Origin of the sequence: Lentibacillus halodurans, assembly GCF_900112045.1 — a bacterium.
GTDB classification, from domain to species: domain Bacteria; phylum Bacillota; class Bacilli; order Bacillales; family Amphibacillaceae; genus Lentibacillus; species Lentibacillus halodurans.
On the sequence record NZ_FOJW01000004.1, the window covers coordinates 1 to 57,671 of the forward strand.

The 57,671-nt window shown below is 38.4% G+C and carries 52 protein-coding genes (1 of these 52 running past the window's edge); 37 read left to right on the plus strand and 15 right to left on the minus strand.

The features are described from left to right. The 5 genes from BM195_RS05730 to BM195_RS05745 form a co-directional block, all read right to left on the minus strand. The coding region (locus BM195_RS05730; protein ID WP_139223976.1) for a transposase at positions 1–262 on the minus strand (262 nt) is incomplete at its 3' end. A gap of 32 nt (positions 263–294) precedes the next feature. Beyond that, positions 295–654, minus strand: coding sequence for a recombinase family protein (locus tag BM195_RS19075; RefSeq protein WP_090235009.1), 360 nt, complete (start codon positions 652–654; stop codon positions 295–297). Between the two features lie 88 nt (positions 655–742). Beyond that, the gene (locus tag BM195_RS05740; protein WP_090235012.1) at positions 743–1,246 is read right to left on the minus strand and encodes a recombinase family protein; all 504 of its coding nucleotides are present in this window, start codon (positions 1,244–1,246) and stop codon (positions 743–745) included. A 20-nt stretch (positions 1,247–1,266) separates the two neighbouring features. Further along, on the minus strand, positions 1,267–1,443 hold the full coding sequence (locus BM195_RS18250) for a hypothetical protein (RefSeq protein WP_170848163.1): 177 nt from the start codon (positions 1,441–1,443) through the stop codon (positions 1,267–1,269). Continuing rightward, positions 1,443–2,153 carry a helix-turn-helix domain-containing protein gene (locus BM195_RS05745; RefSeq protein ID WP_090235014.1) on the minus strand — a complete coding sequence of 237 codons (711 nt, stop codon included), beginning with the start codon at positions 2,151–2,153 and terminating at the stop codon, positions 1,443–1,445. Before BM195_RS05745 ends, BM195_RS18250 begins: the two co-directional genes overlap by 1 nt. Positions 2,154–2,246: 93 nt before the next feature. Between BM195_RS05745 and BM195_RS05750 the strand changes: the two genes are divergently transcribed. After that, positions 2,247–3,062 (plus strand): hypothetical protein, encoded by an 816-nt coding sequence (locus BM195_RS05750; protein WP_090235017.1) that lies wholly within the window; start codon positions 2,247–2,249, stop codon positions 3,060–3,062. Beyond that, positions 3,059–3,835, plus strand: coding sequence for a RusA family crossover junction endodeoxyribonuclease (locus tag BM195_RS05755; RefSeq protein ID WP_090235020.1), 777 nt, complete (start codon positions 3,059–3,061; stop codon positions 3,833–3,835). Before BM195_RS05750 ends, BM195_RS05755 begins: the two co-directional genes overlap by 4 nt. 388 nt (positions 3,836–4,223) lie before the next feature. Here BM195_RS05755 and radC read toward each other — a convergent pair whose 3' ends face one another. The 4 genes from radC to BM195_RS05775 form a co-directional block, all read right to left on the minus strand. Continuing rightward, a complete protein-coding gene (gene radC / locus BM195_RS05760; RefSeq protein WP_244535675.1) occupies positions 4,224–4,832 on the minus strand; it encodes a RadC family protein in 609 nt (202 codons plus the stop codon). Positions 4,833–5,067: 235 nt separating this feature from the next. Next, entirely contained in the window at positions 5,068–5,808 is a 741-nt protein-coding gene (locus tag BM195_RS05765; protein ID WP_090235024.1) for a hypothetical protein, read from the minus strand. Positions 5,809–5,838: 30 nt separating this feature from the next. Further along, positions 5,839–6,342 carry a hypothetical protein gene (locus BM195_RS05770; RefSeq protein WP_090235027.1) on the minus strand — a complete coding sequence of 168 codons (504 nt, stop codon included), beginning with the start codon at positions 6,340–6,342 and terminating at the stop codon, positions 5,839–5,841. A 49-nt stretch (positions 6,343–6,391) separates the two neighbouring features. Beyond that, on the minus strand, positions 6,392–6,592 hold the full coding sequence (locus BM195_RS05775) for a hypothetical protein (RefSeq protein WP_090235028.1): 201 nt from the start codon (positions 6,590–6,592) through the stop codon (positions 6,392–6,394). Positions 6,593–6,857: 265 nt separating this feature from the next. On the opposite strand from BM195_RS05775, the gene BM195_RS05780 reads away from it, so the two are divergent. The 12 genes from BM195_RS05780 (at position 6,858) to BM195_RS05830 (ending at position 24,164) form a co-directional block, all read left to right on the plus strand. After that, positions 6,858–7,103 carry a TIGR04540 family protein gene (locus BM195_RS05780; RefSeq protein WP_090235030.1) on the plus strand — a complete coding sequence of 82 codons (246 nt, stop codon included), beginning with the start codon at positions 6,858–6,860 and terminating at the stop codon, positions 7,101–7,103. 93 nt (positions 7,104–7,196) lie between these two features. Then, positions 7,197–10,061 carry an ATP-dependent helicase gene (locus BM195_RS05785; protein ID WP_090235032.1) on the plus strand — a complete coding sequence of 955 codons (2,865 nt, stop codon included), beginning with the start codon at positions 7,197–7,199 and terminating at the stop codon, positions 10,059–10,061. A gap of 14 nt (positions 10,062–10,075) precedes the next feature. Then, positions 10,076–11,887 (plus strand): site-specific DNA-methyltransferase, encoded by a 1,812-nt coding sequence (locus BM195_RS05790; protein WP_090235034.1) that lies wholly within the window; start codon positions 10,076–10,078, stop codon positions 11,885–11,887. Between the two features lie 16 nt (positions 11,888–11,903). Next, complete coding sequence (locus BM195_RS05795; protein WP_090235036.1) at positions 11,904–13,643, plus strand: site-specific DNA-methyltransferase; 1,740 nt, start codon at positions 11,904–11,906, stop codon at positions 13,641–13,643. After that, positions 13,636–16,257 carry a TnsA endonuclease N-terminal domain-containing protein gene (locus BM195_RS05800; RefSeq protein ID WP_090235041.1) on the plus strand — a complete coding sequence of 874 codons (2,622 nt, stop codon included), beginning with the start codon at positions 13,636–13,638 and terminating at the stop codon, positions 16,255–16,257. The genes BM195_RS05795 and BM195_RS05800 overlap by 8 nt, the downstream gene beginning before the upstream one ends. Before the next feature lie 291 nt (positions 16,258–16,548). Further along, complete coding sequence (locus BM195_RS05805; RefSeq protein WP_244535676.1) at positions 16,549–17,358, plus strand: DNA adenine methylase; 810 nt, start codon at positions 16,549–16,551, stop codon at positions 17,356–17,358. Positions 17,359–17,372: 14 nt separating this feature from the next. Beyond that, positions 17,373–19,352, plus strand: a complete 1,980-nt coding sequence (locus tag BM195_RS05810) for an ATP-binding protein (protein WP_090235050.1) — start codon at positions 17,373–17,375, stop codon at positions 19,350–19,352. After that, positions 19,352–20,689, plus strand: coding sequence for a hypothetical protein (locus BM195_RS05815; protein WP_090235054.1), 1,338 nt, complete (start codon positions 19,352–19,354; stop codon positions 20,687–20,689). The genes BM195_RS05810 and BM195_RS05815 overlap by 1 nt, the downstream gene beginning before the upstream one ends. Positions 20,690–20,974: 285 nt before the next feature. After that, positions 20,975–21,169 (plus strand): hypothetical protein, encoded by a 195-nt coding sequence (locus BM195_RS19080; protein ID WP_425283891.1) that lies wholly within the window; start codon positions 20,975–20,977, stop codon positions 21,167–21,169. Between the two features lie 208 nt (positions 21,170–21,377). Beyond that, a complete protein-coding gene (locus BM195_RS19085; protein ID WP_425283892.1) occupies positions 21,378–21,689 on the plus strand; it encodes a restriction endonuclease in 312 nt (103 codons plus the stop codon). 139 nt (positions 21,690–21,828) lie between these two features. Continuing rightward, the gene (locus tag BM195_RS05825; protein WP_090235057.1) at positions 21,829–22,677 is read left to right on the plus strand and encodes a hypothetical protein; all 849 of its coding nucleotides are present in this window, start codon (positions 21,829–21,831) and stop codon (positions 22,675–22,677) included. 2 nt (positions 22,678–22,679) lie between these two features. Continuing rightward, on the plus strand, positions 22,680–24,164 hold the full coding sequence (locus BM195_RS05830) for a hypothetical protein (RefSeq protein ID WP_090235059.1): 1,485 nt from the start codon (positions 22,680–22,682) through the stop codon (positions 24,162–24,164). Between the two features lie 652 nt (positions 24,165–24,816). Here the strand turns inward: BM195_RS05830 and BM195_RS05840 are convergent. After that, complete coding sequence (locus tag BM195_RS05840) at positions 24,817–25,152, minus strand: MarR family transcriptional regulator (RefSeq protein ID WP_244535677.1); 336 nt, start codon at positions 25,150–25,152, stop codon at positions 24,817–24,819. Positions 25,153–25,435: 283 nt separating this feature from the next. Here BM195_RS05840 and BM195_RS05845 point away from each other — a divergent pair, with 283 nt between their 5' ends. From BM195_RS05845 to BM195_RS05885, 10 genes are all read left to right on the plus strand, one after another. Further along, the gene (locus tag BM195_RS05845) at positions 25,436–26,980 is read left to right on the plus strand and encodes a malate:quinone oxidoreductase (protein WP_090235711.1); all 1,545 of its coding nucleotides are present in this window, start codon (positions 25,436–25,438) and stop codon (positions 26,978–26,980) included. Between the two features lie 295 nt (positions 26,981–27,275). Continuing rightward, positions 27,276–28,298, plus strand: coding sequence for an NADP-dependent oxidoreductase (locus BM195_RS05850; protein WP_090235066.1), 1,023 nt, complete (start codon positions 27,276–27,278; stop codon positions 28,296–28,298). A 276-nt stretch (positions 28,299–28,574) separates the two neighbouring features. Continuing rightward, positions 28,575–28,709, plus strand: coding sequence for a hypothetical protein (locus tag BM195_RS18800; RefSeq protein ID WP_280141241.1), 135 nt, complete (start codon positions 28,575–28,577; stop codon positions 28,707–28,709). Positions 28,710–29,339: 630 nt separating this feature from the next. Further along, complete coding sequence (locus BM195_RS05855; RefSeq protein ID WP_090235068.1) at positions 29,340–29,669, plus strand: hypothetical protein; 330 nt, start codon at positions 29,340–29,342, stop codon at positions 29,667–29,669. Between the two features lie 450 nt (positions 29,670–30,119). Then, a complete protein-coding gene (locus BM195_RS05860) occupies positions 30,120–30,860 on the plus strand; it encodes a GntR family transcriptional regulator (RefSeq protein WP_139223977.1) in 741 nt (246 codons plus the stop codon). 14 nt (positions 30,861–30,874) lie between these two features. Beyond that, the gene (locus tag BM195_RS05865) at positions 30,875–31,384 is read left to right on the plus strand and encodes a TRAP transporter small permease (protein WP_170848164.1); all 510 of its coding nucleotides are present in this window, start codon (positions 30,875–30,877) and stop codon (positions 31,382–31,384) included. After that, positions 31,381–32,655: a TRAP transporter large permease gene (locus BM195_RS05870; protein WP_090235076.1), complete on the plus strand. Its 1,275-nt coding sequence runs from the start codon at positions 31,381–31,383 to the stop codon at positions 32,653–32,655. The genes BM195_RS05865 and BM195_RS05870 overlap by 4 nt, the downstream gene beginning before the upstream one ends. Before the next feature lie 19 nt (positions 32,656–32,674). Then, positions 32,675–33,481 carry a creatininase family protein gene (locus BM195_RS05875; protein WP_090235079.1) on the plus strand — a complete coding sequence of 269 codons (807 nt, stop codon included), beginning with the start codon at positions 32,675–32,677 and terminating at the stop codon, positions 33,479–33,481. Between the two features lie 29 nt (positions 33,482–33,510). Further along, positions 33,511–34,515, plus strand: a complete 1,005-nt coding sequence (locus tag BM195_RS05880; protein ID WP_090235082.1) for a TRAP transporter substrate-binding protein — start codon at positions 33,511–33,513, stop codon at positions 34,513–34,515. Between the two features lie 92 nt (positions 34,516–34,607). After that, positions 34,608–35,768: a M20 metallopeptidase family protein gene (locus BM195_RS05885; RefSeq protein WP_244535679.1), complete on the plus strand. Its 1,161-nt coding sequence runs from the start codon at positions 34,608–34,610 to the stop codon at positions 35,766–35,768. A gap of 263 nt (positions 35,769–36,031) precedes the next feature. Here the strand turns inward: BM195_RS05885 and BM195_RS05890 are convergent, their stop codons facing one another. Both BM195_RS05890 and BM195_RS05895 read right to left on the minus strand, forming a co-directional pair. Further along, positions 36,032–37,489 (minus strand): aldehyde dehydrogenase family protein, encoded by a 1,458-nt coding sequence (locus BM195_RS05890; RefSeq protein WP_090235086.1) that lies wholly within the window; start codon positions 37,487–37,489, stop codon positions 36,032–36,034. A gap of 405 nt (positions 37,490–37,894) precedes the next feature. Continuing rightward, positions 37,895–38,446 (minus strand): TetR/AcrR family transcriptional regulator, encoded by a 552-nt coding sequence (locus BM195_RS05895; RefSeq protein WP_090235089.1) that lies wholly within the window; start codon positions 38,444–38,446, stop codon positions 37,895–37,897. A gap of 162 nt (positions 38,447–38,608) precedes the next feature. On the opposite strand from BM195_RS05895, the gene BM195_RS05900 reads away from it, so the two are divergent. From BM195_RS05900 to BM195_RS05910, 3 genes are all read left to right on the plus strand, one after another. Continuing rightward, positions 38,609–40,657, plus strand: coding sequence for an efflux RND transporter permease subunit (locus tag BM195_RS05900; protein WP_090235091.1), 2,049 nt, complete (start codon positions 38,609–38,611; stop codon positions 40,655–40,657). Between the two features lie 4 nt (positions 40,658–40,661). Next, positions 40,662–42,479, plus strand: a complete 1,818-nt coding sequence (locus tag BM195_RS05905; protein WP_090235094.1) for a methyl-accepting chemotaxis protein — start codon at positions 40,662–40,664, stop codon at positions 42,477–42,479. Between the two features lie 700 nt (positions 42,480–43,179). Continuing rightward, a complete protein-coding gene (locus BM195_RS05910) occupies positions 43,180–44,211 on the plus strand; it encodes a S66 family peptidase (protein ID WP_090235097.1) in 1,032 nt (343 codons plus the stop codon). A 254-nt stretch (positions 44,212–44,465) separates the two neighbouring features. On the opposite strand, the gene BM195_RS05915 is transcribed toward BM195_RS05910, so the two are convergent. Continuing rightward, positions 44,466–45,293 (minus strand): HAD family hydrolase, encoded by an 828-nt coding sequence (locus BM195_RS05915; RefSeq protein WP_090235100.1) that lies wholly within the window; start codon positions 45,291–45,293, stop codon positions 44,466–44,468. Positions 45,294–45,615: 322 nt separating this feature from the next. Here BM195_RS05915 and BM195_RS05920 point away from each other — a divergent pair, with 322 nt between their 5' ends. From BM195_RS05920 to phnE (BM195_RS05935), 4 genes are all read left to right on the plus strand, one after another. Beyond that, the gene (locus BM195_RS05920) at positions 45,616–46,554 is read left to right on the plus strand and encodes a phosphate/phosphite/phosphonate ABC transporter substrate-binding protein (RefSeq protein WP_090235102.1); all 939 of its coding nucleotides are present in this window, start codon (positions 45,616–45,618) and stop codon (positions 46,552–46,554) included. Between the two features lie 87 nt (positions 46,555–46,641). Beyond that, complete coding sequence (gene phnC, locus BM195_RS05925) at positions 46,642–47,412, plus strand: phosphonate ABC transporter ATP-binding protein (RefSeq protein ID WP_090235105.1); 771 nt, start codon at positions 46,642–46,644, stop codon at positions 47,410–47,412. Next, positions 47,409–48,209: a phosphonate ABC transporter, permease protein PhnE gene (gene phnE / locus BM195_RS05930; RefSeq protein WP_090235107.1), complete on the plus strand. Its 801-nt coding sequence runs from the start codon at positions 47,409–47,411 to the stop codon at positions 48,207–48,209. The genes phnC and phnE (BM195_RS05930) overlap by 4 nt, the downstream gene beginning before the upstream one ends. Next, positions 48,206–48,994: a phosphonate ABC transporter, permease protein PhnE gene (gene phnE / locus BM195_RS05935; RefSeq protein ID WP_090235112.1), complete on the plus strand. Its 789-nt coding sequence runs from the start codon at positions 48,206–48,208 to the stop codon at positions 48,992–48,994. Before phnE (BM195_RS05930) ends, phnE (BM195_RS05935) begins: the two co-directional genes overlap by 4 nt. Before the next feature lie 880 nt (positions 48,995–49,874). Here phnE (BM195_RS05935) and BM195_RS05940 read toward each other — a convergent pair. Next, positions 49,875–50,717, minus strand: a complete 843-nt coding sequence (locus BM195_RS05940) for an aldo/keto reductase (protein ID WP_090235114.1) — start codon at positions 50,715–50,717, stop codon at positions 49,875–49,877. Between the two features lie 280 nt (positions 50,718–50,997). On the opposite strand from BM195_RS05940, the gene BM195_RS05945 reads away from it, so the two are divergent. The 6 genes from BM195_RS05945 to BM195_RS05970 all read left to right on the plus strand — a co-directional run bounded on the left by BM195_RS05945 (position 50,998) and on the right by BM195_RS05970 (position 56,314). Next, entirely contained in the window at positions 50,998–51,612 is a 615-nt protein-coding gene (locus tag BM195_RS05945; protein ID WP_090235117.1) for an NUDIX hydrolase, read from the plus strand. 245 nt (positions 51,613–51,857) lie between these two features. Continuing rightward, a complete protein-coding gene (locus BM195_RS05950) occupies positions 51,858–52,763 on the plus strand; it encodes a hydroxymethylglutaryl-CoA lyase (RefSeq protein ID WP_090235119.1) in 906 nt (301 codons plus the stop codon). 77 nt (positions 52,764–52,840) lie between these two features. Next, positions 52,841–53,545, plus strand: coding sequence for a helix-turn-helix domain-containing protein (locus BM195_RS05955; protein WP_244535680.1), 705 nt, complete (start codon positions 52,841–52,843; stop codon positions 53,543–53,545). A 412-nt stretch (positions 53,546–53,957) separates the two neighbouring features. Continuing rightward, positions 53,958–54,638, plus strand: coding sequence for a zinc metallopeptidase (locus BM195_RS05960; protein ID WP_090235122.1), 681 nt, complete (start codon positions 53,958–53,960; stop codon positions 54,636–54,638). A gap of 220 nt (positions 54,639–54,858) precedes the next feature. Beyond that, a complete protein-coding gene (locus BM195_RS05965) occupies positions 54,859–55,668 on the plus strand; it encodes a glycosyltransferase family 8 protein (RefSeq protein ID WP_090235124.1) in 810 nt (269 codons plus the stop codon). A 40-nt stretch (positions 55,669–55,708) separates the two neighbouring features. Further along, positions 55,709–56,314, plus strand: coding sequence for a TetR/AcrR family transcriptional regulator (locus BM195_RS05970; protein ID WP_090235126.1), 606 nt, complete (start codon positions 55,709–55,711; stop codon positions 56,312–56,314). A gap of 322 nt (positions 56,315–56,636) precedes the next feature. Here the strand turns inward: BM195_RS05970 and BM195_RS05975 are convergent, their stop codons facing one another. Continuing rightward, positions 56,637–57,671, minus strand: partial view of a dicarboxylate/amino acid:cation symporter gene (locus BM195_RS05975; RefSeq protein ID WP_090235130.1) — the 3' portion only. The gene runs 204 nt beyond the window's last position; only the last 1,035 of its 1,239 coding nucleotides appear in the window; the start codon falls outside the window, past its right edge; the stop codon is at positions 56,637–56,639.

Consider the following 57,671-nt stretch of genomic DNA (forward strand, 5'->3'; position numbering starts at 1 on the left):
CAGCTTGCTTTAAAATATCATTCTCCATGGCCAGCTTTTGATTTTCTTTTCTAAGCTTGATCAACTCTTCCTGTTCTGGTGTACGATTGTCTTTTTCTTGAAAGGAGCCGCTGGATTGATGTTGACGAACCCACTTGTCAAAGGCTGAAGGGGTAAGATCATATTCTTTAATGATTTCACTTCTTGGTTTCCCGGCATCATGTAGCTGAATGATTTGTTCCTTAAAAGCTTGTGAGAATGTTCTTCTTTTTCGCTTGGTCATTTTGATTCTCCTCAGATTTATTTGAATCAAGCTTATATGACCTTAACGAATCTGTCTAACTTAGTGTAACCTATCCAAGTCATTCCATATCCACATTCGGGACATCGGAGCAAGCGACCTAAGAAATATGGCTTTGTAGATTGAGCTGGACGAAATGAACGAGTTTGTAGTTTCTGTTGTACTTGATTCCACAATTCTATCTCAATTATTGGAGTATGAATACCATCTTTAATTAAAGGGGTCTTGTTTTTACCTTTCCTTCGTTTTTCTGACCAGTTCTCGTGTTGATTAAATCGAATTTTCCCTATGTATACTGGGTTTTCTAGAATACCTTTAACGGTTGCGATTGAGAAATCCTTATTCTTTTTTGTTTTATAATTACGCTTGTTCATTTCATAGGCGCAATCTTCTTATACCCATGTCCTTTACTGGCCAAAAGAAATATTTCCTTTACGATTACAGCTTCATCTTCATTCACAACTAGTTCCTTGTTAATGACATCATAACCTGCACCATTCCACCGTTCCATTTTCCCTCCATGGCCCTTTGATTCATGCCCATCTTAACTCTTTCAACAATTTGACCCCTTTCCATTTCAGCAAATGAACTGAATAACGTGTACATCATTTTTCCCTGTAATGTTGTTGTATCAAAATTTTCGGAGTAAATCATCAACTGCACATTGTGATCTTCAAGTGTTTCAATAATCTCTAGTGAATCCCTTGTTTTACGCGCAAGACGATCTAGTTTATAAGTAATCACGACATCAAACCTGTTATTTCTAGCATTTTTTAATAGACGCTGCATTTCAGGTCTACCATCAATACTCTTTCCACTTCGTCCTTCATCGATATATTCGTCGATTATTTGAATATTACGTTGTTTGGCATAATCATAAAGCAGTTTTTTCTGTGCCTCAATACTGTATCCTTCTGATGCTTGTTCCTCTGTACTTACACGTGCATAGATGACTCCTGTTAGCATATGAACTTCCCCCTTATTATTTAGTAATCTTTGGCCTCACCTGATTTTGCTTCAAGTTTAGACAAGGTATTTTCAATAACAGAAACCATTTGATCTAGGAATGCTTCCCTCTTTTGCTCCTCGGCTTGAAGAATATCTATTATTCCAGTAGGTCTTTTTATGTTTTCATTGTTGTATTGATCGAGGTTAATACTCATTAGATTTCTCCCCTTCCTTTATTATTTTTATCCTCAATTGTAAATTGAACAGTGGGTAGTCTCTTAATTGGCTCTGAGATTATTTTATGCGCTTCAGCAAGTGGAGATCTTTTTATAGCTTCATTCCACTCACTTGACGATAATTCTTGTGGAGACAACTCAATCAAATGAATAAGTTGACTGATAGCATTTGTCATCTCCATTTCTTTCATATGCTTTGAATGTTTATAGAGAAGCTTTTTACCTTCATCAACTGTTGTTTCATAGACGATGAAAGAGATATTTCGACGATGCTGCCAAAGCCTTTCTTCATTGTCAAAATCTGATGTAAAGTACTCTTTATCTCCAATAATGAGACTGTCATAATCATCTAGATTTAAGTCGGTAATATCGATCGGTTCTTCAGGTTTTCCAACTGAAAATAATTTCTCACTAATTTCGTAATACTCATCTGTAAAAACCTCTATTGGAACATAAAAGTCCTTTGCTAATGAGTGAATAACCGAAAATGACGGTTTCTTAGATTCTCCTCTTTCAATTGATGTAATTGTTTGAGCAGCAATACCAGTTCTTTTAGAAATTGCATTTGCTGTATAAAATGCCTCATCAACATCATTCATTAGTTTATTTCGTAACAGTCTAACCCTTTCTCCTATAGGGCTATTTTTCAATAAATCAAATTCTAAGCTTGTAATCATTACTGGTTTCATAGAGTCTCACTCCTCCAAATAATATCCTCTTTACACTATTATATCGGTTTGTTAGTATTTAAACAATAATAATTGTCAAAGGGAGAGAACAATATGGCTATTCATTTGTCTAAAAATACATTTATGGTTGAACGAACAGTCTTTTGTAATACATTTCCAGAGTTGAAGGGTGAGCATTTAAGGGTTTATCTATTGATGTGTAGGGTTGTAGGTGTTAATTCTAATGGAACCTTTTTCATGAGCTTGGACACTACTGCGAGGGAGTTGAACATATCCATTCATAAAATTAGGGATTCTATTGATTGGCTTTGTAAAAATTACTTCATCAAGAAAGTTGGACGCAGATCACAGGTTAATGTTTATAAAGTTTTGGTTACCCCTGATTATCATAGGTCTACAAAAACGTATTATTCCAATGAACATATACATAGGGATCGTGTAACTATGAAACAAACTCAAAATGGATATTGCGAAATACCAATAGAGATGATGGAAGGTTCCGTTTTACGGGATAAAACTAAATGGACAGATCGGAAAATTAAGGTTTTAGGACAACTTTACCTATATCATTGGATTGATGAATACGGTGGTGTAGATCCAAATGCAGCTCATTTCATAAACAACACAATAAATGTAAGTGACCTAATCACCTATAATTTGGGTTGTCACGTAAATGATATTAAAAAAGTAGTGAGGTGGCTTCATCGGGAAGGGTATATAATGAAAGTGAAAGCAGTGTACAGGATTAATCAAAACTCATGCTATAAAGAATTGCAGTTTATAGGTGACGCTATAAAAACAAAACAGCAACCTGGCGATGTAATCATTGATGTTATTAGACTAACTTGTATTCCTGACCTGAAACTTAAGAATGCTTTAAAAAGGACAGGGGGGAATATTGCAGTATGAATCAGGTTAACGTATCATACCAACCGGAGATGAAGATAAAAAATACAAAAGAAAGCATGATGATTCAATTAAACGATGAACCAAAAGCACAGCATAGACCTAATACTAAAGAAGAGTTGATTCAAGACCATTCAATGATGCACTTCCAACAACTTGTTATGAAAGAAGCACAAGCTGCATTAAGAGCAAACTCGATTGCAGTGTTTAAAAATGATATTGCCATTGAAACAGAGATCGTTTCTGTTCAGTCACCACAATCTGTAAGGCTTGAGATGGTATTGAAGGCGATATTTGATTCTTTAAACAAAAGTGTAGTTGATGATGATCACTTAATCACACATGCTCAGGTCTGGCTATATAAAGGTCAGAAGCGTTATCCTAAGACTAAGATTCATGTGCGTATAGAAGATTTAGTGACGAGAAACCATATTCATTTCACTTGTGAATTACCTTTAGTCGAAAAGAAACCTGCGGTTGTTTATAACATTGCATCAACCATGCAGTATGACTTTCAAAATGCGGCCGATGCAAAGATCATAGAACATGCCTTACTTTCACAAAAATTCACTACTCCAAAACAATATGAAATTTGTCATATGTTATTTCATACGAGCGATAAAAGTAAGGACGTGGATAATATGCTTCTAATGTATATTGATGTACTACGAAGACAAGGTTTATTGAATCTATCGGATACTGTTGGAATTGGCATATACAAAAAACATGTAGATAAAAGTGATGAGAAGGTAGATATTAGCCTCGTATCCAAGTGAAATGCGCAGTACATGAGATCAAGAGCATCAAAGGTTTATACGTGTTTGTGTACAACAATATTCACAAGGAATGATAGAGTGTAGTCTATTCGTTGAACCATATGTTTGTTTGAAGAACTAATCTATAGTTTGGAAATTGAAAATAAATTTATCTTATTCCAATGTTACAATTTCGGCTTGTGACTGATTAATACAAAGTGAACTATTTTTTTATATTGATTCATAACAAACGATAAATGATTCAATATCATTAAAAACACTGTTATAACAACATTCTAACTATTTTCGGTGTAGGTATTGAGCAAAAGATTTACAATAAACTCAAAAGTTAGCCCATTAAGTCATTTGAAAAAGAGAGTCAGCGAAATCACTGACTCTCATATTGGTTTTATAGATATCCTTTTTCCTTTAAGCTCACATATTTTTCATGACCAATAACTAAGTGATCTAAAATCTCAATCCCCATCATTTTCCCAGCTTCACCTAAACGCTTTGTAACGTTAATATCCTCCATGCTTGGTGAAACGTCTCCACTAGGATGATTATGTGCGACGATAGCACTTGCACAACTACGACGAACTAAGTGCTTAAAGCATTCCCGGGGATGGACAACGCTAGCATTTAATGATCCAACAAATACTGTTTCGCGAAAGATTATTTGGTTTTTAGTATTCAAACCAAGCACGACAAAATGCTCTTGATTTAAGTATTGCATATCCTTCAAGTAATCATATGCATCTTCTGGTGAGCGAATGGTAAATCGCTCTTCAACAGGACATGGATTCATGCGAGCGAGCTGTAGTGCAGCAATGATTTGTTTAGCTTTTACATTCCCGATACCTTTGACTTGCAATAATTCTTCTTCCGTTACATCCAACAACTCTTGGATAGAAGGGTAGCGGCTGAATAGCTCATTCACTACATAACTATCTTCCTTTTCACGAGTTGTTGTTGCCAATAGATTTTTAAAAGTGATTTTATCGATTGAATTGTTCATTATAAATTCCTCCATTATTGTTTGATTGAATTAAAAAAGGAGAGACGGTATACGTCCCTCCCAATTGAGTGAATAGCTGTTATGAGATATAATGTAATTAAGTGATTACACTTGCGTCTCATAAGAGATGAGTTCATGTGCTGATGAGCTCATCTTTTTTGTGCAATAAAGAAAGCCATCGACTACATCTGCAACCCATGAGCTTTCCATTGAAGATTATTTTCTTGTAACCTCATTATTCTCTCACCTCCTCATATGCCTCTTTTAAATGCAGCAAGTCTTGAATGAAATCGGATGCCTGTTTCTTTGTGAGTTGAGTACTACGCTCAACGCCAAAAGTCATCTTCATCATCTCTTTTGCAACATCTGTCCGCATATCAATTTCGTTGACAATACTGAATATCGTCTGCAACTGAACCTTTGTTGCGAGATCATCACCTCCTTTAATGTTCGATTGTTCAGGAAAATCCTCGATGTCCTGCGTAAACAACCCACTTGAACGTGTTGCAGATAATACTGCATCAATCAATGCACGTTTCTTCGCCATCTTCAAAATGGTGTTAACGATTGTATAAGGATCTTGTTGTTGGAAGGATAATTCCTTACTGTTGCAAGACCCTAAACCTTCTGCCTCGACAACACCATTATCTTTGCGTATGAGTGTCGTCTTCACCTCGTATGCGAATATTCCTGATTCCCATTGCTCGATACGGTTAACGACTTCTGCTGTTTTCGAGAAGCCGAATACATCACATAGCTTTTCTGCACCGGGCTTAAGTAAAGTAGGTTTTGAAAAGCCGTGAACTAAACCATAATCAATTCCTTTAACCATCACTTCCTGAACAAACTTTTGCAGTTCTTCAATCCGTTGTTTGGATGCTTCTGATGATAAGACGATATTTGGTAGTGATGATTGATTTAACTCAGCGTTACTTGAAAATGGTACGATGTTGTTTGCATGTTTATCTGTACTCATTGGTATTCACCTCCTTTCAATGGATAAAGATTATTGCTTATTGAATACATCTGCGAGTTTTGATAAACCTTTTGATGTCTTATCTACAAGAAACTTACCTACCCTATGATTAAGCTGATTTCCCTTACTTATTGTCTTAGTTGAGAGATCCAGTGTTTTCGATGTAATGCTATGTGTTGAATGGTTTACTTTCTCTAAGCTGTCGGTAATTTTTATCAAAGCATCTTCACCTTTTGATTCAGTCATTTCTGCGCTTGTCTTTAATACACTTGCAATTCGTCCTTTAACTGATCGCTGTGTAATTAGCTCATCCTCATGCAGGGTTTTAATATCATCTAATGCTGTTTGTAACTTCTTTCGTCTAGCAAGTAAATGAGAGAGTCTGACATAATCATTACGTTCAACTGAATCTACTATTTCGACCGATAAACCTTCATATTGCTCAAACAGTGATTGATAGATTGATTGAACCTCTGTAATTGAAATGCTTCTTCCGTTTAACAGTTCATTTGTGCCTTCAAAATTGTTTCTCATAAATGATTCCTCCTCTAATTGATAATGTAGTTGCTAAACATTGGGACGACTAACTAAAGTAGTGATAACCTTTTAGTGTCAACTTCAACAAGAGTCCATTTGTCTTACTTCGATTAACCAGTAGTAAACCTTGATCTTCTAAATCTAAAAGATCCACATTACGTATGTCATATTTGATCAAGTAATCTACTGGAACCCACTTGTCCATCTCTTTAGCACTAACAAGGATACGTGCTAATGAATCATTCATCTTAATGCCTCCTTTCACGAATGAGCTCCTCTCACCACGCGTGTCGTCTCTGTAAATAAAAAGAAAGCCGTCATCTATCCGAATGGATAAATAACGGCTTATAAAAAGGGGTGGGGCATGAAACGGTGGTATACCCCTTTAGTTCATAATGAATGGTGGTACAGAGAAAATATGTTGATATTTTTCATAACCTATTGTGTTACTAATGGACTAGATATAAAATAAAGATTAAGTATAAAAAAAGTAAGAGTAGGTGACTTTCAAAGTGGAAGTTAAACTGTTTCAAAAAACACAACGCGATTTAGCGGCATCTATTAATTTAGTGATTGATGAGTACTGGGATGATTCTATTAGCGAAAAAGAAATGATTGATATGATTCAAAAACTCTACATTAATAATGAAGACAAATTCAAACGGAACGGAAAATATACAACTGTACTTCGTCAACAGTGTGGTAAAAGAAGATTGAATGTAGTGAGCAAAGTGCTAGATACAAATGACGATATATAGGTGTGTATTTTAGGTTTAGGGATATGTGAGAAATGCAAAAAGTACTAGATAATAAAAGCATGGTTCTATTAACCTGTAATCGGAGGGAACGAAATGCCAAAGTTAAATAAAAATCAGTTAAAAGCTGTCCAAACTACCGAAGGGCCCGTTTTGATTATTGCGGGGCCAGGGTCAGGGAAAACATATACTCTTGTTGAGAGAATTTTTTATTTAATTACGGAAAAAAAGGTTGAAGCAGAAAATATATTAGTTGCTACTTTTACTGAAAAAGCAGCAAATGAGCTGATGACTCGTGTTTCTAATCGCCTCCATGAAGCAAACATATCTTTTAATCTAAATGAAATGTACCTAGGAACAATACACTCAATTTGTTTACGCATTTTAGAAGAAAATAGAGAACACACCAGACTTAAGAAAAATTTTATGTTAATGGATCAATTTGACCAGCAGTATTTTCTGTACCAAAAGTTAAACGATTATTTACAAATTCCAAATGTTGAAATATTAGTGGGAGAGAGAACTTCTAGATGGATAAAGGCTGAGAATTTACTAAAGTGGATTAATAAAGTAAGTGAGGAAATGTTAGATGTTGAACAATTAAAAAAATCAACAGAAATTCAAGTACAAGCATTAGGTTATTGCTATGAACGATATCAGCAACAATTAAAAGAGGAAAATGCCCTTGACTTTTCCACTATACAATTAGAGGCCTATAAATTATTAAAAGAACATCCTCAAATCACAACTGAACTAAGTGAAGACTTACATTATTTGATGATTGATGAATACCAAGATACCAATACTATTCAGGAAGAAATTATTTTTCTATTAGCAGGGAGAAAGCAAAATATTTGTGTAGTTGGTGATGATGACCAAGGTCTTTATCGTTTTAGAGGTGCTACAATTAGAAATATCTTAGAGTTTCCTAATAAGTTTCCAAAGGGGGTATGTACACAGCTTGAATTATCTATTAACTACCGTTCCCATCCAAATATTATTCAGTTTTATAATCAATGGATGGAACAACAAAATTGGAACTATAAAGGTAAGAGCTTTAGATATGAAAAGGAAATAGTACCGAATGAGGGTAAATATCCTAAAAGTAGTACCGTATTGAAAGTGTCTGGTACCGAAGTTTTAGACAGTTGGTATGAAGAAGTATATCAATTTTTAAAATCATTAAAAGAAAAAGGCAAGCTCACAGATTGGAACCAAGTAGCTTTTCTATTCAAGTCTGTAAAAAATTCAAAGGTTACAGGATTGGCTAACTATTTAGAGGAAAAAAATATTCCAGTCTATTCGCCGAGGTCAAATATGTATTTCGATAGAGAAGAAGTACGGTTACTAATAGGTGCAATCATTTTCTTATTCCCGCAATTTCCCGAGGCAAGAAAATGGAATAAAAATGCACATTTAGACGAATGGGAAATGTATGATCAGTGCTTTTCAGAATTTACAAGTGAACTTAGGAAGCCAGAAAATGAAAGGTTATTAAAGTGGGCGAGGAAAAAGGCAAAACAACATTACAATTTAAGTGAAAATACTGATTACGCATTCGCTGGTTTGTTTTATCAGTTACTACAATTTGATATATTTAACCGATATTTGGAACAAGGAACTGCTGGAGTTAGAGACAGTCGGCAAGCAAGAAACCTCTCATTATTTTCCCAGTTGTTAACTAAGTTTGAATATTTGCATCGTGTTTCAGTATTTACGCCTGGGAAAGTAGATAAAATATTAAGGACATTTTTTAATCAATATCTTCGCTTTTTAATCAATGGAGGTATTAATGAATATGAAGATGATTCAGAGTATGCACCAAGTGGTTGTATTTCGTTTTTAACAATTCATCAGTCAAAGGGATTAGAATTTCCTATTGTAATGGTTGGGTCACTTGAATCATCACCTAGAAAACAATATTCAAATCTTGATGAAGAATTGCAAGAGAACTTTTATCGAAAAGAACCATTTGAACCCTTGAGTAGGACAAAATATTATGATTTTTGGAGATTGTACTATACTGCCTTTTCTCGGGCGCAGAATTTATTAGTGTTGAGTTGTCTAGAAAGTAAGGCGAGTGGCCAAGGTACTAGAAATATTCCATCGAAAAGTTTTATTGAATCCTATAGGCCACTAAAAAGTTGGAGAGACGTTGCTGGCATCTATGATTTAGAATTTGAGGATGTTAAAGAAGTCAATCTAAAAAAGGAATATTCATTCACATCACATATTAATATTTTTGAGACATGTGCCATTCAATACAAATTTTATAAAGACCTAGAATTTGCTCCAGTAAGACAGGGGGCAACATTATTTGGAACTCTTGTACACCAAACTATTGAGGATATTCATAAGGCAGCTTTGAAAGGCGAGGAGGAAAAAATCACAAGTGATAATGTTGAGAACTGGTTTGAATCCAACTACAAAAATTTAATAAGAAAAGAAAGAGTTTATCTTGCTCCACAAACACAAATTGCTGCCTTAAAACAAGTAAATAAGTATGTAGATAGACAAAATAATAATTGGTCTCACATAAAGGATGCGGAAGTCGATGTATCATTGGTGAAAGAGGATTATGTGTTAAAAGGTACTATTGATTTAGTTAAAGGTGAAGATGGATCAGTAGATATAATTGACTTTAAATCGGAAAAAAAACCTGATTTAGTGAAGGAACAAGAAAGAATTTATCATTATAAACGGCAACTTGAAGTTTATGCTCATTTAGTGGAAGAGCGAACAGGACAAAAAGTGAATAATATGCATTTATACTATACAGGAGAAGAGAATAGTAGCCCTTATGTAACATTTAATAAAGATACAAAGTCAATAGATAAAACAATTAATAAGTTTGACAAAATTGTAGAGCGTATTGAAGAGAAAGATTATAGGATAGAAGAACGTCCCATAAAGCACTGTCGTAACTGTGATATGCGGTTTTATTGTGATCAAAAGTATTAAGGAGAGAGGTAAACATGAGTAGTAATTATTCAAATCAAGATGAGTTAAATGTAGAAAAGTATGAATTTGATCCGATTAAGGGGTATCCAATGTTAAATTGGAAAGGAAAACGCCCCTTCCGTTCAACACAATATTTCCCTGCTCAATTAAAAGAAACATATGGTGAACCATCAGATGGTTGGTTTAATAAAATTTTTTGGGGGGACAACCTTCAAGTAATGAGCCATTTGTTAAAAGAATATAGAGGTAAAATAAAATTAATATATATTGATCCCCCTTTTGATTCTAAGGCTGACTACAAAAAAATGATAAACATTCAAGGTTCTAACTTAAGTAATGATTACAATTCATTTGAAGAAAAACAGTATACAGATATGTGGAATAATGATGAGTTCCTACAATTTATTTATGAAAGATTAATTTTAATGAGAGAATTGTTGTCTGATGATGGGGCAATCTATTTACATTGTGATTATAGAAAAGCCCATCAAATAAGAAGTATAATGGATGAAGTATTTGGATCAAATAATTTTATGAACTCGCTAGTTTGGATGTTCTCAACAAGGAGCTCAATTAAGTCTGGGTGGAAAAGAAGTCATCATGATGTTTTATTTTATAAAAAGGATAAATCCCCTGTTTTTAATTGGGATAATGAAATGGTAATTGAGCCGTTATCTGAAAGTACAATTAAAAAATATAGGTTAGAAGATGAAAATGGAAGATATAGATTAAATGGTCGTTTTATAAAAGGGAGTCCCATAAAAGGAGCAAAGGATGTAGATCCAAAGTGGGAAAAGACAAATCCTGAACTTGTGGTTAGGGACTATTTAAGAAAAGGAAAAGTACCTAACGACTACTTTTTTATTGATATCGAAAATCAAACATCAAATAACAGAACAGATTATCCTACCCAGAAACCAGAAGAACTACTTTATAAGTTAATTTCAGCTTCTTCAAAACCAGGAGATATTATATTTGATTGTTTTATGGGATCTGGAACTACACAGGCGGTAGCTATGAAACTTGGAAGAAGGTTTATTGGCGCTGATATAAATATAGGTTCAATACAAACCTCTACAAAAAGGTTGTTAAAAATACAGGATGAATTGAAAAAGGATGCTATGGATGATGTATATAATGGTTTCGAAGTATATAACGTTAATAATTATGAAATTTTTAGGAATCCATTAGAAGCCAACGAAATTCTAATAGAGGCTTTGGAAATACAGCCATTTGCGCAAAACAATCTGTATGATGGTGAAAAGGATGGCAGAATGGTAAAAATAATGCCAGTAAACAGAATTGCCACTAAGTTGGATTTAAATGAATTAATAACAAACTTTGACTATAAGTTATTTGAAAAAAGAGAACTTGAAAATCCAACACATCCAGTAGAGAAAATATTACTTGTGTGTATGGGACATGAACCAGATTTAGCAGCCACTCTTGAACAAGAAGTAGGTTATAAATTAGACGTTGAAGTAGTTGATATATTAAGAGATAGGTCACATCTAGAGTTTAAACGTGATTCTGAGGCTGATATTTCTATAAATGAAGGTCAACTAATAATTAATAACTTCTACCCAATGAACCTTTTACAAAAACTTAGCATTATGAAAGAAAATGTAGAAAATTGGAAGGGATTAGTTGAGTCAATAATGATTGATTGGAATTATGATGGTGCTGTGTTAGAACCGAGTGTAGTTGATATCCCTGAAAAGAAGGAGACTGTGAAAGGTATTTATGACGTTCCTCAAGATGCTGGTACTATAAGAGTTAAAATTACAGACTTGCTCTCAGAAACACTTGAATTAACTGTTAATTAAGAAAGGAGTTTATAGTATGACTGAAAAAGAAGGTAAGGAACAAGATGAAACTCAACTGGATAAATATGAGTTTGAACCTATTAAAGGTTATCCAATGCTACATTGGCAAGGTAAACGTCCTTTTCAATCAACTCGATACTACCCTGCTCAGTTAAAAGAAACGCATGGAGAATCAATTGACGGTTGGCTTAATAAGATATTTTGGGGAGATAACTTACAAGTAATGAGTCATCTGTTAAAAGAGTTCAGGGGAAAGGTTGATTTGATATACATAGACCCTCCATATGATTCTAAAGCTGATTACAAAAAATTAATAAAGCTCAAAGGTAAAAGGGTTAATACAAGTCTCTCTGCTTTTGAAGAAAAACAGTATACAGATATATGGACAAATGACGAATATTTACAATTTATATATGAACGTTTATTAATAATGAGAGAGTTGTTATCCGATAAAGGTACTATATATGTTCATTGTGACTGGCATAAGAGTTCATATATAAGATGTATAATGGATGAAATTTTTGGATTAGGTGCCTTTAAGAACGAGATAATTTGGCATTATTATAATAAAATGCAAGGAAATATTAATAGGTTTGCTTCTAATCATGACGTGATACTAATGTACACAAAATCAGATAAGTTTACATTTAATAAAGTGCAAGAATTAAGAGATAAACCGGTACGGCAAATTAAAAGAGTGTGGGATAAAAATTCACAATCATTGGTAAACGCAAAAGATGATGATGGTAATATTATTTATATTGAAGCTACACACAAAACAGTTGATGATGTGTGGCGGCTTCCTATGTTACAACCTGCTGACCAAAATGAACCTACAGGATATCCTACACAAAAGCCCGAGAAATTATTAGAGAGAATTATTCAAGCTTCTAGTAATCCAGGAGATTTAGTTTTCGACTGTTTTATGGGATCTGGTACTACACAAGCAGTTGCATTAAAAAATGGAAGAAGGTTTATAGGTACAGATATAAACTTAACTGCTATACATACAACAACAAAGAGATTAATAAATGCATATAAGGAGGCAGATAACAAATTACCAGGGTTTGAGGTGTTAAATGTAAATAACTATGAAATATTCCGTAATCCTATACAGGCTAAAGAATTATTAAGAGAGGCGTTAGAGATACAACCACTTGTTAATAATTCATTGTATGATGGAGAAAAAGAAGGACGAATGGTAAAAATAATGTCCGTGAACAGAATTGCTACAAAAGCTGATCTAAATGATTTAATATCAAATTTTGATTATAAATTATTTGAAAAACGCCAGTTAGAACATCCAAATCAACCTGTTGAAAAGCTGTTACTTGTTTGCATGGGACATGAACCCGACCTTGCAGCTACTCTTGAACAAGAAGTAAATTATAAACTAGACATAGATGTAGTCGATATTCTAAGGGATCAGTCACACTTAGAATTTAGACGTGACTCTGAGACAGATATTTCTATAAATGAAGGCCATTTAGTAATAAATAATTTCTACCCAATGAATCTTTTGCAAAAACTCAGCATTATGAAGGAGAATGTAGAAGATTGGAAGGAATTAGTTGAATCAGTTATGATTGATTGGAATTACGATGGTGCTGTGTTAGAACCTGGTATTGTGGATATTCCTGAAAAGAATGAGAAAGTAAAAGGGGAATATAAAGTTCCAGAGGATGCAGGAACGATTAGAGTTAAGATTACTGATTTATTATCGGAATCATTGGAGGTGAATATTAATAATGGCTAAGAAAAATGAGTTTGCATTAGATTTCGCTTTTTTTAACTATTTACGGCAATTTTATGAACAAAATAAAGGTACTATACGTAGGAACTATAGAAGTTTATCAAGGAAGTTCCTAGATTTTAATGATTCAAGTAATCCCGATTCATTCTTAAGAGTACCTCAATTTGAAGCATTAGAGATGTATATTTTTTTAAAGGAGTATTTGGATAACAGGAAGGTATATCAAATATTTGACGATTGGTACCATAAACAAAATGGATTTAAAAAAAGAGATGATTTTGGATTAGGAAAAGGCGAGCAGATGGTTCTATTTGGTATTGATCATAAGCAATATAAACAGGTTTTTGCCAGAATGAAAAAATATGCAGAAGAGTTTGCTCAAGAATACCCAAATTATATCTTTTCTTTAACTATGGGTACAGGCAAAACAATTTTAATGGCTACATGTATCTTTTATGAATTTTTACTTGCAAATAAGTTTCCAAAGGACAAAAAGTACTGCCATAACGCCTTAGTTTTTGCACCAGATAAAACAGTTTTGCAATCACTAAAAGAGATTCAAACCTTTGATAGAAGTAAAGTAGTTCCCCCTGAGTATTTAAATTGGCTAAATACGCACTTAAAGATTCATTTTCTTGAAGATACAGGGACTACTTTAAATACTATAGATCGGTCGAAGTTTAATATTATCATTTCTAATACTCAAAAAATAATATTAAAGAGGCAACACAAAGAAAAAAGTGAAGTAGAAAAGTTATTTAGCACACCCTCTTATAGCCACGATAGTGTTTATGACCAAAATGCAGATCTTTATGGCTTCGATCAGCCTGAGGATGAAGGAGAGTTAATAGAAAATCAGCGATTCTTAAAATTAACTCGACTAGAACAGTTGGGCATTTATGTAGATGAAGCACATCACTCATTTGGAAATGCGCTAGCAAAGGATATGGGATTGAAGAAGGCAAAGACTAGCTTAAGGCTCACCATAAATGAAATATCAAAGTCTTTGGAAGAGTCTGGGACAAGTGTTATAGGTTGTTACAATTATACAGGAACACCGTACGCGGGAAAAGAAATCTTTCCAGAGGTTGTATATGCTTATGGACTGAAAGCAGCGATTGATAATCAGTATTTGAAAGAAGCAACGGTGAATGGATATTCTAATACGAAATCAATAGAATTCTTGCGCATAGTAATTAAAGATTTTTGGAAAAAATATGGAGAAAATAGAAGAGAGGGCTTATTGCCTAAATTAGCGATTTTCGGTTCGAAAATAGAAGAAATACAAAATGAATTAAAACCTGCTGTCGAACAAATCTTACAAGAGTTAAACATTACAAATGATAAAATACTAGTCAACGTTGGTGATTCCAAATTAACCACTAATGATGACATAAGAGAATTTAATCGATTGGATAGTCCCAATTCTGAAAAACAGTTTGTTCTACTTGTTAATAAAGGAAGGGAAGGCTGGAATTGTCGTTCTTTATTTGGAGTCGCATTATATAGAAAACCACGATCAAAGATTTTTGTACTACAAGCAACGATGAGATGTTTGAGAGCAATAGGTAATATTCAAGAGAAGGCTAATGTCTACCTTTCTAATGAGAACAAGACTATATTGGAAGATGAACTAGAGCAAAACTTTAGACTAAATATTGATGATTTACAAAGTAAAAGTGAAAATCAGCGTTATAAGGTAAAATTAAATCCACCGCCTGTTAAGGTAAAAGTGAATAAAAAGAAAAAATTGCATATGTTGAAGGAAAAACAAATAACAGACGAGATTGATTTTGAATTTGATAAAGTTGATTTGGATAGGTACAGGTTAGTACAAACTGTACAGGAAGGTTTAATTAAAAGTAACAGTATGAATCGAAATAAAGAGTATGACTTAACTAATGAAAGAGATACTAGACAATTTAGTCATTTGACGCTCGTAGCTGAAATTGCTCGATACTTAAACTATTCATGTATAGAAATTGAAAAAATATTGAGGAATTCCAAACAGAGTTTCAATGAAATTCTATATTATGTAAATAAATACAATGAGTTATTGTATGATTGGATTATTCCTCGTTTATTTAATGAAATGTACGATATTGAGAGTTACGATAAAATAGAAGAACAAGAGATTAATCTAGTTAAGGAGCCAGAACAAGGATACTATGAAATGTCTGCAAACCCTAATCTAGTCGTAGATGTAAACGACGATTACTTTAGTAATTGGTTAGATAAATCATTTCATTTAGATACTTATTGCTTTGACTCGCAACCAGAGAAAAATTTCTTTAAAGATATAATTGCTAGTGATAAAATTGAAAAAATATATTTTACTGGAATGCTCACACATGGCCAATCTGAATTTTATATACAGTACATTGACCCTGAATCAAATACAGTGAGGAGTTATTACCCGGATTTCTTAATTAAAAAAAGTGATGGTAAATGGTTAATTATTGAAGTTAAAGGTGATAACAAAATCGAAGACCCAATTGTACAAGCAAAAGAAAAAGCAGCTAAAGAAACAGCATCTGCAAGTGAGATGAACTATTCAATAATCGCTGGAAGCGAGGTTATGAAGGGCAATTCGACTTTAGTATTGGATAATAGGTAGGAGAAAGAAAACAATGTGATTGACAACTATAATAAATATGAAATTTAAGTGGATGGCGTTGTGCTAAAAATCACTATTATCCCCTTATGTCTTTTTTTGCATAAGGGGATAATTTGTATAAAAGAAATTATTTATAATGAGTTTGCACCTTCGCCCATTACTCTTCATAATAAAGTAAAGTTATTCCAAATTTTTTCTGTGTATATGTTAAAATATAACCACTATTATTAAAGCAAATTCCCTGTTTTTATTATGTCATATAAAAAATTAAATTTAAGTAGGATGAAAATAATGAATAAAGTAACTCCATTTTTAAAATGGGCAGGTGGAAAAAGGTGGCTGATACAAAAATATCCTGAATACTTCCCCACCGAATACAATACATATTTTGAGCCCTTTTTGGGAAGTGGTGTGGTATTCTTCCATCTTCAACCTAAAGAGGCAGTTCTCAATGACACTAATAAGGATTTAATAGATTCTTATAGAGCAATAAAAAGTAGATGGAGAAAGGTTTACAATCTCTTAACAAAACATCATGAAAATCACTGTAAAAATTACTATTATCATATCAGATCAACAAACTATCACTCTTTAGAAGAAAGAGCAGCTAAAATGATTTATCTTAATCGAACATGTTTTAATGGAATTTATCGAGTTAACAAAAAAGGTGATTTTAACGTCCCTATAGGATCAAAAACTAAAGTCCTTTTAGATACAGATGATTTTCAGGGGACTTCTAAGTTGTTAAAGGGGATTGAGTTACTCAATAATGACTTTGAGAAAGTTATAAATCGTTCAAGCATTAATGATTTTATTTTTGTAGATCCACCTTACACCGTAAGGCATAACTCTAATGGTTTCGTTAAGTATAATGAAGTTCTATTTTCTTGGGAGGATCAGGAAAGGTTAGCAAATTGCCTTATTGAGGCTAAAAAAAGAGGGGTGAAAATTTTGATGACTAATGCAGCGCATCCCTCTATCCAACAATTATATGAACCTAAAGGTTTTAATATTAAATCTGTATCTAGGTACAGTTCAATTTCTGCTAGTAAAAAAAGTAGAAATAGTTATCAAGAGCTTCTGATTTCTTGTAATTTGTAAAGGAGGAGTTTTTAATGAATAGTTTAGAAGACTTAGTGGCAAGTTCTTCAGTTAGTGAGAATCCATTACATGTACTAACGGACTTTTTGGAAGAACAGAAAAGGCTTGAGAACGCAAGACAAGTAGAAAATATGAAGTTTGTTGGCTACACTCTAGAGTTAAATTACGACACCGCTAAGATCATCACTTCTGATCCATATAAGATTGCTGTGGGTGGTATCCCACGAGGCTCTTTTTTAATATTAGTTCCTAATGATTTTCAAGGGTTGCCTGTACATTTTACATTACTAAGGGTTGCAGGAGTGTCACCAACACCTCTAAGTAATCACGTTCAACAGACTTACTTTGAATTACACAAAAAATCTATGCCTGAATTAGATGTTTGGACACAAAGCGAGCTTCAATGGGGAGCCTTGGATTGTGATGTAATGGGGATGTTCTATCAAAACCCGACGGATTCCAAAGAGTTAGAATTTTCAGGGGATGTAAATAATGTTGTTAGTGCTCATCGCTACCAAGTATATTCGCCAAGCCAAGAAATTTTAGATTTAATTGTGAATGGATTAGTTAATGAGAACGGAAGATATTCTTTAGGAAACTTACGGGCAACTGAATGTCTATTAACTAGAGATACAAGTCAACAACCGGAAGTTAAAATATCTGTTGACGATTTTAAGGGTACAAGAACTGCCATGTTTGGAAAGACTAGGCTTGGAAAATCAAATGTCGTAAAATTAATTGCTGAATCAATTATTAAATCCTCTGAAAGAGACAAAAATGTAGGTCAAATTATATTCGATATTAATGGTGAGTATGCAAATGATAATCCACAAGACGGAAATAAATCTATTAGATCAGCTTATGAAGAGCAGTGTGTAGTATATGCATTAACAAAGCGTCCGGGTACTGAGTCAAAAGATTTGCGCTTGAATTTCTATGAACAACCTTCTTCTTGTAAAGATGTATTATCTTCTCTATTAGAACAGGATAAGCAGCAAGCTAATTATGTAAAGAGTTTTAGTAGTGTTGATCTTCCCTCCATTGAAGATATTAATTCAGCAGAGGAAAATGAAAAGGTTAGGATGATAAGAAAAGTTCAACTTTATTGGGCAATTTTAGTTAAGGCAGGTTTTCCATACAACGAGAAAAAATTGAAAAATTTGAAATTAAGAGCTAAACACACTTCGGGTTTTAATCCTGGTTTTTCAAAAGAAGTGAGGCAAAAGATTTATGGTGATTCAATCCCAGAAAAGCCAAAAAGTATTTATGATCTTGTTAGTGAAATAGATGCTCTGGCCACATATATTAATGAGAAAGGGTCATCTGGTCTAAAGTCTACTTCTTCAAATAAACCTATTTTAAATGCTGATGATGAAGCTCTAATAAATTTCTTTAAACCTAAATCAGGGAGTGGCCCTATAATATTGAGAGATTACATGAAGTATCACTCGAAAGACGCAACCAATTTTACAGACGAGATACTTGAATATATGGATGAAGGGAAAACCGTAATCTTAGATTTAGGAAATGCTACTGATAAAATTCGGAGGTATTTTTCTGATTTAATCTCCCAATCTGTTTTTAACCATCAGGAGCAAAAATTTGTTAATAATAACCTTAATGAAAAATATATACAATTGTACTTTGAAGAAGCACACAATTTATTTCCACCGAACACAGATGATCATACTGGAGTTTATTCTAGGTTTGCAAAAGAAGGTGCAAAATTCCACATTGGGATGGTTTACTCCACTCAGTCACCATCAACAATCAGTAAAGAGTTATTGGCACAAACTGAAAATTTCTTTGTAGGTCATTTGTCTTCAAGTGATGAAACAAGAGCACTTTCAAAAGTACAAACAGCCTTTAACGGCGTTGAAGAAGATATACAAAAGGCCAAAACTCCAGGATATATGAGAATGTTAACAATGTCACACAGATTCGTTGTGCCCCTTCAAGCAAATAAATTTGAAGTGATAGCAGGTGAGGAGTAATGGCTTATAATAGCACTTATAATTCTCCTTTTGAATATGCATCAAAATTGGGGCATCTTAATGTTGTAGAAAGTGAATGGGTGAAGTCTCTAGTTAAAGACTTTGAATCAAATTATTACGAATTTTCAGAAAATGAAAAGGACGGCTGGGAACAAGCAGAATTAGAGGGTATTTCTAAATTGAAACATTTTTGGGCTGTAGATGGCTCAAATGTAACTGTTAGCTCTAATACCACTCCTTCTAGAGAAGTTTCCTTCGTAAAAGCTGGCTTGCTTTCTATTGAACAATCAAAACTTAATAGAATAGACAAAAAACAACCCCATCCTATTTTACTTAAGGATTTATTAGCAAAAAGTGCTGTGCATCATTCTACAGTCTTTCCGTTAAGAAATATTAAAACATCAATGGGTAGCAACTTTAATTCTATAAGAAATATAGTAAGGGACTCTTTAAAGCTAGACCAAGAGGGGATTTTTTATGAAACTCTTAAATGGTTGGTTTATGAAAAATGGAGAGAAGAATATGTTCAGTCTCCTGATTTTCAGTGCCCACATTGTGAAAATGAAGTAAGTGGTCTGGAGCCTAATGAAGATACCAAGAGTTGCGAAAGTTGCCAAAAAGAAGTTTATTTAACCGACATGATTGGCTTTCATTTAGATATTACCGAAGAAAGTGCTCCAGAAAGCGTAAGTTCTGCATACATGCTAGTCGTAGAACACATTATGCTATTTACAACAATTCGTTTATTGTGGAATCATAAAGACAAGAATTTAGTCTCAGAAACCCTGTTTATTAAAGATGGGCCTCTCACATTGAGGAGTCAATATTCGAAGTTAGTACCATCAATTCGCAATTTTTTAGAATACGCTAAGTTGGTAGAGAGGCCAATTCATATAATTGGTCAAGAAAAGTCTGGTGTATTTGCTGATCATCTAGAGCAAGTCTCAAGAGAGGTCAATCCGAAAAACAGAGATGAGTCCATGCATTATTCTGTGTTGACACATGAGTATATTAGAAAAGAAGTATATAGAACTCCGGATTTAATGAATTCATATGGTAAAAGAACAAATTGGGGGGAAAAGGTTTATGTGAAGACTGATCCTAATTCTTACTTAGTATTAAATATTCCTACTGGACAATACGTTGACCTAGAAGGCCACCCTAATGATAAAGATTTGATTGGATTGAAAAGAATATTAAAAACATTACCTGATATTATAAGTCATCGATATACAGGTGCTCTTTTTCCGATAGAGTTAGCTAATGGTATAGCATCAATGTCTAGTTACCCTTCTTCAAGTATTCTTCAAAAGTTTTTAGAAGAAAATATGTCATAAAGTATAGTGATTTATTTTAATTGAATGTTTTTTAAGTGTTATAAATATAAAAAATAGCATTAAAGGGAGAGTTCTATTAACACCTCTCCCTTCTTAAATCAGAGCATTATTTCTAACTAAAATTGGTATAGTAATGAAGTTTTGGTATTCAATGGGTCTCTACGAATACATGCGAAGGTGACGTGCCTACTCAATTATTAAAAAAATGGAACAGTGTGGAGATTCAGTAGGGAAATTAAAAATGGTGAATGTGTATTAACCTATTTTAAAGAGACACGACAATACATGGTAGGAAAAGTTACTGAATCGCATTTTTATGATAATTCTATTGGAATCTCAGACTACCCTAACCATATAAAAGTTAATTTGGAAGAAATAACTGTTGATCGCGATTCATTATCACAAGCTGTCAAAAATAGTTTAGGCTCTGTGCTAACAGTCTTCCGTGTAGGTGATTTGGAAGTGAAATTGAATAGTTAGTCGAACATCCATTTTTTGAGCCTGATGAAACCAATGAAGAAGGAATAGAAGAAAGTGAAATTATTGAGTATCTAGTTAGTAAAGCATTGGTTATGGTACGAGATAAAGTCGATAAGCTTGATCCTTGGCAAATGCAAGAGTTAGTTGGAGGACTTCTACAAGCAATGGACTACAATGTTCGAGTAAGTCCTAAGGGCCTGATGGAGAAGTGGATGTTTTAGCGTATAAAGATGCTTTTGGATTTGAAAAGCTTATAACTAGGGTAAAAGTAAAGCATCGAAAATCCACTGCATCAGCACCAGAAATTCAGCAGTTATTTTGGGAAAACTCTATTGATGCAAATAGTTTATTTATTTCAACAGGTGGGTTTACTTCACAAGCTGAGGCGGTACCTAAAGATAACTCTGTTAGATTGGTAGATTTAGAGGAATTGGTAGATTTAGTTGTGAAGTGCTATGAGCAAATGCCGAATGATGTAAGGTTGTTGTTGCCGTTACAGAAAATGTTCGTTCCAGAATGAATAAACTATTATAATTTTTATAATTAAAATGTTCCTTTTTTATTCCGATATAGTAAAATAACTATAAGCCTTTTAAATGGATAATCTAATAAACTGTTGGACTTATTAAATATTTGGAGATGTATTTAGGGAGTTTTGTATGGAAGATTCTAAAGAAAAATACGAAGAACTAAAACAAAAGAGTATCACCTTAAAGGATACATCATCATCTTTAGCCCTGGAATTTTATGAATTATCTTCTTCATTTGAAGAAATGGGAAATCTATACCTAGCTGCTGAATCAGCAAAAAAAGCTGCTGCGATGCAAAAAGAAATATCTACTATAGATGAGGAACAAATTCGTATGGCCGCTATTTATTATGAAGAAGCTTCAATGAAATATCATTCAATTAATTATTATATAGATGCTGCTAAATGTATCCAAGAAGCTGCCTCTATATATTCACAACTTAAAGATTATAAACAAACATATAAGTGTTATGGCTTAGCAAAAAATTATTATGGTGATGCTGGAGACTATGACAATTGTGGTATTGCATATTTTTATGAAATGGAATTTAAAAAAGATTACTACTTTAAACTATTGGTTGGAACGAGACAAGGTGTAAGTAAAAAACAGTTTAAATCAATACCTAAATACCTTAAATATAAATTATTTAAGGTAACAACAAACTATGGAGAGAGTATATTTAGATTGGTAATCAGTAGTATAGTAATTATTCTATTTTTTAGTTTGTTGTACTTCCTTCTTCAAGGTGTAAGTTTAGCAGATAAAGATAATACGAATGTGTTTTATGAACCTCCTAGTTTTACTTTTGGATATTATTTAGTTTGCCTTAAATTCAGTCTGTCGTTATTCTCTGGGTATAGTACAACACCTTATTTACTGGAGACTATGAATTTTATATCCTCAATAGAGGTTATATTGGGTAATGTTATATTAGCACTATTCATTGCTATTGTTTTAAGAAAAGTTAGTAGGAGGTAATTATGTCTATAGATCATATCTCGAGGATAGTAAATATGTTTTCGAAGAAAGAAATAGATTCAATTAAAGGCGAATTAGAGTTAAGTGATTTTGAAGACGCAACTCAAGACATTGATAATGTGATTGAGAATATTGAGAGAGAACCAGCTTATAAGACAAAGTTACTTGAAGAATATAAATACGTCTTTAAACCACATAGTTCGCATATATTCACTTATACAGATTTGAACATTGAGTCTATTGATGAAATAAACTTTGGTGATTGGACGATTACTAATTCTGAGGAAAGAAGAGGAGTACATTATTTCTTTGTAGAAAAAGACTATACTACAAAGAGAATAAATGCTGGTTGGGATTATATCAATGTTGAGGTAAAACAGGTAGGAATCGTTGTTATTCAACCTGATATTAATGTATTAGAGGTACGTTCAAATATCATGGTTAAAAATCAAATTGAGAGACAGTTAATTAATTCCTTTATAAACTTGTCACCTTTGAGTATTGATCGTTCTTATTATACAGCGATCCTTGAAGAGTTAAATGCCAAAGAGTTCTCAGTACTTTGGGAGACGGAGGGAGCTGATGTAAGAAAAGCTCATCTAGAAGGAGAAAACATCAGTGTGAAAAATGGGGCTATTATTCACATAAAAGATGAAAATGGAGAAATTGTAACTGTTGATCTTGGGACTGACGGCAGTCCAGAATCCGTATGGTCTACATTAACAGATTACAATGCAAAGATTCTTTTGTCCTCTAAAGGAAATTTAAGATTGTCCAAGTTAATTACAGAAGATGAAGTTAACAAGATAATACTTAAAATTATTTCTGCTGTAAAAGGACTTCCAGTATCTCAAAATGTAAAACTTGAGATGGAGAACCCTCAGACCTTTGTTGAGCTATTTAAGGAATATTGTGCGGGTACAAAAAAGAATGTCTTAAAAAGATTTTCTAAAAGGTATTTTAGTTTTAGAACTTCACTTGCGTTTGATGATACAGAAAGAGTGCTGACATATCTGTGTGAACAAGGATTCTTTTCATTGAACTATGAAATATATTGTGAACATGGACATTTTGTAGCAACCACGAATGAAGTAAGTGAGCAAAGGGATAGCCTACTATGTGATACATGCGAAACGTTAGGTGTAGATTATTCGTATGACAATCAGGGAATTAAAAAGATATATAGTATTACAGATGCGGGTCTTTCATGTCTCCAGAATGCAAATATCAACATAGAGGAGGGCATTGGGGACGATCCTAACCGAGGAATGAACGATGCACAATTTAATGAAGACCCTATTGACCCTGCGGAACTCTATCAAATGGAGAGAGTTCTATTAAAAGTAAAAAGACAAATGTTAGAAAATGCAATTGATGAGGGTGATATAGCCAGAGAAAGGGCTATTGTTGCTGAATTGAGTAAAATGAATACACCTGAGGCTCATGAAATAATTAAAGAGCATGGATTAACATCTTCACGTTATTAAACTGTTTTTCAGTGAGAGGTGATGAAAAATGTATTTTGTTAATCTAATGAGTATTAAAAGCTTCGATAAAGACTTGTTAAAATCACTCGATAGTCTACTGGTCAATTTTCATTCTTCAGCAGAACTTTTTACTCCGATAAGGGTCGGTAAAAATCTTAATATACCTAAAGACTTATCGTACCAATTATTGTTGAGTGCTAGGGAAGTCGGAGTTGTAGATACAGTCTTTGTAAGGAAATGTTCTAATTGTGGCAAGTTGATAAAATTCAATGGTAGTAATGCTGTTTGTCCTGTATGCCGAAGCACAAACTTTAAAGAAGGTTACTATTTCACTACTGACCTGTATAAAAGGGAAATGATGTATCAATAAAGTTTAACTTCCTTAGTAAATAATATTCACCTTTAAGACTTGATAGGGTAGCGGTCATTAATCGACAGCCACCCTTATTTTATGTTCTTTTTTCATTCTTTTTTTACCCTAAAAACCGGTACGGTGAACCGTACCACAAATAGTGGTAAACGGAAGGTAAAATCATGGTAGGTAAAAAATATCTGAATAGGATAAAAGAAGATTGGAAATTATTTAATCTTCTTTTATCACTATTTGCTTTGTAATTATGTTAAAGTCTTGCTCTACCTCCAAATAACCAAATCAGAAGGGATATGACCAATGTTTCTTATCTTGATGACAGAAAGGTATGGGATTAAGGTTTGAAGGAATAAAACTATTTCTCGTACCACACTGAAATATATAGGATCTTCTGTCATCTGGATTTTTAGTCCTCTCAACAAGATCTAAAGTATCTAAATGATCAATACGACTTACCATAGTTGTTCGATCTATTTGTAGGTTTTCAGAAATATCTTTTTGTGATGAACAAGGGTGTTCCTTAATAAATAAAAGTACGCCATATTGTCTAGCATCAATATCAAATGGGATAAGTGTTACTTTCCACTTGCTGTAGAACTTCTGCGAGCAAAAAGCCATAAAGAGTGATTCAATTTATTCAAATAAAATTCACCTCCTATAATAATCAGTAAATTATATAATCGGTATAACTGATCAATTTTTATAAAGACAAGTTAATATTATAACGCTTTACTATAATTTCAACGGTGAACCATACGGCATGTAACAGCGAAATTTCATTAAAAATATGTTCGTTTGTAAAAAACTCTGATAAACTATACATAAGTTATTATGGCTTCAGGAAAGATGTCGGACTGGTTTGCGGTCTCTCTTTTATGTAAGGGCTTGACTAGAAGTGCCGATGCTTTTTCTGCAAATCATAGAAGATAGGGATGAAAAAATGAGCAACAAACATACGACAACAGACGTTATCCTGATTGGCGCGGGAATCATGAGTGCGACATTGGGATCACTTTTAAAAGAATTGGCACCAGACTGGGACATTACTATTTTTGAGAAGCTCGATAAAGCAGGAGAGGAAAGCTCTAACGTATGGAATAATGCAGGAACCGGGCATTCTGCGCTATGCGAGCTTAACTATACGCCCGAACAGCCGGACGGATCCATTGATATCAGCAAAGCGCTGAATATTAATGAAAAGTTTCAGATGTCCAAGCAGTTTTGGTCCTACCTCGTTAACAGCAATCTGATGCATAACCCGGAGGACTTTATCAGGTCATTGCCTCATATGAGTTTAGTCCATGGGGAAGACAATGTGGAATTCCTGAGAAAGCGCTTTGAAGCACTGTCAGAAGCTCCCTTGTTCCAAGGCATGGAATTTTCCGATGACCCGGAGACATTACAGGAATGGATTCCGCTGATCATGAATGAGCGTACAGTCGACCAGCCGATTGCAGCAACAAAAGTCGATGCTGGTACCGATGTAAACTTTGGAGCCCTTACACGGAAATTGCTCGGCCATTTGGAACGGCAACATGTTCATATTAAATACAATCGTACTGTCGATGATATAGAACGTACTGACGACGGCGCGTGGGAAGTGAAAGTGCGGAACTATGAAGACGATACCCTTGAATACCATACGGCAAAATTCGTCTTTATCGGTGCCGGTGGAGGAGCCCTGCCGTTACTGCAAAAAACGGGTATTCCTGAAAGTGAACATATTGGCGGATTCCCGGTAAGCGGACAATTCCTGGTATGCAACAATCCCGAAGTTGTAAAACAGCATGATGCAAAAGTATATGGCAAAGCTCCAGTTGGGGCTCCGCCAATGTCGGTGCCGCACCTTGATACACGCTATATCGATGGCAAAAAGTCGTTGCTGTTTGGCCCATTTGCCGGATTCTCACCGAAATTCCTGAAAACCGGCTCAAATATGGATTTATTAGGCTCTGTCAAACCGAATAATGTTCTTACGATGCTAATGGCTGGTGCCAAAAACGTGCCATTAACCAAATATCTGATCGAACAGCTTATGTTATCAAAAGAAGAATATATCGAAGCGCTGCATGAATTTGTACCGGACGCTAAAAGTGAAGATTGGGAGCTCGTGACAGCCGGCCAGCGTGTCCAAGTCATCAAAGATACGGAGGCTGGCGGCAAAGGGACACTTCAATTTGGTACAGAAGTGGTCAGTGCCGCTGACGGTTCAATTGCCGCACTGCTCGGTGCTTCACCAGGTGCTTCCACCGCGGTCTCCATCATGCTTGAGATTATGGAAAAATGTTTTCCAGCACATTTGGAAGCGTGGGAACCTAAAATAAAAGAAATGGTTCCGTCTTATGGCGTGTCACTAAAGGAGCATCCAGAGCTTGTCCATGACATTCGTGACACAACAGCACGGACGCTTGGATTGACTAATAAAACAGAAGCAATCAAGGCATAAGTGTGGAAAGTGCGGCATGAGTTTTGAGCTTATGCCGCATATGCTTTTGAGAAAAGTGAGTTGGAATTCATCGAAATACTTGTTCTTGTTACGTATGTCCTATTTTTACAACCCTATACTCATCACCCTCCGTCAATTGCCGCCACTGGCCATAGCAGAATGTGAAGACCACACCGAATATATCCACCATATCTCCACAAACATTTTCATTGGCAAAACCACGTTTTTTTCACTAACATGAAAAATGAGTCATCAAAAACATTCGAAAAACATTTGATGCAAAGGAGACATTCACATGACACTTACTAATCAGCAAATCCTTCTGGCTGAACGGCCAAAGGGTATGCCGGACAGCAATACATTCAAATTCGTGAAAAACGATGTTGAGGACGTCAAGGAAGGCCAGATTCTGATTAAGACACTGTATGTTTCCGTTGATCCATATATGCGCGGCAGAATGGTGAACGCGGAATCATATATCGAGCCTTTTAAAGTAAATGAAGTAATCGAAGGCGGTTCGATTGGAGAAGTCATCGAATCAAAATCGGACCAGTTCAAGCAAGGCGATGTTGTGATAGGCATGTTTGGCTGGCAGTTGTACTATGTTGCCGGTGAAAACGAGGTTCGGCAAATCGATCCGTCTATTGCACCCATCACCACCCATCTGGGAATATTGGGCATGACTGGCTTGACCGCCTATTTCGGCCTGTTTGATATTGGCAAACCGAAAGAAGGCGAGACCGTTGTCATTTCGGGTGCAGCCGGTTCAGTCGGATCCACTGTCGGGCAAATTGCCAAAATCAAAGGCGCCCGTGTCGTGGGCATTGCCGGCTCCGATGAAAAAATCAGCTATTTGAAAGACGAACTGAATTTTGATGAGGGCATCAATTACCGAACAACGGATAATATTGAAGCCGACTTACAGTGGGCTTGCCCATATGGTGTTGATGTGTATTTTGATAACGTTGGCGGGGAAATATCGGATGCGGTCATGACGCAATTAAACACATATGCACGCATGCCAATTTGCGGCGCCATTTCCACCTACAATCAAGAAGAACCGGATATCGGCCCGCGCGTGCAGCAGACTTTGATTAAGAAAAGTGCCTTGATGCAAGGCTTCACAGTCGGTAATTATTCCGATCGCTTCAAGGAAGGCGCCCAGTACCTCGGTCAATGGCTGCAGGAAGGAAAGCTGACCTACCGCGAAACCATCCGCGAAGGCTTTGAAAATATCCCGGATGCGTTCCTGGATCTGTTTCGAGGGAAGAATATCGGGAAGCTGTTGGTGAAAGTGTCGGAGAGGCAGTATGAATAAAAGTAGCTTGGAGGGGAATGAGAAGTCATCTCATTCCTTTTGTATGCTTCAAACGGGCTGCAGCATCTTTCCAACATGATTTCGGCGTCTTTGAGTTCCTTGTTGCTAGTCATTTTTCGATAACCATGAGTTGAATATAATCTTTGCCCTAGGAGTTTTTCTCTTCCTTGTAAAAAGCACATATTCGTCTCTCACATTTTCGAGGCTAAAAATTTCTGAGAGTGAAGTGGCAGGACCGGCAATTAAGATTTTGGCAGATTTTGCCAGGTATGTAAATTGGCATTATTTATGGCATTTACACAATTAGGTATCGCAACATCAATTGTAACGTCAGCGTTTATCCTGATTCTTGGTGGACTATCACACTGGTATTTGGTTTTGGCGGAAAAGAATTTGCCAGTAAGTATTTAGCTAAATTTTGACCGCACTATCGATGAAACTAAAATAAAAGAAAAAGCGTAACAGTTTAGCACTATTCCATTTTTCCTGGATATTTAGGGGTCACTGATTCACAAACCAGTGACCTCTAAATAAGTTTTTGGAATGAATTTTTCTGAACACAAAGTAATTAAAATTCCCTTATATTTCTTCCCAGAAATACGTTTTAACGACCGTACTCTATTCTGTTGCTTTTGGCTAATTTTTCTGTGCGTCTACTGAGAAAAATACACCAAGATGATGGCTAACCTATTTCCCCTTACTTTCTTGCGTTAAAGTCCAGTTAAAGGTTTAGAATTGACCATATTCCCATTAAGGAGGTATGAACGATGGCTAAGTTTACGATGCTGAAAGATAAGGTTGTCGTTGTTGAGGGCGATGGTAAAAATCTCGGAGAATTGCAGTAGTTTCCGGTAAATGGATACAGCATCCTTCTATCAGGAAGAAACGGAGAAGCGCTTCTTCATAACCAGCTGAAAAGAATTAAATCATCGTACTAATTATCCATTTTTTGAAAACCAATGGATGGTGAATGAAGGTCAAATGATTTCTGCAAATGGTGATAATACGACAAGATAAGGATAATCAAAAGGAGTTGATGACATGCATGGATTTTTGGCGGAGTACGTATCGTCGACGACAAAGATATCGATTATAAATGCAGATGGAAAAATCACAGCAAGCCAAGAAGTTTTGATACCAAAGGATTCCTATGTTCAAATTCTTACAAAGGAAATGATTGAGTTTTCGCATGAACAAAAGCTTTACCATAATGATATATTTGCTATTGGTGTAGCTGTTGATCCTGTAGATACACTGGGATTTCAATCATATGAACAGTTTAAAAAGGAATTGGAATCATCATTTGGTTTTTCCGCAGTTGTTGATCCGGACATGGATAATGTTAAAAAGCAACTTCTTAGTCTTGCTTGATAAACAGTGTAAAATGGGTAGCAGCGGCTTCTCATTTGAACAATTCATTACTGAACGGCGGCGTAAGAGAATATTTGGTTCTTACGTCGCAGTTCAATTTATCTACTCCGTGTTAACGCTTCTGCTCTTTCAATTTTAAAACGACTTCTTTAGTTATTTTTAAATTACCAACCAGTAATGCTTATACCCTCAATCCTACCAATCACTGATTGTATTGGAACCACGCAGTCGTGCAAAATCTGTTTGCCTAAAAACTTATCATGTAACAATCTCCCTCACACGACAATTCAAGTTGAGGCTCCCATTCTGTACTATTTTCACCTAATCTAATTTTTAGCGACAAAAAATTATATTTATAAATAAAAAATTTAAAATGTATTGACAATTATGTGAAACACTATTAATATATAACATAATTAAACTTTGTTATAACAAAGTATTTTGAAAGGGGTGGAGCTGATTAAGAAATCGCTTTCTAATTCAATTTTTGAGGATTTATACAATAAAATTAAATCGAATTACTATTCAGTTGGGGATTTATTACCAACTGAGGAAGAACTTCAAAAAATATATGGTGTCAGCAGAGCCCCCATTAGGGCTGCCATGTCAAAACTAAAGAATGAGGGTTTTATTTATAGAAAACCAGGTATCGGTACGATCATAGCAGAGAACACAGTATTTTCTCCTTGGTCGCCGATGGGTGGATTTAGTTCTCAATTCCGCACGCATGAAGGTGAACTTGTATGTAACACGATTGATGTATCAAAAACGATCGTTAATAAGGAAATAACAGAACAATTGAAAGTTCGTGAAGATGATCCCATTATTCAGGTGATTAGAGTAAGAAAGGAAAATAATTCACCTATATTTCTTTTAAAGCATTACTATCCTGACACAGTTAATATGAAGAAAATAAAGGAAGCCGGCGATATTTTATATATGAGACAATTTGCTTCCCACGTCTTAGGTATAAATTTTGAGTATGTTACTGAAGAATTAACAGCAGTCAGTGCCGATCATCAGCAAAGTTATTTGCTTGAAACAAACCCAGGAGAACCGCTTCTCAAGATAAAAAGGACTTCTTTTGACAGTGACTATAAGCCGGTAGAATACGTTGAATACTTTGTAAAAAGTCATCATTGGCCTTATAAAGTTATTTTTTCGAAAGAGGGCGGACCATTTGAAAATTGAATGGAGGGGTGAGGGTGAAAAAAGAAAAGGATTATGCTAAGTTACTTCGCTACATCTGTCTTGTGTTACTGCTTGTTATTGTATTTATCACAATTCTCCAGGTATTCTATCGCTTTGTTCTTGATAGTCCGCTGATATGGACTGATGAATTGTCCAGGTTCCTGTTGATATGGATGGTGTTTCTAGGTGCAGCTACTGTCTCGTTTGATGATAAACATTTGGCGGTTAATGTCCTGCAGGAAAATATGTCTTCGCGGATGCAATTGATCAGCAATTTGGTTATCAGAACCCTGATTATTATTTTTCTGGCTATGGTCATTTATACATCGATCGATATCGTATCGGCTGCGCATTATAACCGATCCGGCGCACTGGATATTCCATTTTCTTACTGGCGTGTGTCCATCACGGTGGGCTCCGTGTTGATGATTGGCTATACGGTACTGAGAAGCGTATTGGATATCAGAGCTTATCAAGCAGGAGAATACAACAATGATAGTAGCGAAGGGGAGATGGAAACATGATATTCTTGATTGTCGTATTGATGGTTATCCTGATTGTAGCCGGTATTCCTGTCGCCTTCGCATTAGGATTAAGTTCACTTATATATTTGATGCTGGAAGGCATTGATCTGGGCATGGTTGCTCAAAGTATGGTTCGGGGGGTGGACTCATTCACCCTATTGGCTGTTCCCTTTTTTCTGCTTGTCGGGGAATTAATGAACTCTGGCGGTATCACAAATAGGATTATTGATGTTGCCAGGGTCTTTGTTGGACATCTTAAAGGTGGACTGGCCCAAGTCAATATTCTTGCAAGTGTGCTGTTCTCGGGTATTTCCGGCTCGGCAACAGCTGATACAGTTGCATTAGGGTCTGTGTTAATCCCGTCCATGGAAAGAGAAGGATATGATAGACGGTTTGCCGCTGCTATCACAGCTGCATCATCCATCGTTGGACCAATTATTCCTCCAAGCATTACACTTATAATTTTCGGAATAGTAACACAACAACCGATTGGCCCATTGCTGATAGCGGGGTTGATACCAGGGCTTTTATTAGCTGTTTCGCTAATGATTTACACATATTTTATGGCTGGCAAAAGAGGCTATTCGAGATATGAGCGGGCGAGCTTCAAGCAGGCGAGAAGTGCTTTCACCTCTGGTATTGTAGCCCTGCTGCTGCCTGTCATCATCGTTGCAGGAATCGTTTCTGGAGTGTTTACACCAACCGAAGCAGCTGCAGTTGCTGTTTTATATGGAATGGTTATCACGTTCTTCTATTATAAGAATGTAAATATACGGTCATTTATTGGCATTTTGAAAAATGCGAGTTTCGATTCAGCAAATGTTCTGTTTACATTGGCAGCTGCAACCGTGTTTGCTTGGGTGGTGACAGTTTCAGGAATTTCGGATACATTGGCTGATTTCATCCTTGGTTATTCTGAAAATTCCTACGTTATTCTCACACTAATGGTTATCTTTATGCTCATTATTGGATTGTTTATGCTGCCTTCTGAAGCAATTATCGTATTTGCACCGATTTTGACACCGATTGCCATTCAGGTGGGTGTTGACCCTATTCACTTTGGTGTACTGATGGTGTTGACGCTGACGATCGGAGGTGCTTCTCCACCGGTTGGTATACTCTTGTATATCGTGGCGGACATCGCCAAATTAAAATATACCAAATTAGTTAGGGAAATGGCTCCAATGTATATCCCGCTAGTGGCTACAGCCTTTATTGTTGCCTTTGTCCCGTCACTATCTTTAGTTTTGATTGATCTATTTATGAAATAAACAACCAGGAGTGATAGCAATGAGTACTGACAAACACGCATTACACTTGATGACATGGAAAGAAATCGAACAGTCATTCAAAAAGGATCCTGTCATTATTGTACCTTTAGGTTCCACGGAGGAACATGGGCCCCATTCCATTACAGGCGATTACCTGGCAGCTGCTGAATTGGCAAAAAGGGTTGCTGAACAGTCCGATGCCTATTATCTGCCTGTCATCCCTTTTGGCAACTCTGAATATTTTCGGGGCTACCCTGGTACCATCTCTTTGTCACAGGAAACGGTACTTCGTATTCTGGAAGAGATTTTCCAAAGCTTAACAGAGCACGGTATTACCAAGATTGTAGTGTTTAATGGGCATGCAGGAAATAGTTCAGCTGTGGATCAGATAGCAAGGAAATTAAAACGAGAGAGCAACATTATGATCGCTTCAGTGGACTTATGGCAATGGCTCAGTAATGAAAATAAACGGGACATTTATCAGGAGGAAGATCCATCAGGACATGGAGGAGAGCCTTTAACGTCGGTTATGAGTTATTTATATCCGCAAGAAATGCGTATGGATCTTCTGGATGAATGGGCAGTTGAAGATAGCTGGGAATCTTTTGCTATCGAAAATTTTAAAAAAGCAAGAGCAGACACAGCTACAGCCAATCTTTTCTTTGACATGGAAGAAATCTCCCGCGAAGGTATTGTTGGCAATCCCGCAAATGCATCTTTCCAACGTGGGGAGAAAATCGTGAAAACTTTGACCGAATATGGTGTTCAATTGGTTTCAAAGATTAAACAATCGAACATGGTGCAGAAAAAGAAAAAAAGTAACTAAATCAATCAATCTTTTGAGGAGGGTAATTCATGAAAAAATTGATTTTGGGGATTATTGTAAGCTTGGTATTCTTGGCTGCCTGTGGAGATGAAGAGTCTTCTTCTGATGATGGAAGTTCAAATGAAACATTCAGTATTACGTATAGTACATGGGCGAATGAAGGAGAACCGGCTTATTTAGGTATGGAACGATTTAAGGAAATTGTTGAAGAAGAAACGGATAACAATATAGAAGTTGAATTGCATCCAGGCAATCAATTGGGCTCAACAGTCGAACAAATGGAACAAGTCAAACTTGGAACAATTGAGATGATGTCAAGCGGTGATCCGGGAATGGACGAAATAGAATATCTGTCGCTGCCGTACCTAATGGATTCCAATGATCATTGGACAGCTGTCCTCCAGTCTGATATTGGTGAAGAATGGAACAATCAATTGATTAATGAACAAGGTGTCCGCAATATTGGTACTTTGCCAAGAGGGCCACGTGTCATTTCCTCCAATATTGAAGTTAATGAGCCGGAAGATTTGGAAGGAATGAAAATCAGGACACCAGCAGTTGATTATTATGTGCAAACTTTTGAGGCTTTAGGTGCGAATCCAACACCAATGGATTTCGGTGAAGTGTACAGCGGATTGCAAAGTGGCGTGGTGGAAGGACAGGAAAACCCACTGGAAACGATTTACTCGGCCGGTTTGCATGAAGTACAAGATTATGTCATCAATTCAAATCACATGTATAAACCAGCTTTTGTCACGATTAATGAAGAGTTTTTTCAAAGCCTTCCAGAGGATTATCAAGAGATTTTATTAGACGCTGCTGAAGAAGCGCAAGCTCATGCACAAGAAGAATTAGAAGCAAATGAAGAAGAAATGATTGCTGATATGGAAGAAAATGGTGTTGGTTTTATAGAACCGGACGTGGAGGCCTTTGAAAAAGCCACACAATCTGTAAGAGATGAATTGGGTACTGAAATTTGGGGCGAAGAAACATACAATGAAATCGTTGAAATCGGTCAATCAGAACTAGAATAACGCTTCTTAATAGATCGACTAACCATGGTCAGGTTAGTCGATCTGCTAAGTTTTAGCCAAGTGAAGGAGGATTAGGGTTGAGTATAAATACGATGACTGCAGATATACAAGAAGAAATAATCAAAATCAGAAGATATTTGCACAAAAACCCAGAGCTTAGTATGGATGAGTACAATACGACGAATTTAGTCATGGATACCCTGAAACATACGAATATAGAGTTAAGTAAGTTAAAGGATGATATAGGGGTCGTCGGAGTGTTGAGAGGTAAAGGTGGGGGTCCCACCCTTGGACTCAGGGGTGACATGGATGCTCTGCCAATTAAAGAAGAAACAGGGCTGGATTTTGCTTCAAATATTGATGGCGTTATGCACGCATGCGGCCATGATTTGCACACCACCATTTTACTAGGTACAGCCTTGGTTCTGGATCGTATGCGGGATCAGTTGAATGGAAACATTAAATTTATTTTCCAGCCAGGCGAAGAAGTCATGAAGGGAGCCAACTATGTTATTGGTCAAGGTGTATTGGATGCTGATCCAAAAGTGGACAAAATTGTCTGTCTGCATACATGGCCTTTGCTGGAATCTGGGAAAATAGGGGTTCGTAAAGGCCCGATCATGGCTGCAACTGATACATTTGATGTCCGGGTCAATGGGTCTGGCGGCCATGCTGCGCATCCTCATAAAAGTATTGATCCAATACCTATAGCAGGTCAAATTATTAGTGGACTGCAATCGATTATCTCACGTCGTACTTCTCCTATGGATTCAGCAGCTGTAACATTAGGACAAATTCATGGCGGTAAAGCTGATAACATCATCGCTAACGATGTGACTCTCTCTGGAACAGTTAGATCACTTGTTCCAGAGGTAAGAAATAATATTAAACAAGCCATTACAGAGATTAGTGAAAATATAGCTAAAGCGCATCATACTCAAGCAGAAGTGACTTTTTATCCTGGAAGTCCTCCTGTTATTAATGATGAAAGACTGGTAGACACAATGGCTAATGCAGTAAAAAAAGAACTTGGCGATGATAAGCTAGTTTATCTTCCTGAACCTTCACTTGGTGGAGAGGATTTCTCTTTTTACCTGGAACATGTTGAAGGTATGTTGTTTAGGATTGGCACCAAGAACAATCAGGAACAATCGATGCGTTCCCTGCATAATCCCGGAATTATTTTCGATGAAAAAGCTATACCTGCAGGGATCAAAGCAATGAGCTCATTTGCTGTGGAATTTTTAAAATAGTCTTCCATGTTGTCCGCTAAACAATACTCGGTACGGGTATCGATATGGAACAACTGGTTCAAATACTTGTGGAGTGGTATAAAAATATGCCGTCCGATATAAAAAGGTTGATTCCATTTAAAAAAGTAATACTTGGCTCATATTATAAAACGAAACCCAGCCCCAATTTCCCAAGGGGCTGGGCCTTTATACATTCTATATCAAAATGGAAATATTTAATTCTCAGCCTGCGCATTCACAGGCCGGGGTTTCAGCTTCACATATCAAAACGGAAATTCCCTTACCTTCTTCTGCACCGAAATCCACTTGCCTTCCGTAAATTCATCGATAATGTGTGGACTTCCGAAACGGCCGACGCCGCTTTGACGCATACCGCCGAACAGGGCTGTCGGTTCATCATGGACCGGCTGATCATTAATGTGGGTCATGCCAAACTCCAATTCCAATGCATAGTCACGTGCGTTTTCCTCATTATTGGAAAAGATGGCTGAGCTTAAGCCAAATTCAGTATCATTCGCTTTTGCGATGACATCGTCGTCTGAAGAGGCTTTAATCAGCATCGCGATTGGCGAGAACATTTCCGTTTGGGCCAACTCGCTGTCATTATCAACATGACCGATGACAGTTGGCCTTAAAATATTGCCGACTTGTTCGCCTTCCAGCAGGATATCATAGCCAGCTTCTTTAGCTTTCTGGATATTGGCGAGTGCTTTTTCCATTTGTTTTTCATCGATCAACGGTCCGACAACAACGTCAGGATCACGCGGATCGCCATGTTTGACGTCTTTCGAGCGGGCAACGAATTTTTCCGCGAATTCATCATAAACATCTTCATGAATAATCATGCGGTTGATCATCATGCAAATCTGGCCCTGATGCAGATATTTTCCGAAGATGGCTGCATCAACGGCCTTATCTACATCAGCATCGCTCATGACACAGAATGGGCCATTGCCGCCGAGTTCCAAAGCGACATCTTTCAATTGTTCACCGGCCACCTTGCCAATTTGCTTGCCGACAGGTGTTGAACCGGTAAAGCTGACAAAGTTTGCCGCTTCATGGTTGAACATCGCATCGCCGGTAACGCTCGATTTTGTTAACAGTGATTGAAATACGCCTTTACAAATACCGGCTTCTTCAAATGCCTTGGCAATCACTGAACCGGAGCTAAGCCCGCATTTGAGATCCGGTTTATGAACAACGGCATTGCCAAGTGCAAGCGCCGGTGCAATCGTACGCATTGATAAATACAGTGGAAAATTAAATGGCGCAATCGATGAAATCACACCTTTTGGCAGCCGGTAAAATTCATTTGTTTTATCCGGAATCATCGACGGTTTTTCATTAAATTTTCCAACCTGATCGATCATCGTTAACGACTCTTCCATAATACCGACCGTTAAATCAAATTCCAGATTGGCTTTGACGGCTGTACTGCCTGATTCGAGTGTCAGGATTTCCAGAATGTCGTCTCTATGATCGTTAAAATATTGAATGGCTTTTGTCAAAACATCTCTGCGAAGTTGTGCATCTTTGCTCCAGGCTTTTTGTACCTGTTTTGCCCCATCGAATGCTTCATGAAGCTGATCAAGGGAAGCAAGACTGACGGTTGCTAATATATCGTTATCATATGGATTGACCATATCAACGGTTTTATCTTCGTTTCCTTCAACCCATGCACCGTTGATGAAACTTTTATTGAATGTCTGATATTGATTCATCAATATAGCCTCCTAGTTATTAGCGTTACAATCTAGTTGTCACGGATGGCAACTGAATCTAGTAAATCTACAATTTAATTGTAGAACTGGTAAACTATGATGTCCATTTTTCTGTTTATCCAGAGATAACATCTATTAATAAATGTCTGGACGCCGCCTGAAATTCCTCTGTGTGATGATCCCACACTTTTTTAACTGTACTATAACCGCTATCGGCGAATGCCTTTTTCTCCCCTTATCGTCTGTCAAGATCGCTGATAAATGTGTGGCATTCGCTGATAAAAATGCGAGAATCGCTGATAGTTATTGGAAACCTCTGATAAATTGGTGAAAACCGCCGATAAACGTTCAAATACGAAGAGGGGCTCTCAACTTGTCACAACACTGCTAATTATGAGGGATTTCTCATTCCCTGATCCGAAAATTATTAATCAGCTGGGCGATTTGTTTTGGTGATTTGTCCATGTTGTTGGCCAGCCAATGTTTGATGACGTAAATACCCCCACTGATGACAAAGGTGCTGGCGTATTCAGAAATATCCGGATCCACGTCATTATGTTCCATCCAGTTTTTGATCAGGAATGTCCGGGCGACGTCCATTACGCGTCGTTCAAAGGAATGATCATTATTTTCATTGAGGAGTGTCTGGCAGATATCATATTTGGAGACGACATATTCCAGGAGCTTTTCGGTCATCTGCAGGGCTTCCTCTTCCTGCTCAAAATTATATTGATTTAAATAAGTGTTTAAATCCGCGATGATTTCTTCTTCAATTTGATCGAGCAAATCAAATTGATCGCTGTAGTGCGTGTAGAAGGTAGAACGGTTGATATCAGCCTGTTCACAAATTTCTTTGACTGTGATGGCAGAAATCTGTTTGGTTTTCAATAAAGTGATTAAACTATCTTTTAAGACCATGCGGGTATATTTTTTACGGCGGTCGAGTTTTTCGTTCATCAAATCGTCACTCTTTCTTTTCATGTTTGGCAACACATTTTCTTGATATGTTGACTTTTAGACGCACATTACAAAACTGTTTGTTGTAAATCCAACACGATGTCGTATATAATGTTATCGTGTTTGAACAGATGATGCAAGAGAGGATGAACACCGATTGATATGACAGCACGCATTTTAAAACATAAAAAATCGATTGTCACCACTTTTATGATACTGGCAATTGCCAGCGCTGTGGTACAGTTTGGCGTCCCTGTCAATCATGATATGGTTGACTATTTGCCAGATGACGCGCCATCCATTGAAGCGACGGATATCATGGATGAAGAATTTGACGGGGATGTGGCCAACACACGGGTCATGATGAAGGATATCAGTACCCAGGAGGCATTGACATTCAAGGAAGATCTTGAAGCGGTTGATGGTGTCTCTGAAGTGACCTGGCTCGATGACGTGATCGATATCAGGACACCAATTGAAATGGCGGACACGGATACAGTGGAATCATACTATGAGAATGGCAATGCGCTGTTTTCCTTCCATATTGAAGAAGGAAAAGAGGTGGAGGCGACAGATGCCATCTATGAGTTGATCGGTGATGAGAACGCGATGTCAGGGGATGCCCTGGATACGGCAATTTCGCAGGAAATGACTGGCCAGGAGTCGATGAATGCCGCGTTAATACTTGTTCCGATTATTATTTTGATTTTGCTGCTTTCAACGCGGTCGTGGATCGAGCCAGTGTTTTTCCTGACAGCGATCGGGGTCTCTGTACTGATCAACTTAGGAACGAATATTTTTATTGGTGAAATTTCTTTTATAACGCAGGCAGTTGCACCGATTCTCCAGCTGGCTGTGTCGCTCGATTATGCCATATTCCTGCTTCATAGTTTTGACGATTATCGGAAGGAGACAGCTGATCCGAAAGAAGCCATGCAGTTGGCGATGAAGCGATCCTTCCCGGCGATTGCAGCTAGTGCATCCACGACCTTCTTCGGATTTACGGCCTTGACGTTTATGGAGTTCGGGCTTGGTGCTGATTTAGGACTGAATCTGGTAAAAGGGATTTTGCTCAGTTTTGTCAGTGTGATGATTTTTCTCCCGGCGCTCACGTTGATGTTTTATAAATGGATTGACAAAACGCAGCATAAACAATTTTTGCCGAGTGTTTATAAAGTCGGGAAATATGTCATGAAATTACGCATCCCTGCTTTGCTGATTGTGATGATCCTGATTGTTCCGTCGTTCTTGGCGCAGAGTCAGACGAACTTCCTTTATGGAACTGGGGGACACCCGGAGGATACACGGGCTGGCAGTGATGAGGCTGAAATTGAAGATACATTTGGCAAGTTTACCCCGATGGTGCTGCTGGTTCCAAATGGCGACATCGCACGGGAAGAAGAACTCGTACAGGAACTGGATGGTCTCAATGATGTGAAAAGTGTCGTCTCTTACGTCAATACAGTCGGTGCAGGCATACCGCCGGAGTATCTCGACGATTCAGAGACAGAACAGTTCTTTTCGGAGAACTATAGCAGGATTACGTTAAATACGACAACTGATACGGAGGGTGATGAGGCATTTGCTCTTGTAGACAAAGTCAGAGCGATAGCCGATGATTATTACGGTGATGACTATCTTGCCCTTGGGGAAAGTGTCACCTTATATGATATGAAGGACATTGTAGAACAGGATAATACGGTAGTTAATCTATTAACCGTGGCGGCGATTGCGATTGTCCTGCTTATTACATTCCGTTCCATTTCCATCCCGGTTGTCTTGCTGCTGACGATTCAGTCTGCGGTGTGGATCAACTTGGCGGTACCATACTTTACTGATTCTCCCCTTGTTTATGTGGGGTATCTGATCATCAGTACCGTCCAGCTTGCCGCAACGGTTGATTACGCAATTTTACTGACAGAAAACTATACGGAAAACCGAAAAGAGATGAAGGCCATGGATGCGATTAAGAAGACGATTAATGAGAAGGTTTTCTCGATTGGTGTGTCCGCATCGATCCTGTCCAGTGTCGGCTTTATTTTATGGGCGACTTCGACAGATCCAATCGTATCGTCCATTGGGCTTCTGCTCGGACGTGGTGCGCTGCTGGCGTTTCTGTTGGTCGTACTCTTTCTGCCGGCGCTGCTCCTTGTATTTGACCGGTTCATTGAAAAAACAACATGGAAACCAAACTTTTATAAAGGGAAGTGATGCTATGCGGCCGAAAAAAACAATGTTTATCATGATGAGTGCCGTACTGCTGTTGGGCTCATCCCCCTTGACCGCTTTAGCTCAAGATAATGGTGATGACGAAACAGAATCAGGCGAGTACGCTGCAAAGGATGAAGCTGTTTACGGCAATCTGGATGCGAGTGGTGGATTACAGGATATGTATGTGGTGAACACCTTCCACATCACGGAGCCTGGTGAAATTGTGGATTACGGCGATTACACCAATGTGCGCAACTTAAGTAATTTAAATGATATCGAACAGACCGATGAGAATAAAGTCCGTTTTCAGGCAGAAGAAGACGAATTTTATTATCAAGGAGATATGGCGAATCAGTCGCTTCCATGGGATATTAATATTAATTACACACTGGATGGTAACGAAGCCTCACCGGATGAATTGGCTGGAAAAAGTGGTGCGCTGGAAATTCAGATTGACACATCCGCCAATGACGATGCTGATTCGGTGTTTTTCGAAAACTATATGCTGCAAATCTCACTGACGCTTGATCCGGAGACATTTGATGATATTCAGGCACCGGATGGAACGAAGGCAAGTTCTGGCAAAGATACACAAGTGACGTTTACGGTTATGCCGGAAAAAGAGGAAACATTCATTGTGTCTGCCAACGTAACGGACTTAGAGATGGATCCGATAGACATATCGGCAACACCAGCTTCCATGTCAATCGAGGACCCGAATCTAGGGGGCATGAAGGGCGACATGCAGTCGTTGTCTGATGCCATCCGTGATATTAATCAAGGTGTCGGCGACTTGAGCAGCGGCATTTCTGACCTTAATCAAGGTGCAGGAGAGCTGGGTAATGGTTCCAGCGAGTACCTTAGTGGCATTAATGAGCTTGATCAATCGTCCGGTGAACTTGTGAATGGGTCTGCTGATATTCGCGATGCCTTGCAAAATATGAACGAATCAATGCAGGGAAGCTCCGGTGGCCCTGACCTTAGCGAGCTGGAAGCCCTGCCTGATGGACTTCGTGAAATGGCAGGCGGCTTGCGGGAGTCTTCTGATGGATTAGATACGTTGAAAGAAAATTACAGTGGCGCCTATAGTCAATTGGATAAGGTCATGAGTGATATTCCAGAACATGATATAAGTGACGAGCAAATTGAAGCGTTACATGAAAGTGGTGCAAATACGGAAGTTGTGGATCAATTAGTGGAGACTTACAAGACTGCTCGTACTGCCAAAGGAACGTATCAGGAAGTTCAGGAGGCATTTGGTTCCGTGACTGGCACATTGGATCAAGTTTCCAGCGGATTAAAAGAAATGGCTAAGAACGCTGAAACAATAGCTTCTGACGTTGAAAATGGTCTGGCAGGGATGGATCAAATGGACGCTTTGAAAGAGCTGCAGGAAGGACTATCCTCCCTGGCATCCGAGTATAAAACGTTCCATAGCGGACTGACAGACTATACAGATGGTGTTAGTGAATTGGCTGGTTCCTACCAGGACATCGACACCGGTATTCAGGATTTGGCTGATGGTACGTCATCCCTTGACAGTGGTGCTAGTGAGCTGAAAGACGGGACAGAGGAGTTGCAGGAAGAGACCAGTGATCTACCTGATCAAATGCAGTCCGAAGTCGATGACATGATGGATGAGTATGATGCCTCTGATTTTGAACCGAAATCGTTTGTATCGGATCAGAATGAGAATGTCGATGTCGTGCAATTTGTCCTGCAGACCGATCCGATTGAAGTGGAAGAACCCGAAACAACCGAAGAACCAGACGAAGAGGAAGAAAAAGGTTTCTGGGACCGGTTGGTGGATTTATTCCGGTAAAAAGATACATCGTTTTCAAAGCCGAAAGCCAGTCTGCATGTGTTGCAGGCTGGTTTTTTCAAAAATACAGGGCGTATTGGAAGCAACGTGAGAAGTGGCCGGATTATTCGTTAAAGGCAACAGATTTAAGATAGAACTGGTTGAAATATGACAACAACCGGTTTATTGAAAGCAATCATTTTAAGAGATAAGTGTATATGCCGGGAATCCGTGTCATAAATGATTGATAAGCCTTTGTTTGTAGTGTACAAATTCCAAATACGTGGTATACTCTATATAGAGAAACATACAATAGGAAAAATCACTCCATGCTGTACATGGAACGGTTACAATAAGACCGAACCCCATCAAGAGGGGCTAGGTACAAGAAGTGATAATCTCTCAAGCGCCTGCTAAAGCATATGAGGGGTTATTTTTTGTTCTCGGACATGATGAAAGCAACCAGCATGCCGAAAGAAATCATCAGCGTAAGCACTATTCCCACATCCATTGGTAACACATCCCTCCCTGAGAAGCATCCCGGAAGGTAAAACGGTGCACCTAACCCCTCATGCGAAACCAGTCCATTGTATCTATGATTATGGCACATCTGATTGCTTGTAACTTTTCAAAAATATAAAATAATCTTATTAAATGGTGTCTGACTAAGACGATATTATGTTATGATAAAGAAATATTACATAACAAGAAGGTGTTCGGGATGCTTTTTAAACCACAAAAGTTGAACCCCGGTGATAAAGTGGCGACAGTCAGTCCGTCATCGGGCTTGGCCGGGGAGCCGGAACTCAAATGGCGCTATGAGAAAGGTGTGGAACGGCTGTGTGACGTTTTCGGCCTTAAAGTTGTCGCAATGCCGAATAGCTTAAAAGGCGTTGAATATCTTTACAACCATCCGGAGGCACGCGCCGAGGACTTGATGAACGCGTTCAGTGACCAGAGTATCAAGGGTGTTATTGCCAACATTGGCGGTAGTGAAAGCATTCGACTGCTTCCATATATTGATATTGACGTGATTCGGAAAAACCCTAAAATTTTCATGGGCTATTCAGATGTGACGATTCCGCATCTGATTTGTCACAAAGCTGGGCTGTCATCGTTTTATGGGCCTGCGATGATGACAGACTTTGCTGAGAATGTATCGATGGACCCATATACGGTTGAGATGGTTAAACGGACGCTGTTTTCCAGTGATACAATCGGACAGATTGAGCCAGCAACGGAGTGGACGAGCGAGTTTCTCGAGTGGGATGTCGCGAACCAACATACCCGTCGCAAAATGAAGCCAAATCAGGGTTATGAAGTTCTGCAGGGGTCTGGTGTGGTGCAAGGATCTTTAATCGGTGGCTGTATTGAAGCACTTGAATTTGCAAAAGGTACTTCCATTTGGCCGACGGAACAATACTGGGAGAATAGTATTCTATTTCTCGAAACATCTGAAGAAAAGCCTGCACCTGAATTCATGACACGCTGGTTACGCAATTACGCCGCACAGGGCATTTTACACAAAACAAACGGTATCATTTTTGGCAAACCTCAGGATGAGGTGTATTATCATGAATATAAAGAAGCTATTCAAACGGTTATGAAGGAATATCAGCTAAATGATTTACCGATACTGTACAATCTGAATTTCGGGCATACCGAGCCGAAGATGATATTACCGTATGGTGCAGGGGCTGAAATTGACTGTCGTAATCGCACGTTTTCAATTTTGGAGAGTGGTGTCAGATAATTTGAAAGGCTCTTATAGGCGTTGAAATAACGTAAACATCATCCCGTACCACATCCGGTGGAACGGGATGATGTCTGCGATTCGATCAACTTAGAGGGTCGGCCACACTCGGTCAAGTTGGCAGCAAGACAGATACTTTTTTAATCTTTGTTGAGTTCGAGGGGTTGGATCGGCTGACGTATCAACAACGGCATTTTTATGGTCGAGGAGCTTTCGTTGTAAAGCGCTGATCTAGATATGACGTATCAATTTGGTCAATCCTGAATTAAAGAAAAGAGCTCTGACAAGGTTTGTATACGTTCCGTCGTTGTCCGGATCGGTGTGGCTCCCTGCGGATCAATAAGAACAGCGTGCATGCCCATGTTTTCGGCTGGAACAATATCATTTAGATAATTATCGCCGATCGAAATCACTTCTGCTGGCTTTACATCATATTGCTGCAGGAGAGACCTAAAGTGTGCTTTTGTCTGTGCAGGTTTTTTGGCATTCGGTATAATATGATGGAAGATTCCTTCTAAATCCAGCGCTTTCAATAACCGTTCCACGTCATCTGCCTGTGAATTGGTTAATAAAACAAGATTGAAACGTTCCTCAAGTTTTAATAGATCTTCCCGGCGTGAAGGATCGTTAGTAAATTGAAAATCTTCTGTCTGCATATATGTTTTCGTACGCTGATAAGCATCAAATGTACTTCCGACGCCATAATGCTTTGCTGCAGCGACAGGCAGCCACCATCCGTCCCCAATCGCAATCATGCTATCAAAATCAAAGGTTATCGTCCCTTGATAATCTTCCCCGGCTGATATAATATCGCCATTCCAATCCCATGTTTTCGTTACCTGATACGTTTCCGGATTTACTTCTAAAATCCGGTCTTGATCAACGTCATAGACTCGACCTATCACGATCGGTTGTTTCCCTTTCAGCATTTTATAATAGTCTTTCCAAAATAACGAACGCTTTTCTTCCGGAAGCTTTGATGCCAGTTGGTTGGCATAATATTTAAAATGGTGGGTATCTTCGTACAGGGTGCCGTCCAAATCAAAGACCGCTAACTGTATGCTATTCCATGTAATGGCCAATATGTAATCCCTCCTGCATTACGCTATATCAATGATCAACGTGAAAGAAGATTTTAATCGACGTTTATGATCACTTTACATGATCGTTCTATTAAAATCCATGTATTTACAAAAATTTTACCTTGTATTCATATGCTCTATATATTTCTTCTTTACACTGGATTATGGGTAAAAAGACGGAAACAGAAAGGGCGTGAGAGAAATAATAACGACTGGGAATACAATGTTTTTACGCTAAGGAACATCCTTGGAATTCTCGGAACTTCAATCAAGGTCAAATTGAATGAGCTATTATAATATTTGAAAAATGGGGGCGAACAGAATGAAAAAATTTACGTACGTAGGTTTTGCGCTGTTGTTCTTGATCGGAATCTTAACAGCTTGCAATAGTGAGGCAGAATCAGAAGAAAGCGAAGAGGAAGAATTGGATGAGCTGCGTGTTCAATTTGTGCCTTCGCAAAATGCAGATACGCTGGAAGCAAAAGCGAAACCTCTGGAAGATCTGCTCAGTGATGAATTGGGGATTCCGGTAACAGTCAGTGTATCGACCGATTATAATACAATTGTCGAAGCCATGGCATCTGATCAGGTCGATGTTGGTTTTCTTCCTCCTACAGCCTATGTTTTGGCAGAAGAACAGAATGCAGCGGAAGTGATTCTACAGTCGCAGCGTTATGGCGTGAATGATGACGGATCTTCAACGGAAGAACTTGTTGATTTCTATAAATCTATTTTCATCGTCAGAGAAGATTCCGACATTGAGTCACTCGAAGATCTGGAAGATAGACCAATTGGGTATCAGAACGTTACATCCTCGGCCGGTTTCGTATGGCCTGCAGCTTCCCTTATGGACGCAGGACTCCATCCTTTGGAAGATGTAGAGCCCGTAACCTTGAAAGGTCATGATCAGGCTGTTATTTCGCTGTTAAATGGCGATGTAGATGCAGCTGTTACGTTTCAGGACGCTCGTAACACAGTTGTCGGTGACTACGTGGATGTCTTTGATGACACACGAATTATAGAATTCACAGAGGATATTCCGAATGATACGGTAGCCATCCGTCCGGAAGTTAGTGAAGATATGAAAGAAGCAGTCACCGAAGCCTTTGTTACGATTGGCAAAGATAAAGAAGGACGGGAAATCATTCGTGATATTTATTCTCATGAAGGATATGCGGAATCTGAAGACAGCAACTTTGATATCGTAAGAGAATATGAAGAAAAGGTTAGCGAAGAAATCGGACAAAGTGTATCCAACTAACTAAATCGCATTATATGTAAACGGGCAGGCTGCTGGAATCGTTCCAGTCGGCCTCCTTTTACAACATCGAGAAAGTAGGGAGTGCATTTGATAGAATTTAAAAATGTTTCCAAAGTATACCCAAATGGAACACGGGGACTCAAGAATGTCGATTTACGCATCGATGATGGGGAGTTTGTTGTGGTCGTCGGTTTATCCGGTGCCGGGAAATCAACGTTTCTTCGTTCGATTAATCGGCTCCATGAAGTAACGGAGGGAGAAATCCTCATCAACGACCAATCGATAACGGCAGCCAGTGGCAGCGATCTATATCGCATCCGTCGTGATATAGGGATGATTTTCCAAAATTTTAACCTCGTACGCAGATCTTCTGTCATGCGAAATGTTTTATCTGGAAGGGTGGGCTATCATTCAACATTAAGAATGATACTTGGTCTATTTCCAAAACAGGATAAGGCTATTGCGATGCAGTCGCTGGAACGTGTTAATTTAGCAGAAAAAACTTACATGCGTGCCGATGAATTGTCTGGCGGTCAGCAGCAGCGCGTCTCTATCGCCCGTGCTTTAGCACAAGAAGCAAAGTTCATTCTTGCTGACGAGCCAGTAGCCTCATTGGATCCGATGACAACAAAACAGGTCATGGACGATTTAGTGTATATTAATAAAGAATTGAATATGACAATGGTCGTGAACCTCCATTTTATTGACGTTGCAAGAAAATATGCAACTCGGATTATTGGTTTGCGAGAAGGAGAAATTGTCTTTGATGGTCCGGTAGAAGATGCTACAGACGAAGTGTTTTCCAACATTTACGGGAAACCGATCGATGAAGATGAAGTACTGGGGGCAGTTAAATGAAAGAAATGTCTTTACAGTCATCAAACATGAGACCCGCACCACCTTCCAAAATGAAACCGCTGTTTACGATTGTCATTGTATGTTTAATGGTGCTTGGAAGTGGGTTGCAGATTCAATTTTCATTTGCTGAATTAACCAGCGGTCTGCCTAACATGAGAGATTTACTTGTTCAGCTCGTGCCGCCGAACTGGGCGTATTTTGCAGAAATCACCTCGTCAATTATGGAAACGATCCGTATGGCTGTTGTAGGAACGACGTTTGGGGGGGCTATTGCTTTTCCATTGTCTATGCTTGCTGCAAGAAACGTCTTCCACAAGTCTTGGGTTACTGTACCGGCCAGGTTTGTCCTGAATTTAATACGGACCCTGCCTGAATTGCTGCTGGCCGCTTTATTTGTCGCCATTTTTGGCATTGGGCCGATACCGGGTGTGTTCGCTCTAATGTTATTTTCTCTTGGGGTGATTTCGAAGTTATTTTATGAATCGGTGGAATCGATTGATCCTGGTCCGATGGAGACGATGACAGCGGTCGGTGCTAATAAAATAAAATGGCTTATGTTTGGCGTTGTGCCACAGGTCATGTCCGCGTTCATGTCGTTTTTCTTGTATGCCTTTGAAATAAATATCAGAGCCGCTGCTGTACTGGGTCTTGTTGGTGCAGGTGGAATCGGTTTGTATTATGAACAAACGCTCGGGTTTTTTGAGTACGGCAAAGTGTCCTCCATTATCATATATACGTTAATTGTTGTACTGTTCATTGAGTACCTCAGTACTCGGATAAGGGAGAAGTTAACATGAAAAATCATGGTAAAACATTTATATACACACGTCGCATGATGATCATTTCTGTTGTGGTGCTTATTTACATATGGGCTTTTACAGGCCTGCCATTGGTAGAAATCAAGGAAACCTCCAGTGAAGTTTTTTCTGCCATTATGGCTGGTATTTTTCATCCGGACTGGGATTATGTCTACGATCCAGGCGGGGAAGATTTGTTACGGAGTCTCCTAGATACGCTAGCCATTGCACTGCTTGGCACATTTATTTCCGCCATATTAAGTATCCCGTTTTCATTTATGGCTGCTGGAAATATCGTCAAAACAAGAACAACAGTCAGAACGAGTAAATTTATTTTAAGTTTTATCCGCGTATTTCCCGATATTGTCCTGGCCTTATTATTTATTAAAGCTGTAGGACCAGGTCCGTTTGCCGGAGTACTGGCACTTGGAATTGGTGCAGTCGGCATGCTCGGTAAGCTCACATCAGAAAGTGTGGAAGGCATTGACTTAAGTGCGCGGGAGGCTTTGATTGCGACTGGTGGCAATCCGATAAAAACCTTTATGTTTGCAGTCGTGCCGCAAGTACTTCCCAACTTCTTTTCGTTTATCCTATACCGGTTTGAAGTCAATTTACGTGCTGCAACTATTTTAGGGGTGATCGGCGCAGGTGGTATCGGGACACCGCTGATTTTTGCCTTGAGTGTTCGTGACTGGGAGCGTGTCGGTATTATTTTGCTTGGCATCATTGTTATGGTCACGATGATAGATGCCATCTCAGGTAAAATCAGGAGTCGTTTAATTTAATGGCGAGATGCCATCAGTCTGACAGGAAGGGTTTGTTTTGAGTATCAAAGATATTCGTCATTACTCTTTCTTAAAATGATGCCTAAAAGTCAAAAATCACAATCGGAAATGAATCAGAGGCGAATGAAGCTATTTTTGAAAGATGGGACGATGCCCTGAATGCCATTTTATGTGGCGTTGGAAACACAGCTTTCCGATGAAGATATGGAAAATTTAAGAGAAGAACAGTGCGAATGGGTTAAACGTAGAGGGTCAGATTGCGAAAGAGTCAGCATCGACATATGAAGGTGGTTCGCTGGAAGCTTATACGTGCAGGCACTCAAACAAAGCTTGCCAAGAAAGATGTTATGAGCTGGTTGAAACGTATGTAACGGATTAAAACCAGGCTTTCATATGGCTCTTCAATACATAGACATCATGATAGAGATGGTAAAAAGATATAACTAAAAGTAAGCTTAAAAGACGACGAATAGTCCGTTTTAGCGAAGGAAATATACATAGACTCCAGCGGGTCGGCTTAGATCGGTCACGTCCTGTGACCAACGCCGACACTAGAACGTCCTGTTCGTCGGAGAGAGGCATAGGTGAGACCACGCAGTGTGAATGCACGCGGAGGTTCACCAGCCGCCTGCGAAAGCGACGAGCGAAACATCCACCGAGTAAACTGCGAGTTGCGAGGAATGCTGCTTCCCGACATTTCATTCAACGCGATGAGCACAAAGCCAAGCATCCCTGAATATGCTGCGACCTGCGAGGAGCGTATGCTTCATGGAACTAGCTTGCAACACGACGAGCTCCAAGTATATTTCCGTCACGGGGTATACCTTGCTTTGTTTGTTCAAATTTTTGTTTTATAAACGTCTTATGTCTCTATCCAACATCAAAATTCCTCATATACAGCAGGATCCTGATCATTAATTCTGCCATCTGGACGGGTTAATCCAGCTATCATATCCATTTCGTTATGATCTAATGAAAAATCGAAAATGGATATGTTCTCACGTTGTCGTTCAGGAGATGCAGATTTAGGAATTGAAATAGCTCCGAGCTGGTAATGCCAGCGCAGGATCACTTGTGAGGCTGTCTTGTGATGCTGATTGGCTATATTTTGAATGGTTTCATGCTGCAACACGTCATTTGCCCGGGCTAATGGGCTCCAGGATTCTGTTGCCACATGATTTTCTTCATGCCATTTTCGTTGGTTTTCCTGGTTGAAAAAAGGGTGTAATTCGATTTGGTTGATGCTTGGCTTGACACCGGTTTCCTTTTCAAGGCGTTCGATATGCTCAGGCAGGAAATTGCAAACACCGATGGAACGAATGAATCCCCATTTTTTAGCCTCAATTAATGCTTGCCAGGCTTCGACGTAGTGATCTTGTTTCGGGTTGGGCCAATGAATCAGATACAAATCATAATAATCCAGGTTTGCACGATATAACGATTCCTGAATAGCGTTAACAGCTTTATCATACGTTTGATAGCGGCCTGGTAACTTCGATGTGATGCATAAATCCTGTCTTGGAACAGGGCTTCTTCGGACGGCCTCACCAACAGTTCCCTCATTTTCATAATTATAAGCCGTATCAATAAGTCTGTAGCCTGTATCGATTGCATGTCTGATGGCGTTGGCACCTTCATTGCCATTAAGTTTGTAAGTGCCAAATCCAATAACCGGCAGCGTAACACCATCATTCAGTTCTACTTCTGGAATTGATTTGCTCATGTTAGATCGAACTCCTTTCCGTGGTAACCTCAGCAAATACCTTATAACAAAAACGAATATTTTCATTATAAAACCTGATAAAAGTCAAGTTTTTCTAATATTTTAAGATTATCACTTATCTGTGATGGAATTCAACTAAAGACAATCTAATTCAAGCTGGACACATTCCGCAAATGAATGATTTTGATCATCCTCGAATAGTATGACAGCACAGCTCATTTTGGTTATCCAAAACAGCTTATTCTGCTATAGTGGAAGAAAGCAGGTTTGAGGTGATAGGATGGAATTACAAGCAATCATGAACAAAATAAAAAGGCGCACGCCATCGATACTTGGAATTGAACACTTTACGAAATCCGCTGTCCTTTTGCCGCTTGTTCAACGGGATAAGGAGCTGCACGTCCTTTTTGAAGTGCGCTCACACAAACTGAGAAGACAGCCGGGTGAAATATGTTTTCCGGGAGGGCGGATCGAGGCTGACGATCAAACGGAGCAAGATGCAGCAATCAGAGAAACAAAAGAAGAACTGGGTGTCAGCGATCAGGATATCTCAAACGTTCATCCACTCGATTATTTAGTCACACCATTTGGTATGATTGTTTACACTTACACAGGGTTGATAGACACTTCCAGCCGGTTCAGTCCCAATCCGTCAGAAGTCGGGGAAACATTTACCGTCCCACTATCCTTTTTCCTGTCAACTGAGCCGAAAATCCATCATGTGAACTTAGAGGTGCAGCCGGAAGAAAACTTTCCATATGAGCTTATTACCGGCGGAGAAAATTATAAATGGCAGACAAGACAAATGGATGAATATTTTTATATTTATGAGGACAAAGTTATCTGGGGGCTGACGGCCAGGGTATTATCCCACTTTGTTGATATGCTCCGATAAATGGATGATTTAAAAAAATAAATAGCTGATGATCTGTTCCCAAATTTGACATTTTGGGAATTTTTATTATATACTTTATTCAACAATGTTGAATCAAACGAAACCCGATTGAATAAAATATAGAAATCAGAGAAATAAAATGGAGATCGCTCATTTTAATGATTTAGTATCGTTGTAAGCGCATTCAATAACGTTGCGAAATGGCTGCTGAAAAGTATTTCTTAAATATAAAAGGAGGGTACAAGATGGGACGTTGGCCGGAGTTTGTGCAGATAAAAGAAGTCGGACCGCGTGATGGTTTGCAGAATGAAAAGCAGCGGATATCAACGGCAGACAAGGTGCACTGGATTAATACGCTGTCCGAGTCAGGTGTAAAGGAAATTGAGTATTCATCTTTTGTCCATCCAAAATGGGTGCCGGCGTTGTCAGATGCGCATGAAGTCGGCAGGAGAATCAGACGCAATCCGGATGTCCGCTACTCGGCACTGATTCCGAATATGAAAGGCCTGGAACTTGCGCTGGAGGCTGGTATTGATGGTGCCTCTGTATTCATGTCAGCAAGTGAAACGCATAACCGGAAGAACATTAACAAAACCATCAATGAAACTTATCCGGTACTGCAGGAAGTGATTCAAGAGGCAAAAAATGCGGGCAAGCATGTGACAGGATATGTTTCGACTGTATTTGACTGCCCGTATGAAGGAAAAATCACACCTGAACAGGTAACCCGCGTATGTGAGCGTCTGGCCGAATTTGGAGTTGATGACATTTCTCTTGGCGATACGATAGGCACGGCAGTCCCGTCGCAGGTGGATCAGCTGCTTGATGAAGTACTGGAACAATTCCCGCATGAAAAGGTCATCATGCATTTTCATGACACACGCGGAATGGCCATTGCCAATATTATGCGGTCGATGGAATATGGAATCACCCGGTTTGACAGCTCTATTGGCGGGTTGGGCGGCTGTCCATATGCACCGGGAGCTGCCGGAAATGTGGCAACAAACGATGTATTGTATCTGCTGAATGGTCTCGGGATTGATACGGGAATGGATGAGAAAAAGCTTCAGGAAGCAGCATTATTCATCCAAAGCAAACTTGGTAAAACACTGCCGAGTAAGTCCCTGGCATATGCCGCAAGTCAAAGCTGAAACGCCGATAAAAAAAGACACACAATCAAAAATACCTCACCCTTTGTGATTTTCAAATCCAAGGTGAGGTTTTCTATATGTCTATCGGCATTTTATCAGTGAAAAGAAATCCGGCCAGGTATCAGCGTATTCAACCATCAACGATTTTCTGTTGCCATAATGGAAAAATTCATCTATCCTATGATAAAGAACATTGTACATGTGCTGGGCGAAAGGAGCGAGTTACCATAGATCTTCGAAATATAGGCCAAAAACTGAAACGAGCCCGTCTGAAAAGCAAGTATACACAGCAGCAGATAGCGGATCAATGCGGTATCTCCAAAAGCCTGCTGTCCAAAATCGAAAATGGTCAGACATCTTCAGCTGTTGCGACGTTGTCAAAAATCTCGGAAGCATTGGATGTGCCGCTTTCCTGGGTGCTGGACGGTCATCCGGAAACAGATCTGGTTCTGCTTCCTAAAGCGGACAGACGAATCAGTGCAGATGATGAGAATATGGGCTATTCGTTTGAGCTGCTTGCTAATCGTTCCCGCTTTTCACGGATTGAACCGACGATTGTCCATGTTACTCCTAAAGATTTTAATGTCCGTCACGAGCCATATACACATTCCCAGGATGAGTTTATTTATATCGTTGAAGGCGCCATTGAGCTCTATTATGACGGTCAAAAACATTACATGGAAAAAGGGGATACCAGCTATTTCAAGGGTGTAAAGCCTCACTTGTTTATCCCAGTAGATAATGACGGGGCAAAAGTTTTAACTGTGTTTATTGATGAATAAAAAATTCAGCGTTTTGTCCGATCAGGTTAGAAAAGCGCGAGGCTGCGCCAGAGTTCTTCGTATAAGTTCATAAGTGATATTTTCTGACGTTATAAAAAATGCCTTTAACTGCAAAGGTATTTTTTAATGACAAAAAATGACACTGTGTCACTTTTGGTTGACATATGACATGATGTCATTTATGATTAAGTTATATGGAATGACACGATGTCACATTCATGGGAGTGTAATAAAATTTTGACCGTTACACATATTGAGAAAGAAAAACTAAAGCGTTTGGTTCAGAAACTGCAAATGCAGGGAATTGATGCTCAACTTTGCAAAAGACCTGATAGGTAATGAACTTCATCTGGAAAAGCCATCTTTTCAATAAACTCGGGCACCTAGCAGTAAGTAGGGAGGACGATACAACATGTTTTTCCATCCAATGGATTTTTTAATCATCATCGCATTTGGTTTGACTATGTGGGCACAGACAAAAGTAAAGGGGAATTTTGAGGAATATTCGAAGGTTCAGGCTTCTTCCGGGATGACCGGTCTGCAGGCAGCACGGAGGATTCTTGATCAGGAAGGTCTTTCATCAGTTAACATTGAGCGTGCACGCGGCGGGACACTCTCCGATCACTATGATCCGACGAAGAAAACGCTCCGCTTATCGGATGCTGTGTACAGCGGGAACTCCATATCATCTGTGTCTGTTGCTGCCCATGAGGTTGGTCACGCCATTCAGCATGCCAATAACTATTCGATGCTGGTTGTGCGTCATAAGATTTTTCCGGTTGCCAATATAGGATCACAGATGGCACCATTGCTGCTGCTCGGTGGTTTATTCCTTGATATAACCAATCTGATCACCATTGGTATTATTCTGTTCTCGGCAGCCGTTCTCTTTCAGGTTGTCACACTGCCGGTTGAATACGATGCCAGCAGGCGGGCCAAAAACAAACTTGTGGAGCTTGGAATGATTTCAAACAGGGAGGAAAAAGGTGTCGGCAAAGTATTGGGTGCGGCAGCTTTAACTTATCTTGCCAGTACGCTGATCGCTGTCCTTCAATTGCTGAAATTTATCATGATTGCCCGCAATCGTAATTGATAAGTGGCTCTTCTTCTATATGATGTTTTGTAATGTCAAAAATATAAGCTATGAATGACCTGATAAGGAAAACTTCGGCCCCTGCTATAAGTCGAGGCGAATAGGAGCTTTCGAAAAGTGTATCATCATCGTGAGTTAAAATGACCGTCTCATGAAGACTTTATGTATGTCATATGATGCTGATATACGGCACTTTACCTGAGAAGAGGTGATGAATCGGATGAATATTCTGGTCACATTGGATACCAACTATCTCAAGCCTTTAAAGGTTGCACTTAAGTCATTGTTTTTGAACAATCAGGATGAAACGTTTACCATTTATCTGATGCACTCAAGTCTCGAACAAGCAGATTTGGATGAATTAAATCATTACATTGACATACATGGCAGCGAACTGAGACCTATTTACATTTCGGATGAATACTTCAAGGACGCGCCTGCACAATCCTATTATACGAAAGAAATGTATTATCGGCTGCTTGCCTTTAAATTTTTGCCTGAATCGCTTGAGCGCATTTTATATCTGGACCCGGATATATTGGTGATTAATCCGATCAGGGAACTTTATCAAACAAATTTAATGGGCTATCTGTTTGCAGCAGCTTACCATAACAAGATGTCGGTTAATGAATTCAATAAGCTGCGGCTGGCACCTTATGACATTGAGGCCTACTATAATTCTGGTGTACTGCTGATGAATCTGGAGGAGCAGCGGCAGCAGATTGACGAACAGATTATTTATCAATTTGTGGAGAAAAACCGTGCGAGATTAATCATGCCGGATCAGGATATTTTAAATGCCCTCTTTTCGAAAAATACAAAAAACCTTGACGAAACATTATACAACTATGATACACGGTATTATAGCCATTATAAAAACAAGTCGAACGGGATCTGCGATATGGATTACGTTATTCATCATACCGTCGTTCTTCACTTCTGCGGAAAGAAAAAACCGTGGAAAAAGCGTTACAGCGGAAAATTCCATGCCTTATACAAGCATTATGAAAAACTGGCATTAGCACCTTGAACACGACAAAACGACAATAAAGCAACAGGGGGGAAGGACAATGCCGAAACAGACATTTTATAATTTACCCGAAGAGAAGAAACAAACATTAATCGCTGCTGTTGAAAAGGAATTTTCGAGAGTGCCACTATACAAAGCTTCTATATCCAATATCGTAAAAGGAGCCGGCATACCACGCGGCAGCTTTTATCAATACTTTGATGATAAGGAAGATGCCTTTTTCTTCCTGTTAAATGATCTTTCCAGCAGGCGAAAAGACCACTTTGTTCACTTGCTGAAAACACATGACGGTGATCTGATCGAAGCGATAACGGTATTTTTTCAGACAGCCATTACAGAAGGTGAAAACTTCAATTTTATGAAAAACACCTTTTTGAATATGACGTATAAAATAGAAGATTCCTTTTTAAGGGTTTTCAGCGATAAGAAAAACAGTGAAGAATTCAAGGAAATCAGTCCATTCATTGATAAACGAAAACTGAATCTTTCCGATGAGAAGGAATTTTTCCATGTGATGCAAATCCTTATGTCTGTTGTTGTCCGCAATTTTGTTGAGAAATTTGCCCGGAATTTATCGGACGAAGAAGTCATGTACAACTTCAAAGTTGAAATGAACCTTTTAAAAACCGGGCTTTATCAAACATAAGAATGCTAAGGAAAAGAGACTGCAAAACGGTATGAACGAAGAAGCATTCAATTCCTCCGGGGGGACACGTAAAATCCAATCGCTGAAGCGGCGGATGACTCTGGCGGGGTGCTCATTGGGGCACTTATGTATTTCATGTTGTCTAAATTTTTCTCGAGGATTAAAAGTTACAATCCATGAAATCCTGGTCCGGGATTCTTTTTTGATATAATGAAAAAATTCCTTTCAGACTACATATAGAAAATCACTATTCTTTATTGAGTGTGATTCACTCATTGTAATAGAAAAAACATCTCCCCGGTAGCAGGGAGATGTCGTCATGTTACGTTGCTCTTTTCTGTTTGCTTTCCCGTGTCTTTTCAGTTTTATCAATCAGGCTTGTTCCGACAAGGTCACCGGTAATATTTAGTGCTGTGCAGCCCATGCCGACCAGTACATCAATTGCGGTTAATAAGCCGACCGCTTCCATTGGCAGTCCAACCTGAGCAAATACCGTTGCAATCATGATAATACCCGCACCCGGAACACCAGCCGTGCCAACCGATGCCAACGTACCGATCAGTACGACTTGCAGTATCTCTGCAAAGCTTAGCGGATCACCAATCACATTTGCGGCAAATACAGCCGAGACAGCAATACGGATGGCAGCACCGTCCATATTAATCGTTGCTCCTAGCGGTAGACTGAACCCATAGAGACTTTTCGACAGGTCTAATCCTCTGGCAGCGTTAAGTGTGAGTGGTAATGTACCGGAACTGCTCTGGGTTACAAATGCTGTTATCATAGGTGTGCGCCCATGTCTGAAAAAGTCTTTAATATTAATTTTGAAGAACACCATGAAAACGATGTAAAACATAATCTGAACAATTAAAGCTACATAAAGGACGCCGACCATGCTGCCTAATTCTAACAATGTATCTGCACCCTGATTACCGACCACTTCTGCCACAATGGCAAAAACTCCTACCGGTACGTACTGAATGATGACCTTCATGATGCTTAAGGTAGCTTCATTCAGTCCATTAATGACTTTATACACTGTTTCACCCAGCTCTTTGTTTGACTCAGATGACCGAAGAGCTGATATGGCAATTCCGAACGCGAGTGCTGTAAAAATGATTCCAAGCAGGTTCAATTCACTGAATGCTGTAATAATATTATCTGGTACGATATTCAGTAAAACACTGACGACGCCGGGGTTCTCCGGCACTTCAAATGTTTCATTTGCATCAAGCGTCATCCCTGTTCCAGGATTGAATATGGTTGCTACAGATATTCCGACAATAATGGCAAATGCCGATGTCAGTAAGTAATAGACAAACACCTTTCCACCCATTCGTCCAAGGCTGCCTATTCG

Excerpts from the sequence above, each read along its gene's own strand:
- BM195_RS05800 (WP_090235041.1), top strand. The coding sequence starts at position 13,636 with ATGGCTAAGAAAAATGAGTTTGCATTAGATTTCGCTTTTTTTAACTAT.
- BM195_RS05960 (WP_090235122.1), top strand. The coding sequence starts at position 53,958 with ATGTTTTTCCATCCAATGGATTTTTTAATCATCATCGCATTTGGTTTG.
- BM195_RS18250 (WP_170848163.1), bottom strand. The coding sequence starts at position 1,443 with ATGAGTATTAACCTCGATCAATACAACAATGAAAACATAAAAAGACCT.
- phnE (WP_090235112.1), top strand. The coding sequence starts at position 48,206 with ATGAAAAATCATGGTAAAACATTTATATACACACGTCGCATGATGATC.
- BM195_RS05965 (WP_090235124.1), top strand. The coding sequence starts at position 54,859 with ATGAATATTCTGGTCACATTGGATACCAACTATCTCAAGCCTTTAAAG.
- BM195_RS05785 (WP_090235032.1), top strand. The coding sequence starts at position 7,197 with ATGCCAAAGTTAAATAAAAATCAGTTAAAAGCTGTCCAAACTACCGAA.
- BM195_RS05955 (WP_244535680.1), top strand. The coding sequence starts at position 52,841 with ATGTCTATCGGCATTTTATCAGTGAAAAGAAATCCGGCCAGGTATCAG.
- BM195_RS05850 (WP_090235066.1), top strand. The coding sequence starts at position 27,276 with ATGACACTTACTAATCAGCAAATCCTTCTGGCTGAACGGCCAAAGGGT.
- BM195_RS05895 (WP_090235089.1), bottom strand. The coding sequence starts at position 38,446 with ATGAACGAAAAACTCGACCGCCGTAAAAAATATACCCGCATGGTCTTA.
- BM195_RS05825 (WP_090235057.1), top strand. The coding sequence starts at position 21,829 with ATGGAAGATTCTAAAGAAAAATACGAAGAACTAAAACAAAAGAGTATC.
- BM195_RS05740 (WP_090235012.1), bottom strand. The coding sequence starts at position 1,246 with ATGCTAACAGGAGTCATCTATGCACGTGTAAGTACAGAGGAACAAGCA.
- BM195_RS05845 (WP_090235711.1), top strand. The coding sequence starts at position 25,436 with ATGCTTTTTCTGCAAATCATAGAAGATAGGGATGAAAAAATGAGCAAC.
- BM195_RS05750 (WP_090235017.1), top strand. The coding sequence starts at position 2,247 with ATGGCTATTCATTTGTCTAAAAATACATTTATGGTTGAACGAACAGTC.
- BM195_RS05815 (WP_090235054.1), top strand. The coding sequence starts at position 19,352 with ATGGCTTATAATAGCACTTATAATTCTCCTTTTGAATATGCATCAAAA.
- BM195_RS05755 (WP_090235020.1), top strand. The coding sequence starts at position 3,059 with ATGAATCAGGTTAACGTATCATACCAACCGGAGATGAAGATAAAAAAT.
- BM195_RS19075 (WP_090235009.1), bottom strand. The coding sequence starts at position 654 with ATGAACAAGCGTAATTATAAAACAAAAAAGAATAAGGATTTCTCAATC.
- BM195_RS05940 (WP_090235114.1), bottom strand. The coding sequence starts at position 50,717 with ATGAGCAAATCAATTCCAGAAGTAGAACTGAATGATGGTGTTACGCTG.
- BM195_RS05765 (WP_090235024.1), bottom strand. The coding sequence starts at position 5,808 with ATGAGTACAGATAAACATGCAAACAACATCGTACCATTTTCAAGTAAC.
- BM195_RS05795 (WP_090235036.1), top strand. The coding sequence starts at position 11,904 with ATGACTGAAAAAGAAGGTAAGGAACAAGATGAAACTCAACTGGATAAA.
- BM195_RS05885 (WP_244535679.1), top strand. The coding sequence starts at position 34,608 with ATGACTGCAGATATACAAGAAGAAATAATCAAAATCAGAAGATATTTG.
- BM195_RS05745 (WP_090235014.1), bottom strand. The coding sequence starts at position 2,153 with ATGAAACCAGTAATGATTACAAGCTTAGAATTTGATTTATTGAAAAAT.
- phnE (WP_090235107.1), top strand. The coding sequence starts at position 47,409 with ATGAAAGAAATGTCTTTACAGTCATCAAACATGAGACCCGCACCACCT.
- BM195_RS05950 (WP_090235119.1), top strand. The coding sequence starts at position 51,858 with ATGGGACGTTGGCCGGAGTTTGTGCAGATAAAAGAAGTCGGACCGCGT.
- BM195_RS05970 (WP_090235126.1), top strand. The coding sequence starts at position 55,709 with ATGCCGAAACAGACATTTTATAATTTACCCGAAGAGAAGAAACAAACA.
- BM195_RS05945 (WP_090235117.1), top strand. The coding sequence starts at position 50,998 with ATGGAATTACAAGCAATCATGAACAAAATAAAAAGGCGCACGCCATCG.
- BM195_RS05900 (WP_090235091.1), top strand. The coding sequence starts at position 38,609 with ATGACAGCACGCATTTTAAAACATAAAAAATCGATTGTCACCACTTTT.
- BM195_RS05855 (WP_090235068.1), top strand. The coding sequence starts at position 29,340 with ATGCATGGATTTTTGGCGGAGTACGTATCGTCGACGACAAAGATATCG.
- BM195_RS05770 (WP_090235027.1), bottom strand. The coding sequence starts at position 6,342 with ATGAGAAACAATTTTGAAGGCACAAATGAACTGTTAAACGGAAGAAGC.
- BM195_RS05805 (WP_244535676.1), top strand. The coding sequence starts at position 16,549 with ATGAATAAAGTAACTCCATTTTTAAAATGGGCAGGTGGAAAAAGGTGG.
- BM195_RS05810 (WP_090235050.1), top strand. The coding sequence starts at position 17,373 with ATGAATAGTTTAGAAGACTTAGTGGCAAGTTCTTCAGTTAGTGAGAAT.
- BM195_RS05890 (WP_090235086.1), bottom strand. The coding sequence starts at position 37,489 with ATGAATCAATATCAGACATTCAATAAAAGTTTCATCAACGGTGCATGG.
- BM195_RS05910 (WP_090235097.1), top strand. The coding sequence starts at position 43,180 with ATGCTTTTTAAACCACAAAAGTTGAACCCCGGTGATAAAGTGGCGACA.
- BM195_RS05880 (WP_090235082.1), top strand. The coding sequence starts at position 33,511 with ATGAAAAAATTGATTTTGGGGATTATTGTAAGCTTGGTATTCTTGGCT.
- BM195_RS05870 (WP_090235076.1), top strand. The coding sequence starts at position 31,381 with ATGATATTCTTGATTGTCGTATTGATGGTTATCCTGATTGTAGCCGGT.
- BM195_RS05830 (WP_090235059.1), top strand. The coding sequence starts at position 22,680 with ATGTCTATAGATCATATCTCGAGGATAGTAAATATGTTTTCGAAGAAA.
- BM195_RS05875 (WP_090235079.1), top strand. The coding sequence starts at position 32,675 with ATGAGTACTGACAAACACGCATTACACTTGATGACATGGAAAGAAATC.
- BM195_RS05790 (WP_090235034.1), top strand. The coding sequence starts at position 10,076 with ATGAGTAGTAATTATTCAAATCAAGATGAGTTAAATGTAGAAAAGTAT.
- BM195_RS05920 (WP_090235102.1), top strand. The coding sequence starts at position 45,616 with ATGAAAAAATTTACGTACGTAGGTTTTGCGCTGTTGTTCTTGATCGGA.
- radC (WP_244535675.1), bottom strand. The coding sequence starts at position 4,832 with ATGAACAATTCAATCGATAAAATCACTTTTAAAAATCTATTGGCAACA.
- BM195_RS05840 (WP_244535677.1), bottom strand. The coding sequence starts at position 25,152 with ATGGCTTTTTGCTCGCAGAAGTTCTACAGCAAGTGGAAAGTAACACTT.
- BM195_RS05905 (WP_090235094.1), top strand. The coding sequence starts at position 40,662 with ATGCGGCCGAAAAAAACAATGTTTATCATGATGAGTGCCGTACTGCTG.
- BM195_RS19080 (WP_425283891.1), top strand. The coding sequence starts at position 20,975 with ATGGTAGGAAAAGTTACTGAATCGCATTTTTATGATAATTCTATTGGA.
- BM195_RS05775 (WP_090235028.1), bottom strand. The coding sequence starts at position 6,592 with ATGAATGATTCATTAGCACGTATCCTTGTTAGTGCTAAAGAGATGGAC.